Source organism: Amycolatopsis sp. NPDC003731, assembly GCF_053586895.1.
The window spans coordinates 1-41,662 of the sequence record NZ_JBSFNC010000081.1; the positions used below are offsets into that span (position 1 = coordinate 1).

Annotated in this window: 34 protein-coding genes; 25 read left to right on the plus strand and 9 right to left on the minus strand. The window is 73.2% G+C overall.

All coding sequences use genetic code 11. The features are described from left to right. The first annotated feature begins 94 nt into the window (after positions 1–94). Genes ACWDN5_RS28625 through ACWDN5_RS28645 form a run of 5 tightly spaced genes read left to right on the plus strand, consistent with a single transcriptional unit; the run spans position 95 to position 4,653 of the window. Complete coding sequence (locus ACWDN5_RS28625; RefSeq protein ID WP_449678455.1) at positions 95–304, plus strand: 3-oxoacyl-[acyl-carrier-protein] synthase III C-terminal domain-containing protein; 210 nt, start codon at positions 95–97, stop codon at positions 302–304. Beyond that, positions 301–1,056, plus strand: coding sequence for a glycosyltransferase family 2 protein (locus ACWDN5_RS28630; protein WP_449678456.1), 756 nt, complete (start codon positions 301–303; stop codon positions 1,054–1,056). Before ACWDN5_RS28625 ends, ACWDN5_RS28630 begins: the two co-directional genes overlap by 4 nt. Next, positions 1,053–2,234 carry a cytochrome P450 gene (locus ACWDN5_RS28635; protein ID WP_449678457.1) on the plus strand — a complete coding sequence of 394 codons (1,182 nt, stop codon included), beginning with the start codon at positions 1,053–1,055 and terminating at the stop codon, positions 2,232–2,234. Before ACWDN5_RS28630 ends, ACWDN5_RS28635 begins: the two co-directional genes overlap by 4 nt. Then, positions 2,231–3,766 (plus strand): class I adenylate-forming enzyme family protein, encoded by a 1,536-nt coding sequence (locus tag ACWDN5_RS28640; RefSeq protein WP_449678458.1) that lies wholly within the window; start codon positions 2,231–2,233, stop codon positions 3,764–3,766. Before ACWDN5_RS28635 ends, ACWDN5_RS28640 begins: the two co-directional genes overlap by 4 nt. After that, entirely contained in the window at positions 3,763–4,653 is an 891-nt protein-coding gene (locus tag ACWDN5_RS28645) for an NAD-dependent epimerase/dehydratase family protein (protein WP_449678459.1), read from the plus strand. Before ACWDN5_RS28640 ends, ACWDN5_RS28645 begins: the two co-directional genes overlap by 4 nt. Positions 4,654–4,749: 96 nt before the next feature. On the opposite strand, the gene ACWDN5_RS28650 is transcribed toward ACWDN5_RS28645, so the two are convergent. Genes ACWDN5_RS28650 through ACWDN5_RS28665 form a run of 4 tightly spaced genes read right to left on the minus strand, consistent with a single transcriptional unit; the run spans position 4,750 to position 9,635 of the window. Continuing rightward, the gene (locus ACWDN5_RS28650; protein WP_449678460.1) at positions 4,750–6,741 is read right to left on the minus strand and encodes a glycosyltransferase; all 1,992 of its coding nucleotides are present in this window, start codon (positions 6,739–6,741) and stop codon (positions 4,750–4,752) included. Next, positions 6,735–7,421 carry a DUF998 domain-containing protein gene (locus tag ACWDN5_RS28655; protein WP_449678461.1) on the minus strand — a complete coding sequence of 229 codons (687 nt, stop codon included), beginning with the start codon at positions 7,419–7,421 and terminating at the stop codon, positions 6,735–6,737. The genes ACWDN5_RS28650 and ACWDN5_RS28655 overlap by 7 nt, the downstream gene beginning before the upstream one ends. A gap of 55 nt (positions 7,422–7,476) precedes the next feature. Continuing rightward, positions 7,477–8,949, minus strand: coding sequence for a sensor histidine kinase (locus ACWDN5_RS28660; RefSeq protein WP_449678462.1), 1,473 nt, complete (start codon positions 8,947–8,949; stop codon positions 7,477–7,479). Further along, positions 8,946–9,635, minus strand: a complete 690-nt coding sequence (locus ACWDN5_RS28665; protein ID WP_449678463.1) for a response regulator transcription factor — start codon at positions 9,633–9,635, stop codon at positions 8,946–8,948. The genes ACWDN5_RS28660 and ACWDN5_RS28665 overlap by 4 nt, the downstream gene beginning before the upstream one ends. 452 nt (positions 9,636–10,087) lie before the next feature. Here ACWDN5_RS28665 and ACWDN5_RS28670 point away from each other — a divergent pair, with 452 nt between their 5' ends. Beyond that, positions 10,088–12,772: a BTAD domain-containing putative transcriptional regulator gene (locus tag ACWDN5_RS28670; protein ID WP_449678464.1), complete on the plus strand. Its 2,685-nt coding sequence runs from the start codon at positions 10,088–10,090 to the stop codon at positions 12,770–12,772. On the opposite strand, the gene ACWDN5_RS28675 is transcribed toward ACWDN5_RS28670, so the two are convergent. Then, entirely contained in the window at positions 12,769–14,004 is a 1,236-nt protein-coding gene (locus ACWDN5_RS28675; RefSeq protein ID WP_449678465.1) for an MFS transporter, read from the minus strand. The two genes, ACWDN5_RS28670 and ACWDN5_RS28675, sit on opposite strands and share 4 nt — an antisense overlap. Before the next feature lie 62 nt (positions 14,005–14,066). Between ACWDN5_RS28675 and ACWDN5_RS28680 the strand changes: the two genes are divergently transcribed. After that, the gene (locus tag ACWDN5_RS28680) at positions 14,067–14,606 is read left to right on the plus strand and encodes an ArsR/SmtB family transcription factor (protein ID WP_310969855.1); all 540 of its coding nucleotides are present in this window, start codon (positions 14,067–14,069) and stop codon (positions 14,604–14,606) included. A gap of 3 nt (positions 14,607–14,609) precedes the next feature. On the opposite strand, the gene ACWDN5_RS28685 is transcribed toward ACWDN5_RS28680, so the two are convergent. Then, complete coding sequence (locus ACWDN5_RS28685) at positions 14,610–15,032, minus strand: hypothetical protein (RefSeq protein WP_449678481.1); 423 nt, start codon at positions 15,030–15,032, stop codon at positions 14,610–14,612. Here ACWDN5_RS28685 and ACWDN5_RS28690 point away from each other — a divergent pair. Next, on the plus strand, positions 14,934–15,728 hold the full coding sequence (locus tag ACWDN5_RS28690) for an SDR family NAD(P)-dependent oxidoreductase (protein WP_449678466.1): 795 nt from the start codon (positions 14,934–14,936) through the stop codon (positions 15,726–15,728). The two genes, ACWDN5_RS28685 and ACWDN5_RS28690, sit on opposite strands and share 99 nt — an antisense overlap. A gap of 76 nt (positions 15,729–15,804) precedes the next feature. On the opposite strand, the gene ACWDN5_RS28695 is transcribed toward ACWDN5_RS28690, so the two are convergent. Then, positions 15,805–16,101, minus strand: a complete 297-nt coding sequence (locus ACWDN5_RS28695) for a hypothetical protein (RefSeq protein WP_449678467.1) — start codon at positions 16,099–16,101, stop codon at positions 15,805–15,807. 113 nt (positions 16,102–16,214) lie between these two features. On the opposite strand from ACWDN5_RS28695, the gene ACWDN5_RS28700 reads away from it, so the two are divergent. From ACWDN5_RS28700 to ACWDN5_RS28720, 5 genes are all read left to right on the plus strand, one after another. Next, on the plus strand, positions 16,215–17,909 hold the full coding sequence (locus tag ACWDN5_RS28700) for a VMAP-C domain-containing protein (protein ID WP_449678468.1): 1,695 nt from the start codon (positions 16,215–16,217) through the stop codon (positions 17,907–17,909). Beyond that, entirely contained in the window at positions 17,906–18,958 is a 1,053-nt protein-coding gene (locus ACWDN5_RS28705; RefSeq protein ID WP_449678469.1) for an AAA family ATPase, read from the plus strand. Before ACWDN5_RS28700 ends, ACWDN5_RS28705 begins: the two co-directional genes overlap by 4 nt. A 16-nt stretch (positions 18,959–18,974) precedes the next feature. Further along, a complete protein-coding gene (locus ACWDN5_RS28710; protein ID WP_449678470.1) occupies positions 18,975–22,478 on the plus strand; it encodes an SAV_2336 N-terminal domain-related protein in 3,504 nt (1,167 codons plus the stop codon). 155 nt (positions 22,479–22,633) lie between these two features. After that, complete coding sequence (locus ACWDN5_RS28715; RefSeq protein WP_310969861.1) at positions 22,634–23,083, plus strand: MarR family winged helix-turn-helix transcriptional regulator; 450 nt, start codon at positions 22,634–22,636, stop codon at positions 23,081–23,083. Positions 23,084–23,282: 199 nt separating this feature from the next. Further along, positions 23,283–24,857: an RICIN domain-containing protein gene (locus ACWDN5_RS28720; RefSeq protein ID WP_449678471.1), complete on the plus strand. Its 1,575-nt coding sequence runs from the start codon at positions 23,283–23,285 to the stop codon at positions 24,855–24,857. A gap of 75 nt (positions 24,858–24,932) precedes the next feature. Here the strand turns inward: ACWDN5_RS28720 and ACWDN5_RS28725 are convergent, their stop codons facing one another. Next, positions 24,933–26,150 carry an IS481 family transposase gene (locus ACWDN5_RS28725; RefSeq protein WP_449678472.1) on the minus strand — a complete coding sequence of 406 codons (1,218 nt, stop codon included), beginning with the start codon at positions 26,148–26,150 and terminating at the stop codon, positions 24,933–24,935. A gap of 197 nt (positions 26,151–26,347) precedes the next feature. On the opposite strand from ACWDN5_RS28725, the gene ACWDN5_RS28730 reads away from it, so the two are divergent. From ACWDN5_RS28730 to ACWDN5_RS28745, 4 genes are read left to right on the plus strand one after another with little or no spacing between them, the layout of a single operon-like run. Continuing rightward, on the plus strand, positions 26,348–27,274 hold the full coding sequence (locus ACWDN5_RS28730; RefSeq protein WP_449678473.1) for a 3-oxoacyl-[acyl-carrier-protein] synthase III C-terminal domain-containing protein: 927 nt from the start codon (positions 26,348–26,350) through the stop codon (positions 27,272–27,274). 11 nt (positions 27,275–27,285) lie between these two features. After that, entirely contained in the window at positions 27,286–28,581 is a 1,296-nt protein-coding gene (gene lysA, locus ACWDN5_RS28735; protein WP_449678474.1) for a diaminopimelate decarboxylase, read from the plus strand. A 4-nt stretch (positions 28,582–28,585) separates the two neighbouring features. After that, positions 28,586–29,395, plus strand: coding sequence for a hypothetical protein (locus ACWDN5_RS28740; RefSeq protein ID WP_449678475.1), 810 nt, complete (start codon positions 28,586–28,588; stop codon positions 29,393–29,395). A gap of 56 nt (positions 29,396–29,451) precedes the next feature. Beyond that, complete coding sequence (locus tag ACWDN5_RS28745; protein WP_086839021.1) at positions 29,452–30,096, plus strand: LuxR C-terminal-related transcriptional regulator; 645 nt, start codon at positions 29,452–29,454, stop codon at positions 30,094–30,096. On the opposite strand, the gene ACWDN5_RS28750 is transcribed toward ACWDN5_RS28745, so the two are convergent. Then, the gene (locus ACWDN5_RS28750; RefSeq protein WP_310969866.1) at positions 30,097–31,374 is read right to left on the minus strand and encodes a sensor histidine kinase; all 1,278 of its coding nucleotides are present in this window, start codon (positions 31,372–31,374) and stop codon (positions 30,097–30,099) included. 143 nt (positions 31,375–31,517) lie between these two features. Between ACWDN5_RS28750 and ACWDN5_RS28755 the strand changes: the two genes are divergently transcribed. The 8 genes from ACWDN5_RS28755 to ACWDN5_RS28790 all read left to right on the plus strand — a co-directional run. Further along, entirely contained in the window at positions 31,518–32,294 is a 777-nt protein-coding gene (locus ACWDN5_RS28755) for an ABC transporter ATP-binding protein (protein ID WP_310969867.1), read from the plus strand. Then, a complete protein-coding gene (locus ACWDN5_RS28760; RefSeq protein WP_449678476.1) occupies positions 32,294–34,864 on the plus strand; it encodes an FtsX-like permease family protein in 2,571 nt (856 codons plus the stop codon). Before ACWDN5_RS28755 ends, ACWDN5_RS28760 begins: the two co-directional genes overlap by 1 nt. Positions 34,865–34,970: 106 nt before the next feature. Then, positions 34,971–36,653: a phytoene desaturase family protein gene (locus tag ACWDN5_RS28765; protein WP_449678477.1), complete on the plus strand. Its 1,683-nt coding sequence runs from the start codon at positions 34,971–34,973 to the stop codon at positions 36,651–36,653. Between the two features lie 89 nt (positions 36,654–36,742). Beyond that, the gene (locus ACWDN5_RS28770; RefSeq protein ID WP_310969870.1) at positions 36,743–37,021 is read left to right on the plus strand and encodes an acyl carrier protein; all 279 of its coding nucleotides are present in this window, start codon (positions 36,743–36,745) and stop codon (positions 37,019–37,021) included. A gap of 3 nt (positions 37,022–37,024) precedes the next feature. Beyond that, entirely contained in the window at positions 37,025–37,642 is a 618-nt protein-coding gene (locus ACWDN5_RS28775) for a DUF2786 domain-containing protein (RefSeq protein ID WP_449678478.1), read from the plus strand. Further along, positions 37,639–38,835 carry an acyl-CoA dehydrogenase family protein gene (locus tag ACWDN5_RS28780; RefSeq protein ID WP_449678479.1) on the plus strand — a complete coding sequence of 399 codons (1,197 nt, stop codon included), beginning with the start codon at positions 37,639–37,641 and terminating at the stop codon, positions 38,833–38,835. The genes ACWDN5_RS28775 and ACWDN5_RS28780 overlap by 4 nt, the downstream gene beginning before the upstream one ends. Then, a complete protein-coding gene (locus ACWDN5_RS28785) occupies positions 38,826–39,791 on the plus strand; it encodes a pyridoxal-phosphate dependent enzyme (RefSeq protein ID WP_310969873.1) in 966 nt (321 codons plus the stop codon). The genes ACWDN5_RS28780 and ACWDN5_RS28785 overlap by 10 nt, the downstream gene beginning before the upstream one ends. After that, on the plus strand, positions 39,791–41,662 hold a 1,872-nt coding region (locus ACWDN5_RS28790; protein WP_449678480.1), incomplete at its 3' end, for a condensation domain-containing protein. The genes ACWDN5_RS28785 and ACWDN5_RS28790, both read left to right, overlap by 1 nt.

Consider the following 41,662-nt stretch of genomic DNA (forward strand, 5'->3'; position numbering starts at 1 on the left):
GGCGCGCCCGCGGTGATCGTCAGGACGTCGGGGTAGGCGCCGATCGTGTCGTCGTTCCAGAACGTCTCGGTGTTGCCGTCGACGGCGTTGCCGGGTGCGGGTGTTCCTCGAGTGCAGCGGGGTGCCGGAGGACAAGCTCGTCGTGACGATCACCGACCACGGCAACGTCGCTTCGTGCAGCCTGCCGCTGCAGCTGAGCCTGGCCCGGGAAGCGGGTCGCTGCGGTCCCGGCGACAAGGTCGCGTTCATCGGGCTGGCCGGCGGGGTCAGCATCGGCACGGTGTTCGCGGAGCTGACGTCATGACGCGCCTGTGGGTGATCATTCCCGCGTACAACGAGGAAAAGTGGATCGAAGGGCCGCTGCGGTCGCTTGCCGGCCAGCGTTTCCGCGACTTCACCGTGCTCGTCGTGGACAACGCGAGCACCGACGCCACCGCCGACGTCGTCGGCGCCTTCGCCGCCGCCCACCCCGAGATGGACGTCCGGGTGATCGGCGAGCCGCAAAAGGGCACCGGCGCGGCTTGCGACACCGGCATGCGCCAGGCCATCGCGAACGGGGCCACGCACCTGGCCCGGACCGACGCGGACTGCCTCGTCGCTCCACAGTGGACCGAAGCCGTCCTGCGGGGCTTCGGGGCCGGGCTGGAGCTGATCGGGGGCCGGTTCAAGGCGCGCACCGACGACTTCGCCGTGCCCCGCGCCGAGCGGGCCGTATTGGCGTTCCTGGTGGCGTTCGGCGGGTATTGCGCCCGGTTCCGCCGGGCCAACCGCGGGCCGGCGTACCTCGGGCCGTACCTGCTCTGCGCGGGCGGGAACACGGCCATCACCGCGCGCCTGTACGAGCGGTGCGGCGGTTATCCCCGGACGTGCATCGAGGACGACCACGAAGATCGCACGCTGGTGAACCGCGTCCGGTGCGTCACCCGCGCCTACGGGCGGCGGCGGGACATGGTCGTGTACTGGTCGCAGCGGCGGACCAAGGCGTGGGGCATCCGCAACACCTTCGCCTGGTACACCAGCCACGGCTACCGCGGCGAAACGGTGGACGTCCGATGAGGGCGGGCGCGCACGAGCTGCGGGTGCAGCTGGCGGCGCACCCGCTGGTGTACCCGGTGGTCCGCGTCCTCGGCCGGCTCGGTCCCGCGGTCCGGGTGCCCGGCCTCGGGGTCGTCGTGAACGAGGCCTCGGCGGCCCGGGAGGTGCTGACCGACACCGGCACCTTCCGCAGCGGCGGCGGCACCGAGGCGGACCTGTGGACCCCGGTCTTCGGCCCGTCGATGCTGGTCAACATGGACGGCCCCGAGCACCGGGCCATGCGGCGCAAGCTCGCCGAGTTCTTCACCCCGGCCTACGTCCGCCGTCTGATCGACGCGGCGTGCACCGAGCCGCTGGCCCGGACGGCCGAAGCCCTGCGCGGCGGCCGTCCGGTGGACGTCGTCCGGACGACGAAGATCGTCGCCGGGGCGGTGACCAGCGCGCTGGTCGGGTTCACCGTGACCGGCTCCCCGGCCGAGCGGGAGGCGGCGTACCTGCGGATGACCGGCCAGGCCACCGCGATCATCGGCCTGGTCAAGCTGGGCAAGCTCCGCCTGAACGACCGGCAGATCGCCCGGGCGCGCGCGATCGTGGCGGACGTCGGCGAGGCCACGTCGCTCGCGTGGGCCGCGGGGGACGAGACCACCGCGGTCGGCCGGATGCGCAGCTTCGGGTTGAGCGAGGCCGAGGCGCGGGGGCTCGCGTCGGCGTTCCTGATCGCGGGCACGGAGACGATCACCAGCCTGCTGCCCCGGATAGTGGCCCTGCTGCACGACCAGGGCGAGCTGACCGCCGTCGCCGAGGCCTACCGCGGCGGTGACGCGGGGCCGGTGGAAGCCGCGATCCACGAGACGGCGCGGCTGATCACGCCCGCGCCGATCATCCTGCGCAACGCCGTCCGCCCCGGCCGGATCGGCGGCGTCGCCGTCCGCGCCGGCGACCGGGTCGTTTTGTCGACTCTCAACTGCGCCCGGGCCCACGGCCGGTTCGACCTGGCCCGCGCGCACCCGCCGGAGCTGCGACGCCTGTGGTTCGGGGCGGGGCCGCACTTCTGCCTCGGCTACCCGCTGGCCATGGCCGAGATCCACGCCGTCCTCGGCACCTTGGCCGGAGCCGGGCCGCTGCGGATCACCGCCCGCCGGGCCGCACCCGGGGTGTTGTTCCCCGCCTATCGGCGTCTGGAGGTCAGCTGCGCATGAACGATTTCGTGACCCGGTTCCTGGACGTCGCCGAAGAGCGGCCCGGCGAGGTGGCGGTCATCGACCCCGACGGCCGCACGACGACCTTCGGCGGACTGCGCCGCCTGGCCCTCGAAGTCGGCACCGGCTTGCGGGCCGAGGGCCTCGAGCCCGGCGACGGGGTGCTGTTCGCCGTCCGCAACTCGGCTCAGGCGATCGGCTTGTTCCTCGGCGGGCTGCACGCCGGTGCGGTGCTCATCTCGGCCGACACCGCCGTCGGCCCGGCGCTGGTGTCCGCACGGCTGCGGGCCTACCGTCCGCGCTGGCTGATCGCGGAGTCGCTGTTCTACACGACCAGCGTCGTGGGCCCGGCCCGCTCCTTCTGCCGCCGCCGCGGGTGGCCGGTGCCGGACCTGCGGCAGCCCGTCGGTGACCCCGGCATCCGGCACGTCCACCTCGGACGCCGGCTGCCGGGCGTCCCGAAATCCGCGCTGTCGCTGAAAAGCCTCCTCGGCCGCACGCCGGCGGCGGCACCGGACCGCGACCCGGACGCGCCCGCCCTGGTCGTGTTCACCTCGGGCACCACCGAGCAGCCGAAGGGTGTTGTGCACTCGCTGCGGTCGCTCACCGCGGCCGTGACCATGCTGGGGGAGCACCTGCCGTTCGCGCCCGGGGACGTGATGCACGCCGACGGCATCGTGGCCGGCCTGCCCGCGTTGCTGGGCGGCGCCCGGCTCTCCCTGCCGAAGCCGTCCGCGCCGCCCGAGCGGTTCGCGCGGGACCTCGCCGACCGCCGGGTGACCCACGCCTACGGGGTGCCGGTCCACCTGGCCGAGGTGTTCGGCATCCTCCCGCGGTGGCCCACGCGCGTCCGCCACCTGGTGCTGGGGTCCGCGCCCGCGGCACCCGCCGTGCTGCGGCAGGCGCTGGCCGCGATCCCCGGCGGGCAGGTGCTCTCGATCTACGCGATGACCGAAGCGATCCCGATCGCGGCCGCCCGCGCGGAGGACAAGCTGGCCCACCTCGAGCAGGGCCTCCCGGGTGACCTGCTCGGCACGCCGTCGCCGGGGGTGACCGCCCGGATCGCCGCCGATGGCGAACTGCTCGTGTCCGCGCCCAACGCCTGCCTCGGCTACCTGGGGGCCCCGCCGCTGACCGTGCTGGCCACCGGCGACCTGGCCCGCCTCGACGACGCCGGCCGGATCGTCCTGACCGGCCGCAAGAAGGACATGCTCATCCGCGGTTCGTACAACATCTACCCCGGGCTGTACGAGCCGTCGATCGCGCTGCTGGCCGGCGTCCGGGAAGCGGCGATGGTCGGGACGCCCGATCCGGTGACCGAGGACGAGGCCGTGGTGCTCGCGGTCGTGGCCGACCCGGCGGTGGACCCGGCCCGGCTCGTCCGGCGGCTCCGCAGGCAGCTGCCGAACCTGATCGACGCTGAGGCCGTGCCCGACCGGATCGTCGTCCTGCCGGAGCTGCCCCGGTCGGGCCGGTCCCGCAAGCTCGACCGCGGCCGCCTGCGCGAGCTGATGACCGCGAGCCGGCCGTGAGGCTCGCGGTGACCGGCGCGACCGGGTTCGTCGGCGGCGCGGTGTGCCGGGCGGCCGTGGCGGCGGGCTGGCGGGTGACGGCCTTCGGCCGGCGCGCCGCGGCGGACACCGGCCGGCTCGGCGGGGCCGCGTACCGGTCGTGGGACATCGGGGCGGCCAAGCTCGCCGACCCGCCGGACGTCGACGCGGTGGTGCACTGCGCGGCGTCGGCGACCGACACCGGCGTGGCCCACGAGGTGTGGCGGACGAACCTGCTCGGCACTCACCACGTGCTGGCGTCCTTCCCGGACTGCCGCATCGTCCACGTCAGCAGCGCCAGCGTGTACGACCCGTTCCGGCCGACCGTGCGCGCCAAGGAGCACGAAGCTCCGGTGGATCGCTACCTCAACGCCTACGCGGCGGCGAAGGCCGCGGCCGAACAGCTCGTGCTGGCCATCGCCCGCGACGCGGTCGTCCTGCGGCCCCACGCCGTCTACGGCCCCGGGGACACCACCCTGCTGCCGCGGCTGCTGGCGAACGTGCGGGGCGGCCGGTTGCTGGTGCCGGGCAACGGGAAGGTACTGGTGAGCATGACCAATGTGGACAGCCTGGCCCGCGCCTGCCTGCTCGCCGCGACGGCCGAACCGGCGTGGCCGAGCGTGTTCAACATCGCCGACAGCGCGCCGGTGCCGATCGACTGGGCCCTGCGCGGCCTGCTGGCCTCGGCGGGCGTGCGGGTGCGGCCGGCGTACGTGCCGGCCGGCTTGCTCGCCCCGTTCGCCCGCCTGTTCCCGGGCGGGCGGTTGAACCGGTACGTGATCAGCCAGTTCGCGGTGGAGCGTTCCCTGGACATCTCCGCGGCGATCGACCGGCTCGGCTACGAGCCGTCACCGACGGTGTTCCCGTAGGCGTGGTGGGTGTGGCGCTGGGGTTCCGCCACACCCACCACGGACCTGTCACTGTGCCCCACGCCCGGCGCGCCGGCACCGGCATTTTTGCCGTGCTCAGCCCCGCAGCGCGACGGCCTCCGGGCGGACGGTCACGTCGAGGTAGACCCCTTCGAAGGTGTCCAATGTGGAATCCAGGTCGTGGGCGGCGATCAGCTCGAGGCCGGCCCGGCCCATCGCGGTCCGGGCCGGCGCGTCGGTCAGCACCGCGGTGAGCCGCCCGGCCAGCGCCGCGACGTCGCCGGGCGGGTAGAGCCAGCCGTTGCGGCCCGGCCGGACGAGGTGGGGCAGCGCCATCGCGTCCGCGGCCACCACCGGTTTGCCCGCGGCCATCGCCTCCATGGTGACGAGGCTCTGCAGTTCGGCGGTGCCCGGCATGCAGAAGACGGTGCACCGCCGGTAGGCCCGGACCAGGTCCTCGTCTGGGACGAAGCCGTGGAAGGTCACCCGGTCCGCGAGGCCCAGCCGCTTCGCGAGCGCCTCGAGCCGTCCGCGTTCGCTGCCGTCGCCGACGAGCTCGACCCGGACGTCCGGGGGCAGGAAGACGGCCGCCTCCAGGAGCTCGTGGACGTTCTTTTCCGCGTCCAGCCGGCCCACGAAGAGCACGTTCGGCGCCTCGGCAGGCTCGTCGGGCGGGCCGGCGTAGTGCGCGCGGTCGATCCCGCAGGAGATCGCCAGCACGGGCCGGTGCAGGCCGTTCTGTTCGAGCAGCTGGGCCGCGCGCGGGGTCGGGGTGGTGCAGACGGTGGCGCGGCCGAAGACCCGGGCGAGGTCGCGCCACGCTAGCCGGATGAGCGGGCGGTGCGTCCAGCGCGGCAGCGGGCCGTACCCGAGCAGGTTCTCCGGCATGAAGTGGTTGGTGGCCACCACCGGGACGCCGGCCGCGGTGGCGGCGCGGACCGCGCTGCGGCCGACCAGGAAGTGCGCCTGGGTGTGCACGACGTCGGGGTCGATCCCGGCGAGCAGGGCCGGCACGGCCTTCGCGGTCCGCCACGGCGGGCAGACGCGGAACGCCGGGTGGAACGGCGTGCGCACCGAACCGAGCCGGTGGACGGTGACCCCGGCCGCCGTTTCGGTGCAGTCTTCGCTGGTGGGCGACGGGCAGAGGACGTGGACGTCGTGCCCGCGGGCGGCCAGCCCGGACGCCAGGCGGGCGGCGAAGTTGGCGGCGCCGTTGACATCGGGCGGGTAGGTGTCCGCGGTGATCGCGATACGCAGCGGCCCCTCGCGCCGCACCCGGCGTGCGGGCGCGGCGGGCGACGGCAGTTCGCGGGTCAGGAGCACGAGTCCGCCCACGGCGATCAAGCCGGGCACGGCCACGCCGGCGAGCTGGCCCGGAGTCAGTTCCCCGTACGCGAAAACGCCGATGAGGACCGCGCTGAGCGGGTCGACGATGGTGGTCGCACCGGCCACGATCGGCGCGGGTCCGCTGGCGTAGGCCTGGTGCAGCAGCCACGCCCCGGCGAGCGTCGCCGCCACGGCTTCGGCGATGACGAGGAGGGAGAACGGGGCGACGGCCGCCGCCCGGATCAGCGCCGAGGTGAACCCGAAGAGCACCGCCGTGCCGAGCGCGGACAGCAGGGACCGCGTCCGGCCGCGGGTGTACTGGGCGGCCACGGCCAGCCCGGCCGCGACCGGCAGCGCCCACTGAGCGGTCGCGAGGTCGGGGGCCGGCAGGGCGGTGTTCGCGGCCGTGGCGGAGAGCGCGACGAACCCCGCGAGCCCGGCGACGCTCATCGCCAGCGCGGCGAGCACGGTCCGGGTGAGCGGGGTGCGCGCCAGCAGGACGGTGAGCACCAGGGTGAGCACGCCGATCGGCTGCACGACGGCGAGCGGGGCCAGGGTGAGCGCGAGGACGTGCAAGGCGGCACCGAGACCGGCGAGCCCGATCCCGGCGTACCAGCCGGGGGTGCGCAGGATGGCCCGGATCCCGGACAGCCGCAACGCCGGACCCGCGGTCGCCCCGCGGACGGCCCGGTGCTGGAGGTGGACGGTACCGGCGAAGCAGCACGCGCCGGCGGCGGCGAGAACGATGGCGAGGGTCAGCACGATTTCCTCCCGGAACGCAGGACGGCGAGGGCCGGCTCGCCGAGCAGGACGAGGTAGACGACGAAGACGAGCCGCTCGGCGAGCCCTTGGAACAGCGGGCCGTCGAACCCGCGCGGGGGCGCGAGCAGCACCGGGAGCTGGCTGAGCAGGAAGACCGTGAGGGCGGCCCACGCCCAGTCGGTGTGCCGCCGCAGCCGGACGGCGAGGGTGTGGTGCACCGGGTGGCCGGCGGCGTCCCGGGCGAGCAGCCCGGCCGCGGCGGGCAGGCTGAGGAACAGGACGAGGCCCGCGAAGCGGTGGATCTCGGCGGAGAGCGTCATCGGCGCGCCGGTCGGGATGGTGGGGAAGAAGGCGCAGAGCGTCAGCCCGCCACCCCAGCACCCGGCCAGCGCGACGACGGGCCGGGACACGGGCAGCCCGGCTTTCCCGAGCCCGACGAGCAGGAACCCGGTTCCGCCGGCCAGGGTGAGCACGCAGACCCCGAACCCGGCGGCGGCGGGGGAGAGGGCGTAGTCGCTGATCACCTGCCGGACGGGATCGACGGCTTGGGTGACGTGCAGCAGAAGGGCGGTGGCGACGCACAGCCCGAAGCACCCGATGGCGGCGGCGGCCCAGATCCGGGCCTGGCGCGGCCCCGCCGCCGTGGGCGGCGCGGGACGGATCGTTTCGACGGAGGACACGATTCGAAGTTCGGGTCCGCGGATGAAAGAACCTTAAGAGCCGCCGCTGGGCCGGTTAAGAAACGCGGTCGCTCTTCAGCCGGACGCGGAGTTCGGCGCCGCCGCCGGGAGCCGCGCCGGCGGCGACGGTGCCGGCGTGTGCTTGGACGATCTGGGCCACGATGGCCAGTCCGAGGCCCGAGCCCGGCATCGACCGGGCCGCGGTGGCGCGGTAGAAGCGCTCGAAGACCTTGGGCCGGTCCTGTTCGTCGATGCCCGGTCCTTCGTCGGTGACCGCCAGGTCGGCGTGACCGTCCGAGGTGGACAGGCTGACCCGGACGGTCCCGCCCGGGGGACTCCATTTGGCCGCGTTGTCGAGCAGGTTCAGCACCACACGGGACAGCCCGCCCGCCTGGCCCGTGAGGCTCGCCGGGGCGGTCGAGACGGCGAAGACGACCTGCGGCCAGCGGGCCCGCGCCCGGATGACGGCACTGTGGACGACGTCGGCCAGGTCCAGCGGACCGAACGGCTCGGGGTCGGTGTTCTCCGCGGCCAGTTCCACCAGCTCGGTGGTGAGGGTGGTCAGCTCTTCGGCCTGCACCCCGAGGTCCCGCAGCAGCCGGGCGCGGTCGTCGGGGGCGAGGACCCGGCCGGAGGCGCGTTGCTCCTCGGCGTATGTGAGCAGTTCGACGTTGGTGCGCAGGCTGGTCAGCGGGGTCCGCAGCTCGTGGCCGGCGTCCTGGACGAGCTGCTGCTGGGCGGCTTTCGACGCCGCGAGCGCGGTCAGCAGGTGGTTGACCGCGGTGGCGAGCCGGGCGATTTCGTCGTGGCCGGCCACCGGGATCGAGCTGTCCAGGTCCTGCGTCTCGGCCACCTTCTCGACGGCCCCGGCGAGCCGGTGGACCGGGCCCAGGCCCGCCCGCGCGACGCCCCAGCCGACCACGCCGGCGAGGGCGGTGCCGGCGAGGCCGATCCAGGTGAGCAGCACGCGGAGGTCGTCGAGCGTCCCTTCGATGCCGATGACCCGGCTGGCGACCTGCACCGCGCCGCCGCCGGGGCGGGGCACGGTGCTCACGCGGTAGACCGTCTCGTCGTCTTCGGGCCCGGCGTCGGCGAGGTCCTGGCCGCTCCCGCGCTCCGCGACGCGGGCGGCCGGCGGCGTCACCGGTCCCAGCCACTCGGCTCCCGCGGTGGCCGCCACCGGCTGCCCCTGGCCGTCGAGGAACCGGACGACGAACGGCGGCGGCGTGCCGGCCACGACGAGCAGCTGCCGGATTTCGGACGGCAGGTCGTCGTCCGACCAGTCGCCCGGCAGCTCGTCGGCGCCGTGCAGGGCGCGCAGCGCGTCCTCCGGTGTCGCCGCCCGCACCGCTTCGGCCGTGTCGGCGCGCATCCGGAGGTCCAGGTTGTCGTACATCCGGCCGTGCATCAGCCACCAGCCCGCGAGCGACACGACGACCACGGCGAACGCGACGCCGAGCGTGGAGAGCATCGCGACCCGCGCGCGCAGGGTGAGCTTGCGCCGTCCCAGGCCGCGCAGCAGCCTCACAGCGGGTCCTCGCGCAGGACGTAGCCGACGCCGCGGACGGTGTGCAGCAGCCGGGCGGCGCCCTCGGCTTCGAGTTTCTTGCGCAGGTAGCCGAGGTAGACGTCGAGGCTGTTGGAGCTGTTGCCGAAGTCGAAGCCCCAGACGTGCTCGAACAGGACGGTCCGGGTGAGCACCTGCCGCGGGTGGCGCAGGAAGAGTTCGAGGATGGCGAATTCGGTGCGCGTCAGCCGCACCGGACGGCCCGCGCGCTCGACTTCCCGCGTGGCCGGGTTGAGCGCGAGATCCCCGAAGCGGAGATCGGCGGGGGCTTCGGGGACGGCTTCGTACCGCGCGCGCCGCAGCAGGGCCCGCACCCGGGCGAGCAGCTCCTGGAGGGAGAAGGGCTTGGCGAGGTAGTCATCGGCCCCGGCGTCGAGGCCGGCGACCCGCGCGGTGACGTCCCCGCGAGCGGTGAGCATGAGGACGGGCACGAGGTTCCCGGCCGCCCGCAGCCGCCGGCAGGTTTCCAGGCCGTCGAGCACGGGCATGGTGACGTCGAGGATGACCCCGTCGGGTTCGCGCTCCCGGATGACGTCGAGAGCGGCTTGCCCGTCCTTGGCGACTTCGACGGCATAGCCCTCGAAGCGCAGGGTGCGCGACAGGGAGTCGCACACGGCATCCTCGTCGTCGGCGATCACGATCAGCACCCTGCCGATTCTCCGAGGCGGCGGGAACGGTCGCCAGGCGGGGTTTTAAGAAACGGCTAAGAACCAGGGCCGCGGCGGCGAAGCCGGCGACGCACACGACGGTCACCCGTCACCGCTCGCCCGTTCAACGAGCCGGATTCCCGCCGAGTTCCCGCGTGCCGTCGGAGCGCGGCAGGGGCGGGACCGAGCCCGGGTGGTCCCGGCGGCGGGCGCGTCCCCCGACGACGCACCCGCCGCCGGTGAGCGCGGGATCGGGCCTGCAGCGACCGGCTGTCCCGGCGGAGGGCGCGACCCCCAACGACGCGCCCGCCACCGGGTCGCCCCGGCATTCCCCCTCTTTCGCCGTGGCCCTAGGGTTTCCGACGCCGTCCTCGTTTCGTCCTCGCGCCGGCATTCGCCGCTTCGACCTGCGCGTTCGGCGAACCGGCCGGTCCGACGAGCAGGGGGTGGCGATGAGGTTCCGGATTCTCGGGACGCTCGAAGTGCAGGCGTACGGGAGCCGAATCACCCTGGCCAGCCCGCGGCAGCAGCGCGCGCTCGCCGTGCTGCTGCTCAACGCCGGCGCCGTCGTCCCGGTGGAGCGCATGATCGACGCCCTCTGGGAGGACGAGCCGCCGGCGACCGCCGTGAAGCAGGTGCGCAACTGCGTTTCCGCGCTGCGTGGCCGGCTCGGCGAGCTCGGCGGGGCGATCGTCACCGACGGGCCCGGCTACCGCCTGCAGATCGACGGCGACGACCTCGACGCCCTCCGCTTCCGCCGGCACGTCGCGGCCGCCCGGGGACTCGCCGGGCAGGCCAAACTCGTCGACGCCGTCGAGGAAATCCGCGCCGCGCTCGCCCTGTGGCGCGGCCCGGCGCTCGACGGGCTGCGGACCACCACGCTCGCCGGCCGGGCCGCGCTGCTCGACGAACAACGCGCCGAAGCCGTCGAACTCTGCGCCGAATGGCGGCTGCGGCTCGGTGAAACGGCCGAAGTCGTCCGCGAGCTGACCGAGTTCTGCGGCGAGCACCCGGCGCGCGAGCTGTCCCACCTGCTTCTCATGCGCGCCCTCGCGAAGGAGGGCCGCTACGCCGAAGCTTCGACGCTGTTCCACGGCCTGCGCCGGCGGCTGGCCGACGAACTCGGCGTCGACCCGAACCCCGACCTGCGGCGGCTCCACGACCGGATCCTCGCCGAGTCGGCGCCCAGCGCCGAAGAGCCCGAGCCGGAAGTGCCGCCGCAGCACCGGTTCGACCGGGCCGTCACCGAGCTGGCCGAAGCCGTCACGTGGCAGTGGCGCGCCGAAGCCGAGCTGCGTTCGCTGCACCGGCCGCAGCCGATCATGCTGCGCTGGTCGTCGGCCGCGCCCGCCGGGAAGCCGCGGGGCGATCTCGACGACATCGCGGCGACGTTCACCGCGCTGCCCGTGCGGCAGCTGGTGGTGCTCGGCGATCCCGGCTCCGGCAAGTCCGTGCTGGCCCTGATGCTGACGCTGGAACTGCTGCGCACCCGCGCCTCGGACGCTCCCGTCCCCGTCCTGTTGTCGCTGGCCTCGTGGGACCCGCGGCGCGAGCACCTCGACCGGTGGCTGGCGGCCCGGCTCGCCGAGAACCACCCGGCACTGCTCACCGCCCGCGAGTACGGGACCGACGCCCCGACCCGGCTCGTCCTCGGCGGCCACGTCGTCCCGGTCCTCGACGGCCTCGACGAGATGCCGGCCGACCTGCGCGTCGCGGCGCTCGACGCGCTCGACCAGACCATGGGCGCCGGACGCTCACTGGTGCTGACCTGCCGCTCGGCCGAGTACGAGCAGGCGACCCGCGAGTCCGGCGCGGTGCTGAGCGCCGCGACCGTGGTACGGCTCGAACCCGTCGCCCGCCAGGAGGCGATCACCTACCTGGCCGCGCGGCAGGGCGAAGACCGCTGGCAGCCGGTCGCCGACCGGCTGCGGCGCGAGCCGGATTCGGCACTGGCCCGGGTGTTGCGGACGCCGTTGATGGTCGACCTCGCGCGGATCGGCTACGGCCGCCCGCCCGCCGATCCCGCGGAGCTGCTTGCCGCCGAAGACGCCGGAGTCCTCGAAGGACAGCTCCTCGACTCGTTCGTGCCCAACGCCTACGCGCAGGTCCCGCAGCCGCCGGGCCGGAACCCGAAGACGAGCCCGTCCGGGCGCTACTCCGCCGAGCAGGCGACCCGCTGGCTCGGGTTCCTGGCCCGCCACCTCGAACGCGCGCGCAGCCGCGACCTCGCCTGGTGGCAGCTGTACCGCGCGGTGCCGGTCGGCACCCGCTCGGGCCTGATCGGCGTGCTGATCGCGTTGTTCTTCGTGGTCACCGGCTGGGTCGACGACGGCCCGGTGCTGGCGGCGATCTACGGCCTGTCCTTCGGGGGCGCCGCCTATCTGACGCACCGCTTCGGCCGCCCGCCGGAGCCGCTGCGCACGGAACTGCGCTTCGCCGGGGCGGCCGGGAAGTTCGCCGGCCGCTTCGCGATCGGGGCCGCGGTGGGTGTCCTGCTCGGCCTGGGCTGGTCGCTGGCGGCCGGCCTGGTCGTCTTCCTGGCGCTGGTGTTCGGCCTGGTGTTCGCGGTGCACGTGTGGCTGGCGAAGCCGGTCGACGCCAGCCGCGTCGCCAGCCCGCGGACGATCCTGCGCAACGAACGGACGGGCGCGATCGCGTTGTCGGTGTCGTTCCTGGTGTCGCTCGGGCTGTTCGACGGGATGGCGTTCGCGTTCACCGCCCAGACGCGGTTCCTCCCGGTGCTGGGCGGCCGTTACGACCTGGCGCTGGCCGTGGCCGGCGGGATCGCGGGCGCGTCGTTCGGCTTCTTCATGGCCCGCGGCGTGGCGGCGGTCTGCTACGGCGTGGCGGGCGCGCTGGCGGGCGGCCAGGTGTTCCCGGCGGCGACGAACCCGGTGGCCCCGTTCGTGGTCGGCGTGTGCTTCGGCGTGGGCATCGGGCTGGCGGTGCTGGTGACCCGGGCCTGGGGCAACTACTTCGTCCACCACGTGTGGCTCGCGGCCACGGGCCGCCTCCCGTGGCGCCTGATGCACTTCCTCGACGACGCCCACCGGCGCGGAGTGCTGCGTCAGGCCGGCGGTGTCTACCAGTTCCGCCACGCGCGGGTCCAGGAACGCTTGGCGGCCGGCGACGGCTAGACCGGGCTGCGCGAGGCGTCGCGTTCGGCTTCGGCCACGGCGCTGGCGGTCACTTTCGTCGCGCCGAAGGCGGTCGACATGGCCAGCACGCTCATCACCGCGAACACCGTGGGCAGGCTGGAGAACTGGGCGAGCAGCCCGCCCGCCAGCGCGCCGAGGGGCTTCGTGCCGTACGCCACCAGGCGGTGGGAACTGTTGGTCCGCCCGAGCAGCCGGTCCGGGGTGATCCGCTGGCGCAGGGAGACCGTCGTGACGTTGGAGACGATGAGGGCGACACCGGAAACGAAGAAGGCCGCCCCGACGAGCACCGGATCGGCCGTCACCGCCGGCACCCCCAGGGACGCGGCCCCGGCGAAGAAGGTGATGCCGATCGCGCGTGCCGTGCCCAGCGCGCGCTCGATCCGCTCGGCGAAGAAGGAACCGGCGAGGGCGCCGGCGGCGACCAGGCTCACCAGCCAGCCGAAGCCTTCCTCCGACAGGCCCATCGCCGATCCCGGGCCGACGGCGTACAGGACGAGCACGGCCTGGATCGCGCTGCTGGCGAAGTTGAAGACACCGGTCATCACCGTGAACGTGCGCAGGATGCCGGTGCGCCACACGAACCGCAGTCCCTCGGCGATCTCGGTGCGCAGCACCGGGCGCCGATCGGTGCCCGCCACCCGGAACGAGCCGCGGACGGACACCAGGACGACGACCGCCACCGCCCAGAGGGCGATCGGCGTCCCGAGCGCCAGGGCGGCCGCGGTGGCGACGAGCAGCCCGGCCACCGGGGGCCCGGCGAGCTCCAGCGCCGTCGTCTCGGCCGCGTACAGCCGGCTGTTCGCTCTCGGCAGCTGCTCGCGCCCGACCAGCTGCGGCACGATCGCCTGGGACGCGGTGTCGTAGCAGGTTTCCGCGATGCCGGTGCCGAGTGCCGCGACGTACAGCAGCCAGATCGAACCGGCGTCGAGCAGCACGGCCACGAGGAGTCCGGCGAGCAAGGTCGCGCGGATGACGTTCGCCAGCAGCATCAGGGCGCGCCGGTCGTGGCGGTCGGCGATCGCGCCGGCCGGCAGCGCGCAGAGCAGCCACGGCAGGGTGAAGGCCAGCGTCAGCCCGGCGACCAGCGCCGGCGAGCGCGTGTAGCCGATCGCCAGCAGCGGCAGCGCGAACTTGAGGATTCCGTCCGCGAGGTTGGACAGGGCGGCCGACGTCCACAGCCGCCAGTACCTGCCGCCCAGCGATGTCCGCATTGATGGAGGATTTCACATCGATGGAGAAAAGTCCATCGATGGGGATGCACTAGCCTGCGCCCATGGCTGATCACGACGGTGCGTCCTCGTCGATGCCGCGGCGCGAGGCCACGGTCGGCGAGGCCAAGGCCCTGGCCCACCCGCTGCGGCTGCGCATCCTGCGGCTGTGCTGGCAGGGCGAGCTGACCAACAAGCAGCTGGCCGACCGGCTGGACCGCGACCCCGGGACGGTCCTGTACCACGTCCGTCAGCTGCTCGAGGCGGGCCTGCTCGAGCCGGCCCCGGTCCGCACCGGCGACAGCGGCGCGCTGGAGAAGCCCTACCGCGCCAAGGCGCGCTCGTGGTGGCTGGACGACCCGCCGAACACCGAATTCGACGCCGCCTTGGCGCCGATCGAAGCGATCCAGGACGAGCTGCGCGCAGCGGGTCCCGACGCGGTGCGCACCTTCATGCGGTTCGCCGTCCACCTGTCCGCCGAGGACGCGGCGGAACTGGAGCGCGGCATCGTCGCGCTCGTCGAGCGGTACGTGTCCACGGACACCGAACGCTCCGGCGAGCCCGCGTACGGCGGCATGATCGTGCTGCACCGCCTGGCGGAGTAGCCGTCACGCGACGGCGAGGTCCTCCGGTGGTGCCCACAGCGGCACGCCGTCCGCCCGTTCGGGGTGCAGCCAGTGGTGCCGCGCGGCCGTCTCCCTCGCCACGTCCAGGAACGCCCGGACGCTCTCCGGCTGCTCGCCATCCCGCCACGCCAGCGACCACGGGTACACCGGCTCCAGCTCCTGCGGCCGGTACGCCGGGATCCCGAGCTCGGCGTACCGCCGGGCGTAGCTGTCGAACTCGAGCAGGTAAGCGCTGTCCCGTGCCCGGGTGAGGGCGGCGTGGCACGTGTCGAACGTGCCTGGCTGCGCGAGCAGGGGGTCTAGCCGGTGGACCTCGGACTGGACGGCGCGGTCGCGGTCGTCACCGGAGCCAGCCGCGGCATCGGCCTGGCCGTCACCGAAGTCCTGGTCGCGGAAGGCGCGCACGTCGTGGCGGGCGCGCGCGTCCCGGGGCCGGGTCTGGAGGCCCTCGTCGAGGCGGGGAAGGCGCACGCGCTCGCGGTCGACCTCGGCACCGCGGACGGTCCGGGCCGGCTGGCCGAGCTGGCGGTGGCCGAGTTCGGCCGCATCGACGTCCTGGTCAACAACGTCGGCGCGGTCACGCCCCGGCCGAACGGCTTCCTGCTGGTGACCGACGAAGACTGGACGCGCTCGGTGACGCTGAACCTGCTGAGCGCGGTCCGGGCCACCCGGGCGGTGCTGCCGACGATGGTGACGGCGGGCCGGGGGAGCATCGTCACGGTCGCCTCGGTCAACGCGGTCCTGCCCGACCCGGGCGTGATCGACTACAGCGCGGCGAAAGCGGCGCTGGTCAACTTCACGAAGTCGCTGTCGAAGGAGTTCGGCCCCCGCGGCATCCGCGCGAACGCGATCAACCCGGGCCCGGTCGCGACGGACCTGTGGCTCGGCACGGGCGGCGTGGCGGAAACCCTGGCGGCGACGACGGGCGCGAGCCCGGACGCGGTCGCGGACGAAGCCGCGGCCCACGCGGTCACCGGCCGCTTCACCCGGCCCGCGGAGGTGGCCAACCTGGTCGCCTTCCTGGCCGGTGACCGGGTGGCGGGCAACATCACCGGCGCGACATTCGCCATCGACGGTGGCTACGCGACGGAAATCCACTGATAGTCCACTCAGGGCGATGATCACGTCTGCGTCCACAGTGGACTTTTGCTGCTGAGCAGTGACCGAGACCTGCTGGTCAGGAACCGTCGATTTCCCCGGCTGGGCGCGAGGCATCCGCCCGCTGCCGGATCGATCGCCGCCGGGCGCGGCCGACTGCGGCGCCGGCGGTGGCCAGTGCGCTGACGCCCCCGACGGCGGCCGCGCCGGTGGGACCGACCAGCAGCATGATCACGAGCGTGGGGGCTAGGACGACGGCCGCCGCGAATGCGATGCAGACCACCAGGAACGCCACGTTCATCGTCTGTTTGCGGTCGCGAATGATGGCTGCGATGAGGGCGAGGAAGCTGTCGGGCGGTGGTGGCCTGGTAGGCATCGCCTACCCCCTGCGTCTGTCGAAGTCTCCGCGGACCTGCGTTGCTCCGTCATTATGCTCCGATTTGGAAGAAAAGTGATAGAGTTGCTCCGAACAGTGACTCTGGAGACTCGATGGGGCCTGAGCCGATCGCGCGGCTGGTCGCCGCCCACGTTCGCCGCTTGCGGCGGGAGCGCGGGTGGACGGCCGATCGCTTGGCGAGGGCGTGCGCCGAGGCCGGGCAGCCGGCGCTGACCCGCGGCACCATCGCGAAGATCGAATCCGGTGTCCGGAAAACGGTGACGGCCGACGAGATCGCCGTGCTCGCGAAAGCGCTGGAAGTCACGCCGGCCGAACTGCTGGCACCCGGGGACGAGGACCAGCGCCCGCCCGCGGCGGCGGGCTCCCTCGGTCCGCTGGTCGATGCCTTGTCGCGCACCGAGGTGCTGCGCGAGCCGCACGCCCGGGCGCTGGCGATCGATCTGCTCCGGCGGCAGCTGGGCGCGGAGTTCGACGTGCCGGAGCAGCCCTCGTTCCGGCTGCACCTCTACGCCCTGGTGGTCGCTTGCGAGCGGCACCCCTACGGGATCCAAGCTCTGCTGGACGTGCTCGAGGAGCTCGAACCGGACCCGAGCGGAGTGGAGAGCATCCGGACGGCGGCGGCGGAACTGAGCCCGCTCTCCTGGCTGCCGCCGGACGACCGGGGCCGGCTGTTCCGGCTGTTCGCCGCCGGGCGGTGGGTGCGGCTGGAAGAGGACTACCGCGCCGCGGCCGGGCCGTACGTTCCCGAGCCGGACGAGCCGCCGACCGGGCCCCGGGCCTACTTCGAGGAACTGGAGCGGTTGAACGCGCCACCCAGCGGGATCCCGCCGGCGCTGGTGTTCGTCGAACGCCTGGCCGCCCAGGCCGAACCCGGCCTTGCGGCCGAGCTGCGGCAGTGGAACCGCGCCACCGCCGTCCGGCTCGGGGTGCCGGTGCCGACGCTGACCGAGCCGGTGGGTGCTGCGGCCGGCGCGGGCGCCTACCTGGTCATCCGGCTCGAGCAGGACGTCGTGGCGCCCGACCGGCTCCAGGCGCGGTACTGGACCCAGCTCGGCTCCGGTGCGGTGCGGGCGGGCGAGGAGTTCGAGGGCGGGCCGGCGCAGATGCGGGAGCACATCGCCGCGCTGGTCCGGCAGGCAGAAGCGGGCTGGGCCGCCGACGCGGCGTTCATCCGGGTGGAGTTCCTGCTGCCGCGGGCGTTGCTCGGCCTGCCGATCGACCAGTGGCCGGGCGAACTTCCCGGCGAGCCGCCGCAGCCGCTGGGCCTGCGGCACCAGATCGTCGTGCGCAGCCTGGACCGCGCGCACACCCCGCACTGGCACCGTTCTTGGCGGCGCCGGTGGGAAAGCCTGACCCGGCTCGGCTCCCTCGAAGCCGACCAGGTCGTCTGGGCCGATCCCCGTGAACAGGCCGACGTGCGGCGGCTCGACGCCGCGCTGGCCACGAGCGACCAGGTGATGCTGGTGCTGCCCCAGCCGCCGGCGGCATCGGAGAGCATCGCCGGGGACGAAGTGGTCGTGGGACTGCGGGCCGGCGTCCCGGCGATGCTGTGGCTGCGCGACCGGCGGTTCTCCGCCGATTTCCGGGAGGTCGCCCCGCTCCTGCTCCACGCCGGTCCCGACCTGCCGGAGAGCATGCGGTTGCTCCGGGGTGAGGCGTTCGGTGCCGGCGACCCTGAAACACACGTCGGCAGTCATGTGACTTTGTTGTGGGATGACCCGGGCCGGCTCGTCGAGCCGTCCGGGCCGGTCGGTGTGCGCGAACACGCGAAGGAAGGTCGGTCATGAATCCTGGCCAGGAAGCCGCTTCCCCGGTGCCCCCGTGGTGGATCTACCGCGGAACGGGGGAGCCTCGCACGGAGGACATCGCCGACCTCCTCCCGCCACCTCCTCCGTGGCGCGAGTTCGCCGGGGAGCCGGTGCTGCCGGTTCCGGTGGCCAAGGAGGCCGAATTCACCCGGCGCCTCGGCCGGCCGGGTCCGGTGCCGGTGCGCCCCGATCCTCGGCAGGTCGAGCTGATCAACGCGGCCATCTGCCTCCGCCGCCCACTGCTGGTCACGGGCGCGCCGGGAACGGGGAAGTCGTCGCTCGCCTACCGGATCGCGCAGGAGTTGAGACTCGGTCCGGTCCTCTACTGGCCGGTCTCCACCCGGAGCACGCTCGGGAACGGCCTGTACGAGTACGATGCGATCGGCCGGGTCCAGGCCGCCAGTGCGCAGGCGGCAGGTCAGGATCCCGCGGTGGCCGCCGACGTCGGCGCCTTCCTGCGGCTCGGGCCGCTCGGCACGGCGCTGCTGGCCTACGACAAACCGCGGGTCCTGCTGGTCGACGAACTCGACAAGAGCGACATCGACCTGCCCAACGATCTGCTGGCCGTGCTGGAAGAAGGCGAATACTTCATCCCGGAGCTGGCCCGGCTGGCGAGCGTGACGCCGGAAGTCCGGGTGTTCACCCACGACCTGGGCGAGTCGGCGGTGGTCCGCTCCGGCGTGGTGCGCTGCCGGGCCTTCCCGATCATCGTGATCACGAGCAACGGCGAACGCCAGTTCCCACCCGCGTTCCTGCGGCGTTGCATCCGGCTGGATCTGCCGCAGCCGGATGTGGAGCAGTTGGCGGGTATCGTCGCCGCGCACCTGCCGCGGGGGACCGGGACCGTGGCCGCCGAGCTGATCGAAGCCTTCGCTGAACGGTCCGCCACGGCGGAACCCGGGTTGCCGGTCGACCAGCTGTTGAACGCTCTCTACCTGGTGACATCCGGGAACTACGACCCGCACGACGAGTCGTGGCCGCAGCTCGTCGACGCGCTGTGGCGGCAGCTGTCGGCACCCGTCGACTGACTGGGGAGTACACGCTATGAGCGAGCCGGACGACGCGCCGACCGCGGTACCGGCGGACGAGCTGTCCTGGCGTGACGTCGCGGACGGGCTCTGGCTCGCCCACTTGCTGCGGCCGCCGGACCGGCCGGGGCAACCGGACGACCGGCCGCCGGACCGGCCACCCGCACCGAAACGGGTGGCGCCGCCACCGAGCGAACCGGTGGAGCCCGCAGCGGTCGAGTCGGTACCGGCCACCGCCGGGATGGTGCCGGTGCCCGATGCGGTTGCGGCCCGGCCGGGGCAGGACGGTGGAGACCGGGCCTTCGAGTCGCAGCTGACGGACCCGCGGGCGATCGAACGAGCGCTGCGGCCGCTGTCCCGGCGCGTCCCGTCCCGACGGGACAGTGAGCTCGACGAGGTTCGCGTAGCGACGAACGCGGCGGAAACCGGGCTGTGGCTGCCGGTGACCCGGCCCGCGGCCACCCGGTGGTTCGACGTGGTCGTCGTGTGCGATACCGGTCGCTCGGCCGAGCTGTGGCGAGCAACCGCGGCACACTTCGTCCGTCTGCTCGAGCACCAGGGTGCGTTCCGCGACGTCCGGACCGTCCAGATCGACACCGACCAGGACATCCCCGACGGCTACCAGGTCGCCGGGCGCTCGGACCGGCGCCCGTTGCGGGATCTCGCCGATCCCCGCGGACGGCGGATCGTCCTCGTGCTGACCGACGGCATGGGCCGGGCGTGGCGCCCGGACGCGGTCGCCTCCTGGCTGGCCGTGCTCGGAGAGGACAACCCGCTCGCCGTGGTCCACCACCTCCCGCCTCGCTTGTGGCGCCTGGGAAACCTGACCACGGAACTGGCGAACCTGTCGGCGCGCGAACCCGGGACACCCAACCGGCGGCTGCGCTTCGACCTCTACGCCGAATCCGGGGCGCCCCGCCGCGAGGGCCTCCCGGTGCCGGTGCTCGAGATGTCCGGCCGGTGGCTGGCGCGCTGGGCAGGCCTGCTCACCGCGACGGGCCCGCCCGAGGTCACCCTGCCGGTCGCCCTTCTCGGCCGGTCTTCCGGCGCGCCGGAAGACCTGTCCGCCGAGCTCTCCGCGCACGAACGGGTGCGCGCGTTCCACCTCACCGCGTCCCCGGCCGCCTTCCGCCTCGCCGCGCTGCTGTCCGCCGTCCCGATCGACCTGGCGGTGATGCGCTTCGTCCAGCGGGAAATGGTGCCGCGGTCGGCGCTCTTCCACCTGGCCGAGGTTCTCCACGGCGGGCTGCTGACCGATGAACCCGGCGCAGGCCTCGACTTCCGGCCCGGGGTGCGGGCGGAACTCCTCGGTGCGCTGCGGCGCGCCGAGACGGTGGGTGTCATCCGCGACGTGGGCACGGCCTTCGGCGCCGCGAGGCCGGCGATCGCCCGCTTGCGGGCCGCGGTCACCGACCCGTTCGCGCCGTCGTTGCCGAGCGAGCCAGCCGACATCGGGCTGGAGCACGCCGTGATGCGGGCGCTGTCGGGGCCCTACCTCTCGCGGGCAGACCGCCTGGCGGCCGGCCCGGAGTCGCTGTCCGGCATGGCCATGCCGCGGACGGCGGCCCAGTCGGACGGCTCCGAGACCATGGCCGTGCTGTCGGAGACCCCGCAGGCTGGTGCCCAGGACTTCGTCGAACGGCCCGAACTGGCGGCCCTGCGGTCGTCGCTCGCCGACGGAGACGGTCGTCCGGTGGTGGTGCTCGGGGAGGGCGGCAGCGGCAAGACCGAGCTGGTCCGCGGATACCTCGCGCGGCACGCCGACGACTACGACTCGGCTTGGTGGGTTCGCGCGGGCGCCGCGGCCGACATCGTCACCGGCTACGGGGGCATCGCCATCGAACTCGGGCTGAAACCCCACGGAGCGGGTGCCGACGCCGCCGCGGCCGCCGTGCTGGACGCGTTCGCCGGCGCCCGCGCGGTGCGATGGCTGCTCGTCCTCGATGGCGCGTCCGATCCCGGTGACGTGCTGCCCTACCTCCCGGCCGGTCCGGCGCACGTCGTCGTGACCTCGCGGGAGCCGGCCTGGAGCGATCACGGAATCCCGGTGCCCCTCGGCAGGCTGTCCGCCGCGCAGAGCCGCGAACTGCTGCAGGGGCGCGCCCCCTCGCTCGGCGACGCCGAGTGCGAGTCGCTCGCCGAACTGCACGGCGGTCTCGCCGCCACCGTCGCCTACCTCGCGCACCGGGCGCCCCGGCGCCGGTTCGCCGCAGGCTGGTTCACGCGGGAGATGACGGACGACGGGCTGTTCCGCCGCGCGCTCGAAGCGGTGGCCGGCAGCCGGCCGCTCCTCGACATCTGCGCCGTGGTCGGCCCCCGCGGGGTGTCCACGAACTTCCTCCGCCGGTTGTCGGATCTCGGACCGGACCCGGGCGCCGGAGGCGTGGCCGTCCCGGAGCTCGACGAGGCTCGGACGGCTCTGCTCGACGCCGGATTGCTGGTGCCGGACCGGGACGTCCTGGTCGTCCCGGAGCCGGTCCGGTCGGAGGTGCTGGCCCGGTCGGAGGAGACGGCGCTCGACTCGGCGCGCCATGCCGTCCACCGGGTCCTGGCCGAGGACACTTCGACGCTGCCGCCCGGGGAAGTGGTTTCGCACCTGAGGCACTCGGGCATGGCGAACTGTGCCGACCCGCGGGTGCGGAGTGGCGTCGCCGACCTGACGAGACGGCTCCTCGAGCTCGGGTACCTGGCCGGGGCGATCGAGGTGGCCGAGACGGTACTGCTTTCCTGGGAAGGGGAATCCGCCAGTGGCACGCCGGAGTTCGGACGGCTCGCCGCCGAGCTCGGAGTGGCGTACCGGCTGCGGGGCGACCGCGTCCGCGCCGTCCGGCTGCACCGGAGTCACGGCCCCGCCGTGGCACTGGCCCGCTCCCTGCGGGAGACCGGCGAGATCGATGCGGCGTTCGAGGCTCTCGGAGGCCATGCCCTTCCACCGTCCACAGAGGACATGGTGGTCGCCGCCGAGTTCGCCGCGACCGCCCGGGTGGCCGCGGCGCTGGCGGGCCGCCCGCTCGCCGCCGAAGTGGGAGCACTCCAGGAAGAAGTCGTGGCACGGTTGCGTCAACACGGCGATGACTGGCACCCCGCGACGCTGGCCGCGTCGGGGGACCTGGCCCTGACCCGGCGCCTCTGCGGGGAGACCCGGCAGGCGCTCGACCTCGACCGCACCCTGCTCGGTCGAGCGTCGGCGCTGCTCGGGGAGGGGCACCCGATCACGCTCGCCTGCGCGATCAACTTCGCGACCGATCTCCACGAGATCGGCGACCACGAAGCCGCGGCGAAGCTCGACCGCCGGACGGCCCGGATCGCGGCCCGGGCCCAAGGTGCGCGACACACCGCCACGTTGGTCGCGCGATGGAATCTAGCCCTCGACGAAGGGCCGGAGTCGGCGGAAGCGGCCGCCCGAACCGCGCTGAGCCGGGAGCTCGGGCGGTCGCATCCACTGGCCGTGCTGGCGGCCGCCGGGTCGCGTTGCTGGTACGAACCCGATCCCGGCACGGTGCCCGCCGGCTCGCTTTGAGTGGACCGTCATCGAGGACGGCCGGTCCTGCGCGGTCCTCGAACGCTGGACCCCGACGTCGGAGGCAGACCCGTCAGGCTACGACGGAGCGGGACGGCGACCGTGGGGACTTCCCACAATTGTGCCGGCCCGCGGCCGCCCCTATGCTCGCCGCCATGTCCGCTTCGCCGTCCGGGCGGCCCCGGGGCCTGCTGCGCTGGCCCACCTATGTGATGGGGCAGCTGCACCGCAGCGGGACCGGCCGGATCGACACCGCGCTGGCCGGGCACGGGGTCGCCCTGCGGGACTACTACGTCCTCGTCTGCATCGGCGAGGCCGGGCCGCTCTCGCAGCAGCGGGTGGCCGACCGGCTCGGCTTCGACCGCAGTGACCTGGTCAAGGTGCTCGACCGGCTGGAGGCCGCCGGCTGGGTGTCCCGCGAGCGCGACACCGAGGACCGGCGCCGGCACGTGCTGACCCTCACCGAGCCCGGTCAGGCCACCGTCGGCAAGGTCGACGAGGTCTCCACCGCGGTCACCGGCGAGCTGCTCGCCCGGCTGAGTCCCGGTGAGCGGGAGACCTTGCACCGGCTCCTGCTGAAGGCCTTCGGGGAGCCGTCCGCCTGATTCGCCGGAAGAGGGTGGTCTTGCCGGACGATCTTGGCTAGCGTGACCCCAGCCGGACTACCGCGCGCTAGGGGGACGCAGGAGTGCTGGGAGTTCGACCTGCCGTGGGGTCCGCCGCCCTGGACGGCTGGGCGCGGCCGCCACCGCCGCCGCGCGCCGCCGTCGTCCTCATTTCCGCATCACCACCAGGGGGAACCCCATGCGAAGATCCCGTGTTCCGTTCGTCGCCGCCGTCGTCTGTGCCGGGGCGGTGCTCGTCCCGTCGCCGGCCGGCGCCCTCACCGGCGGCCAGCCGGTCGCCGACGGGGCCGACCGGTTCGCCGTCAAGATCACGACGGACACCGCGGCCTGCTCCGGCGCCCTGATCGCTCCACAGTGGATCGTCACGGCGGCGGCCTGCTTCCCCGGCGCCACCGCGCAGCCGGCCGCGCCCGCGAAGCCGACCACCGTGTACGCCGGGCAGCCCGACCTGCGCGCCGCCGTCCCCTACCGGGTGTCCACAGTGGTCGCCCGCGCCGACCGGGACGTCGCGCTGGCGAAGCTGACCCACCCGGTTGCCGACGTCACCCCGCTGCGGGTCGGCAACCGGCCGCCCGCCGCCGAGACCGTCCGGATCACCGGGTACGGCCGCACGGCGACCGAGTGGGTGCCCAACCGGGCGACGACCGCGTCGTTCGCACTCGGCACCACCACGCCGACGACGGTCGCGGTGACCAGCCCGGCCGGCCAGGACCCGTGCCTCGGCGACGCCGGCGGCCCGCTGCTGCGCCCGGGCACCGACGGCGGGCTCGAGCTCGCGGGCGTCCTGAGCCGGTCGTGGCAGCACGGCTGCCTCGCGGTGACCGAGACCCGGCAGGGCGCGGTTGCGGCCCGCACCGACGACCTCGCGGGCTGGATCTCCGACCAGGTCACGCCGAAGTCGGTCCGGTTCGTCAACCACTACTCCCAGCGCTGCCTGGCCGTCCAGGGCGCGAACAACGTCGACGACGCGCCGGCGTTCCAGTTCGACTGCCCGGCCGCCTACGCCGATCAGGCGTGGGACATCGAACCGCAGGCCACGGGCGGGGTGCTGCTGCGCAACCACTTCACCAAGCGGTGCCTGATCGTCCACGCGACCGGCAGTGGCAACGGGACGCCGCTGCAGCAGTACGAGTGCCTGCCGCAGTACTCCGACCAGCTGTGGGACATCGTCCCGGTCGACGGCGGTGTCCAGCTCAAGAACCGGGCGACCGGTGGCTGCGCGGTCGTGTTCGGCGCCAACAACGTCAACGGGGCTCCCGCCGCCCAGTACGAGTGCTTCCCGCAGTACTCCGACCAGGTCTGGGAGATCGCCCCGGTGCCGGACCCGGTGCAGGTCGTCAACCGCGCCTCGGGCCGCTGCCTGATCGTCCGTGGCGCGGACAACGTCAACGACGCGCCCGCGGTCCAGTACGACTGCCTGCCCCAGTTCCAGGACCAGGCGTGGGAATTCGAACCGCAGCCGGCGGGCGGGGTGCTGGTGCGCAACCACTACACGAAGAAGTGCCTGATCGTGCACGGCGCCGGCAACGTGAACGGGCAGCCGCTGCTGCAGTACGAGTGCCTGCCGCAGTTCACCGACCAGCTGTGGGACGTCGTCGCGGCGGACGGGCACGTCCAGCTGAAGAACCGGGCGACCGGCCGCTGCGCCGGGGTGGCGAGCCCCGGCAACGACGTCACCGCCGCGCAGTACGACTGCACGCCGCAGTCCGGTGACCGGGTGTGGGACATCCTCCCGTTCCCGAAGACCGCGTAGTCACCCGCGCGTCGTGAGTGGTAAGGCGGGTTCTAGCCCGCTGTCATGTCTCAGGACCTCACGGACGGGTCTGTTTCAGGACTTCGCGGACAGTTTGTGGTTGGTGAGGGGTTGGTAGCGTACCGATCTGTCTAGTGTGAGCTGGCGGGCGACCGTGTCGTCGATCATGATGGTGACGCGGTCGCCTTGCCAGTAGAGGCTGGCGGTGCGCCCGGCCCAGGAGCGTCCGAGGACGATGGAGCAGCCGGAGAAGGCGAGCACGCCGGTGGCTGAGACTGCTCGGGTGGTGACGCCGCTGGGCCGGCGCGGGCCGGTGGCGGGGGTGGCTTTCGGGCGGGCGTCGTAGCGCTGCTGGGGTGTCTGCCCGTCCAGGCTTTGGTGGCGGCGATGGTTGTAGATCTGCCGGTATTGCTCGAGTAGTTCTTGCAACTCGGTGAGGGTGTGGGCGGGTGGTCGGGCGGCGAGCCATTTCTGCAGGGTCTGGTGGACGCGTTCGTTCTTGCCGCAGGTCTGCGGGCGATGCGGGGTGGCCGCAATGCTGGTGATCCCGAGGGCGGCGAGGTGGCGTTCGAGTTCGACCATCCGGCCGCGGTGTTTGCCGGTGAAGGCCAGCCCGTTGTCCGAGAGCAGCCGCACGGGTAGGCCGTGCCCGGCGAAGGCGTGTTGCAGCGCGGCCCAGGTGTCGGTGGTGGTTTCGCCGGTGGCGGCGTAGGTGCCGACGTCGAGGCGGGAGTGGTCGTCGAGGATCTGGATGATGCAGACCTTCGTGCCGTCGGCCAGGTGGTGTTCCATGCCGTCGATCTGCCAGCAGCCGTTGGGGTCGGCGTATTCGAACCGCCGTCGGGTCCGGGGTTTCTTGCGGGGTTGCGGGGTGATCTGGCCGTGGGCGCGCAGGATCCGGTGGATGGAGGCGCGGGAGGGCACCGGGGTGAGGCCGGTGTCTTCGAGTCGCCAGCGGATGGAGATGGGGCCGTTGTCGAGGCCTTGGTCGGCGAGCTCTTTGCGGGCGCGCAGCACCGCCTCGGCCACCTGCGGCCCGAACGCGGTCGGGTGGCGGTGCGGGGCGGTGCTGTGGTGGGCGAACCCGCTGGCGCCTTCGGCGCGGAAGCGGGTCAGGTATTTGTAGAAGGTGTCTCGGGACAGGCCGTGTTCGCGGCAGAACCGTGCCACGTTGATCTTCTCGCCGTGAGCGGCCCGAGCGACCGCGGCGACGAGCTCAGGATCCATCGCAAACCCTGCTCTGCCCATCGAGGCATGGTCACCGTTGATGCTGTGGTGGCCATGCCTCGACAAGCCAGTCAGTGTCTGTGAGGTCCCGAGACATCAACTGTCGGCGATGTCCTGAGACTCAACAGCGGGTTCTAGCCCGCCTTACCACTCACGACCGGCCGGGCGCAGGTCAGCACGCCGTCAGTGGGCCGTCAGCGTTCCTCGCGATCCTTGGTGGGTCCGAGAACCGGTGGCGAACCCCGATGGGAGTTGACCGCGCGATGACTTCGCTGGTTGCGGTGTCCACCTACGTGCCGACGACCGTGCCGATCGAATCGCTGCAGGACGAACTGGGCCTCGACGCCGGGCAGGTGCGCCGCTTCCGGCGGATGTACGGCCTCGACCGGGTCTGCCGGTCCGACGAGTCCGAAGCGGACATGGTGCTCGGCGCGGTCAGCAAGCTCGATGCCCTCCGCGGCCGGGAAGAACGCGTGCGGTACGTCGTGCGCGCGAAGACGATGCCGGCCGCGAACCCGTACCCCGTCGACCCCATGGTCGACGTGCGGGAGGCGCTCGGGCTCACCCACGCGGCCCTCTTCACCCTCACCGACCATGCCTGCGCCTCCGGACTGCTCGCCGTCGACCTCTGCGGCACGCTGCTGGCCGCCGACGGCGATCCCGACGCGCTCGCCCTCGTCCTCACCGGGGAAAAGGCGTTCACCCGCTCCGCGCAGGTCATCCCCGACACCGCGATCATGGGCGAGGCCACCGCCGCGGTCCTCGTCGGCCCCGGCGAGGACCAGGACACGCTGCTCGGCTACGCCACCACCACGCTCGGCGGCCCGGGCGGCGAAGTCATCCTCGACGACGAGCAGGCCGCCGAATTCCGGCAGATCTACCCCGGCGCGGTCGCCGACGTCGCGCTCGAAGCCGTCGCGGCGGCCGGGCTGAGCGTCGGCGACATCGATCTCGTCCTGCCGCACAACGTCAACAAGATCTCCTGGGTGCGGGCGAGCGCGGCGCTCGGCATCCCGCGCTCGAAGATCTTCCTGCGCAACGTCGGGCTCACCGGGCACTGCTTCTGCGCCGACCCCTTTCTCAATCACCACACCGCGAACGGCCTCGGACTCATCGCGCCGGGCGCCTGCTACCTGATGATTTCCGTCGGCCTGGGGTCGACGTTCTCCGCCATGGTCTTCCGGAAATGAGGAGCGCTGCAATGAGTGTCGAATTCGAGATCTCCGGCGTCGGCATCGGGGAGCTCGCGGAGCGTTACGGCACCCCGCTCTTCGTCTACGACGGCGACGAACTGGGCGGCCGGCTCCTCGGCCTGCGGGAGCGACTGCACCCGCGCCTGGAGATCTTCTACTCGCTCAAGTCCAATCCGAACATCTCGGTGTGCGCGCTGCTGCACGCCCACGGCGCGCGGGCCGAAGTGTCGTCGATGGCCGAGCTGATCACCGCCCGGCGGGCCGGGGTCGCCGGCGAGGACATCATCTTCCTGGGCCCCGGCAAGAGCTCGTCGGAACTGGCTGCCTGCCTGGACGAACGCGTCTACACCGTCGTCTGCGAATCGTTCGGCGAACTGCAGCTGCTCGACGACCTCGCGCGGGAACGCGGCATCGAGGCACGCGTCGCCCTGCGGGTGAACCCGAGCTTCGCGGTCAAGGGCTCGGGGCTCACCATGGGCGGCAAACCGCGCCAGTTCGGCATCGACGAGGAGCAGCTGCTCGCCGCGACCGACCTCGCCGACCGGCACCCGCACCTGCGGCTGATGGGCGTGCAGGTCTACATGGGCACCCGGATCCTCGACGAGGAACCGATCGTCGAGAACACGCGGCGCATCTTCGAGCTCGCCGAACGCGTTTCGCGGCAGCTGGGTTTCCCGCTGGAGATGGTCGACGTCGGCGGCGGCCTCGGTGTCGCGTACTTCGACGGCGAAAAGGACCTCGACCGCGATCTGCTCGCCTCGATGCTGAACCCGGTGATCGACGAGTTCGCGCAGCGGCACCCGGCGACGCGGCTGGTCATGGAGCTCGGCCGGTACCTGGCCGCGACGGCCGGCACCTACGTCGTGCGCGTCCGCTACACCAAGACGTCGCTGGGGCAGAACTTCGCCGTCGCCGACGGTGGCACGAACCACCACATGGCCGCCGTCGGCATCGGCTCCTACGTCAAGCGCGACTTCCCGATCCGGCTGCTCAACCGGATCGACGAGCCGGCCACCGAAACCTGGCAGATCACCGGGCCGCTGTGCACGCCCAACGACGTGCTGGCCAAGAAGGCCGCGCTGCCGCCGGTCCGGGCCGGTGACCTGATCGGCGTCACGCGGTCCGGTGCCTACGGCCCGACGGCGTCCCCGGTGCTGTTCCTCAGCCACGGCTACCCGGCCGAGGTCATCGTCCACAACGGACAGCACTACCTGGTCAGCGAGCGGGACGAGCCCGCGGACCTGTTGCGGCGCCAGCACCTGCACGAGTTCGCCGCGCCGGTCGCGGTGGGTGCGGAGCGCTAGGCAGATGTACCGCGCGTCCGCGACCACCCTGTCCTCCGCGCCCGCGCCGGGGCTGCAGCCGTTGCCGCTGCGGCTGGCGCTGGCCATCCGGCGCGAGTTCGGTCCGGGGGAGCGCGCCATCGACGTCCCCGCGCTGCACCGGTACTTCGCCGACCTCAGCCGCGGGCACGACATCGGCTTCCGGCCCGACCGGGTGACGCGGGCGCGCGGCAACCCCTTCCTCGAGATGGCCCGCGAACTGCTCGCCGGGCAGCTGTCAGGCGAGCGGATCGACCTCGCGATCGTCGCCCACGCGGCGCCCGAGTTCGACCCGCGGCTGTCGGCGCCGGTGAACCTGACGGCCGTGCTGCCCGGCCACCCGCTGGTGTTTTCCGTTTCGGGGCAGGGAAGCCTGGCCCCGTTCACCGCGCTGCGGATCGCCGGCTCGTACGTCCGGCGCCACGGCTACCGGCGCGTTCTGGTCCTGATCATGGACCAGGGTGTCACGCCGTACGACACGCCGGACCGGATCGGCGACGCCGCCGTGGCCTTGCTGTTCGAGGCGGGCGGCGGCCGGACGGTCCGCGTCGGCTACGAACCCGAAGCGACGCTGGACGCCGTTCCGGAACTCGAGCCGGCGGAGACGGTCGTCATCGGCCCCGGGCTCGCCGGGCTGGGCTCCTGGCCGGACGCGGTCGTCGCCCCACCCGAATTCCCGTGCACCGGCCTCTGGGCACCGCTCGCCGACGGCCCGGCCGCCGGTCCGGTGGTGCTGGCCGACCACGACCCGCGCCGCGGTGCGCTGGGGATCTGCGTGGTGGCCGAGTCCGATTGACGCGGCCCTAAGATGGGCGTTGGTCGTGGTCGGGTTCGGAAGCGGGGGACGGACAAGTGCGCGTGGTCATCGGAGAAGACCAGTTCCTGCTCCGGGACGGCCTGGTGCGGCTGTTGGAAGCGCACGAATTCGAGGTCAGCGCGGCGGTCGACAACGGGCCGGACCTGCTGGAGGCCATGCTGCGCGAACGGCCCGACATCGCGATCGTCGACATCCGGCTCCCGCCGTCGTTCACCGACGAAGGCCTGCGCGCCGCCATCGAAGCGCGCCGCCGCATCCAGGGTTTCCCAGTGCTCGTCCTTTCGCAGTACGTGGAACGGCTGTACGCCGACGAGCTCCTCGCGGACGGCGAGGGCTCGGTCGGCTACCTGCTCAAGGACCGCGTGTTCCACGGCGACCAGTTCGTGGACGCCGTCCGCCAGGTCGCCCTCGGAGGCACGGTGATGGACCCGGACGTGGTGACCCGCCTGCTGACCCACAACACCCGCGACGACCGCCTGGAACGGCTCACCCCCCGGGAGCGCGAGGTGCTGAAGCTGATGGCCGAAGGCCGGTCCAACAGCAACATCGCGGGTGAGCTGGTCGTCTCCGAGAAGGCCGTTTCCAAGCACATCAACAACATTCTCGCGAAGCTGAACCTGCCCCAGTCGGAGGACGCCAACCGGCGGGTGCTCGCGGTGCTGGCGTACCTGAAGCACTGATCAGGGTTCGAGGCCGCAGGGGATTTCGATGGTCACCATGGTCGGGCCGCCGAGCGGACTGAGGATGGTGATGAAGCCGTCGATCGGGGCGAGGCGCTTTTCGATGCCCCGCAACCCCGAGCCGCCCTCGGTGTTCGCGCCGCCGCAGCCGTTGTCGCTGACGTTGATCACCAGACGGCCGAACTCGTAGTGGACGTTGATCGCGCCGCTGTCCGCGCCCGAGTGCTTCATCGCGTTGTTCAGCAGTTCGGACACCGAAAAGTACGCCGCCGTCTCGACCGCCAGTGACGGCCGGCCGGGCAGGTCGATCGTCGTCTCGATGCGCAGCGGGTTTTCGATCGCCAGGGTGCGGATCGCGTCCGCGATGCCGCGGTCGACCAGCACCGGGGGCTGGATGCCGCGGACGAGGTCGCGCAGTTGCTGCAACGCCTTGGCCGAGCTGTTCTTCGCCTCGTCCATCAAGGACCGGGCGGCTTCCGGGTGGGAATCGAGCACGCGCATGGCGGCGTCGAGCGTCATGCCCATCGCGACGAGGTGGGTCTGGGCGCCGTCGTGCAGGTCGCGCTCGATGCGGCGCAGCTCGGTCGCCTGCGAACCCACCGCGTCGTCGCGGCTTTCCGCCAGGTGCTGCACGCGGTTGGTCAGCCGGGTCACCTCGGTCGGGGACAGCAGCGTGGCCGCGAGCCGCGCGTGCAGCTTCAGCAGGTGCGGTGCGCTCCACAGCGCGAGCGGGAAGTGCGCCAGGCCGAGGATGGCCGCGAACCAGGCCGTCGGCTGGTCGTCCACCGGGAGCACGACGTACCAGCTGCCGAGCCACTCGGCCGCCTCCGTGCCGACCAGGAACGGCATCGTGAGCCCGCGGATCCCGTGCAGGATCAGCAGAAGCGGGGTGAGGGTGAGCAGGATGCCGAGGGAGCTGTCGACCAGCAGCCACAGCGCGTCCCGCCAGTTCGCGCGGTCGCCGAGCAGGTGGTGGCAGCGGCGCAGCGGCGTGCTCCCGGCCGGCTCCGGCAGGTACGGCGAGGCGATCCGCACGTCCGACCACGCCGCGGCCGACGCGCGCACCCGGTCGGTCAGCGACCGCATCAGCAGCACCGCCGGGGGCAGCATGAACAGTCCCACGCCCACGCCGATCAGCGAGGCGGCGGTGACCACGACGACGAACATCACGAGTTCGGTCACCGCCACCACGGCCAGCGCGCTGCCGCGCACCGTCGCCAGCCCGCCGTCGCGCAGCAGCGACCGCGTCATCGTGGCGACCGGGCTTCCGCTAGTCATGGCGCCATTATGCGCAGGCCGGGCCGCGTTCCGCGGTAGTGCTAACCCCCGCAAACTTCCGCTCCCTAGCACCCTCGGAAACCGGCCCGCGGCTTCGTAACGTGGTCGCGGTAAAGATCGAAGGACGCGCAGGGGAGCCGCAGATGTACCAGCAAGGCGACACGGCCGAAGTCGTGCGGCTGCTGTCCGTACGCAAGGCGTACGGCAAGGACCGGGCGCAGGTACTGGCACTGGACAACGTGACGGCGGGGTTCGCCGGCGGCACGTTCACCGCGGTGATGGGGCCGTCGGGGTCGGGCAAGAGCACGCTGCTGCACTGCGCGGCCGGCCTGGACAAGCCGACGTCCGGCTCGGTCGTGCTGGGCGGCACGGACCTCAGCGTGATGCGCGAGGTCGAGCTGACCCGGTTGCGGCGCGACCGGATCGGCTTCGTCTTCCAGGCCTTCAACCTGCTGCCTGCGCTCGACGTCGAGCAGAACGTGACGCTGCCGCTGCGGCTGGCGGGCCGGCGCGCCGACCCGGCGTGGGTGCGCCGGGTCATCGAGCAGGTCGGCCTCGGTAAGCGGCGCGACCACCGGCCCAGCGAGCTCTCCGGCGGCCAGCAGCAGCGGGTGGCGATCGCCCGCGCCCTCGTCACCCACCCCGAGGTGATCTTCGCCGACGAGCCGACCGGCGCGCTCGACACGCGCTCGGCCCAGGAAGTGCTGAACCTGCTGCGGGAGGCGACGAGCGTGGCCCGGCAGACGATCGTGATGGTCACACACGACCCGGTGGCCGCCTCCTACGCCGACCGCGTGCTCTTCCTCGCCGACGGCCGCGTCGTTGACGAGCTGCGGCAGCCGAACCCCGAAGAGGTGGCCCGCCGGATGACCGGCCTGGTCGCCCGCGCCGAGCAGCGGCCGAGCGAGCTGACGCGCTGATGCTGACCCTCGTCTGGCGCACCCTGCGCTACCGGACCGGTGGCTTCATCGCCACCCTCGTCTCGGTCTTCGTCGGCACCGCCGTCATGCTCGCCTGCGGCGGCCTGATGGAGACCGGCATCCGGACCGTGATCCCGCCGCAGCGCCTGGCCGCCGCGCCGATCGTGGTGGCCGGCAACCAGTCCTACGACCTGCCCACGGTCGGCCACGGGGAGGACGCCTACCACGAGACGGCGACGCTGTCCGAGCGCGTCCGGCTCGACGAAGGCCTCGCCGGCACGATCAGCGGCGTACCCGGGGTCGCCCACGTGGTCCCGGACGTCTCCTTCCACGCCGAGGTGCTCGGCGACTCCGGCGGCCCGTCGGTGCCCGGCACCCAGGCCGGCCACAGCTGGGTTTCCGCCGAGCTGGCGCCCTACCGGCTGACCGAGGGCCAGGCCCCGATCCGCGAGGGCGAGGTCGTGCTCGACTCGGCCACGGCCGGGCGGATCGGCGCGCACGCCGGCGGCGAGGTCGACATCGCCGTCCGCGGGGGCGTGCACTCCTACCGGGTCACCGGCATCGCCGACGCCGGCCGCCGGATGGCCTCCGACGCGGTGTTCTTCTCGCCCGCCGAGGCCGCCGGGCTGCGGTCCGCGGCCGGGCAGGTCGACGCGTTCGGCGTCCAGCTCGCGCCCGGTGCCGACGTCGACGCCGTCACCGCGCAGATCGCCACCGCGGTGCGCGACCAGCGTGCGGTGACGCTGACCGGCGACGCCCGCGGTTCCGCGGAGTTCGCCAAGGCCGCCGGCGACGGCGAACTGCTGATCATCCTCGCGGCCGTGTTCGGCGGTCTCGCGGCGCAGGTCGCCATGTTCGTCGTCGCGAGCACCCTGACGCTTTCGGTGCAGCAGCGCCGCCGCGAAGTGGCCATGCTGCGGGCGATCGGCGCGACCCCGCGCCAGCTGAGCCGGATGATCACCGGCGAGGCGATGATCATCGGGGCGCTGGGGACCGCGCTGGCGATCTTCCCCGGCGTCCTGCTCGGCGACTGGCTCTTCGGACGGCTGACCGGGTTCGGCGTGATCCAGCCCGTCCTCAAGTTCGAGCAGGGCTTCTACCCGGTCGTCGCCGCGGCCGTCGTGGGCCTGAGCTCGGCGTGGGGCGCCGCGTTCGTCGCCGCCCGGTACGCGGGCCGCACCCGGCCCGTGGAAGCCATGCGGGAAACGGCGATCCCCACGCGCTGGCTGACCCCGACCCGGCTGTGGCTCGGCGTGTCGAGCCTGATCGGCGCGGTCGCCTTGGCCTACCTGACGATCACCGTCGTCGACGGCCCGCTCGCGGCGAGCACGGCCGGCCCGGCCGTCACGCTGGTGGCAACCGCCGTCGCACTGTTCGCGCCCGGCCTGACCAAGCTGCTGGTCGGGGTGCTGCGCCGGCCGATCCGCGCGTTCGGCGGCCTGCCCGGCTACCTGGCTTCGCTGAACGCCCGGGCCCGCTGGATGCCGATGGCCGGCGCGGTCACGCCGATCATGCTCGCCACCGGGCTCGCGATCTTCATGCTGTACTTCCAGACCACGGAGGTCGCGGTCGCGGAGAAGCAGTACACCGACTCGCTGCTCGCCGACGCCGTCGTGACGTCGGCGACCGGTGACCTGCCGCCCGATCTGGTCGCCAAGGTGCGGCAGGCACCCGGCGTCGCCGGGGCCACGGCGTTCGTGACCAGCAAGGGCTACAACGAAAAGCCCTCCGACGCGACGCAGGACGAAGACGGCGTGGACCTCACCGGCATCACCGCCGACGGGGTGGCGCGGGCGTGGGGGAGCCTCGTCGAGACCGGCAAGCTCGACGCCCTGCGCGGCACCACGATCGCCCTGCCCGCGGATCTCGCGCAACGGCTGGGGGTCGGCGTGGGCGCCAAGATCGTCATGCGGCTGGGCGACGGCTCCCGGGCCACCCTGGACGTCGTCGCGACGCTGCGGACCACCGCGGCCTCGGCGTCGGCGCTGATGCCGGCCGACACCCTGGCGCCGCACACGGCCGCGGGTTCGGCCGACCGGATCCTCGTGATGGCGCAACCCGGGACGGCGGAAGGCGATCTGCTCGCCTCGCTGCGCGGCCGGGTCGGGGACGTCGACGGCGTGCAGGTGGCCGGCCGGGAGGCGCTCACCAAGGCGTTCCTGGCCGAGGTCCAGGCCAATGCCTGGGTCAACTACCTGATCGTCGGGCTGCTGCTCGTGTACGCCGCCATTTCCATGGTGAACACGCTGGTGATGGCGACGGCGGACCGGCGCCGGGAGTTCGGGCTGCAGCGGCTCATCGGGTCGACGCGGGGCCAGGTGCTGCGGATGATGGCCGTGGAAGCGGGGATCGTGGCCGCCATCGGCGTCTTCCTCGGCACGCTGGTCGCGGCGTCGATGCTGGTGCCGTTCAGCGCGGCGGTGTCGGACAGCCTCTTCCCGTCCGGTCCTTTGTGGATATACCTGGTGATACTCGGGCTGGCCGTCGTGCTGACGGTGGTGGCCACCTGTGCGCCGACGTGGTTCACGTTGCGCACCAGGCCGTCGCCTTCGACGCTCGCCCCTGAATAGGTGGCCTCGGGCGGGCCGGAACCCCCAGAGAGGCGCTGACGAACTCTCCCCCGGATTGTCAGCGCGCGGTCAGCCCGAGGTCACCGCCCCGGCATAGCGTCGGGGCGTGAACACCGAAGAGAACGCCGCCGGGCGCTGGGACGCCATCGTGGTCGGCTCCGGGATCGGCGGGCTCGTCTGCGCCGGGTACCTGGTGGCGAGCGGGATGCGCGTCCTCGTGCTCGAACAGCACGACGTCGCCGGCGGCAACAGCCACGTGTTCCGCCGCCGCCGCGCCTACCAGTTCGACGTGGGGGTGCACTACCTCGGCGACTGCGGACCGGACGGCCTGCTGCCACGGGTCCTCTCGGGTCTCGGCCTGGGGGACCGGGTGCGCTTCCACCCGATGGACCCGGACGGGTTCGACCGGATCGTCCTGCCCAGCGTCACCGTGGACGTGCCGGTCGGCTGGGACCGCTACGCCGACCGGCTGCGGGCCGCGCTCCCCGCGGAGGCCGAGGGCATCACCCGCTACATCGACGTCTGCGCGGCCGTCGCGCGGGCCTGCCGCCAGTCCGCCTTCGCGGCGGCCCCGGCGAAGGTGCCGGCCGTGATGCTGCGCTGGAGCCGCCGGACGCTGGCGCAGCTGTTCGACCACTGCGGGCTCTCGGCCCGGGCGCGCACGGTCTTGGCCGCCCAGTCCGGCAACTACGGGTCCGCGCCGTCCGGCACGCTCGTCGTCGCGCACACGATGATGCTCGACGACTACCTGCGCGGCGCCTATTACCCGGAGGGCGGCGGGCAGGTGATCGCCGCGTCGTTCGTCGAGCTGCTGGAGTCGCACGGCGGCACGCTGCTCACCCGCACCCGGGTCGAGGAGATCCTGGTCGAAGGCGGGAAGGCGGCCGGTGTCCGGCTGACCGACGGCACCGAACACCGCGCACCGGTGGTCGTGTCCAATGCGGACTACCGCCGCACCGTCCTGGAACTGTGCGGTGGCCGGGAAAACCTGCCCGAACCGGTGGTGGCCCGCGCGGAGACGGCGACCATGCGCCTCCCGCTGGCCGTCTGCTACGTGGCGCTCGACCGGGAACTCCCGCTCCCCAGCGCGAACATCTGGTACTGGCCGGACGAAGACGTCGACGCCGCCTACGCCCGGGTGGAAGCCGGCTGGCTCGACGAGCTGCCGTTCGCGTTCCTGTCCTTCGCCTCCCTCAAGGACCCGGTGCCGGGCTCGGCGTGCCCGCCGGGGCACATGAACTTCCAGATCATGACCGCCTGCCCGCCCGGGTACGCGCACTGGGGACTCACGGACGGGCCCGCGCACGGGGCGCGGTACCGGCGCGAACCCGGCTACCTCGGCGCGAAGAACCGGCTGACCGAACAGATGCTGGACCTGGCCGAGGCCGCGATCGGGCCGTTCCGCGAGCACCTCGTGCACGCCGAAACGTCGACGCCGCTGACCCAGGAGCGCTACACGCTCTCGACCGGGGGCAGCGCGTACGGCCTGCACACCTGGGGCCGGGTCGGGCAACGGCCGGATATCGATTCGGGTGTCGAGGGTCTCTACCTGACGGGCCAGAGCATCTTGCACGGTGGCGGGATCGTCGGGGTCGCGACCGGGGGCGCGCTGTGCGCCTCGGCGATCCTCGGCCGGCCGGTGCTCACCGATGGCGCCGGCGGGGTGCTGGGGAATCCCGAGCTGCTCCCGGACCGCGAGCCCGGCTGGGACCCGCTGCGCACGTCCCGGGGGCTGCGGCGGCGCGAGGCCCGCGGCCTCGCCCTGCTCGACCGGGTCGTCGCGGGCTAAGGACTCCTCCGGAAAGGAAAGAACTCGTGGCCCGGTTCCGGGCCCGTGGGCAAGTGCTGCTGTCTTGACGAAGGGAATGGTGAGCGAAAGTGACGGAAACCGTGGCTGGATCGACGGAGGTCCTGGACGACCGCGTGGTCGCGGGGATCTGCGCCGCACTCGAGTCCGTGCTGGAGACGGAGGTCGCCGACCTCGGCCCGGAGACCCGGCTCGCGGACGCCGGCCTCGACTCCACCGGCGTGCTGGAACTGCTGATGCAGCTGGAAGAGGCGCTGGGCATCGAATTCGACGCCGAGAACCTGGAAATGAGCCACTTCGAGTCGGTCGGTTCGCTGGCCCGGTTCGTTTCGGCAGAAATGGCCGCCTGAGCGATGACCACGATCTCGCCGCCGATCACGGCGACCTGGCTGCGGTGCCACGACGCCGCCCGCGAGGTGGGGATGGCCCCGGCGCTGGCGGTGCTGCACGCGGCCCTGCCTGCCGGGGAACCGGTGTTCGGCGCCGGCGGTACCGCGGTCCTGCCGGCCGGGCCGGTGGACGGCGACGTGCTCGTGGTCCGGACGGCGGAGCTGCCCGGCGGCCCCGTCGTCCTGGTGCGGACGCACCGGCCCGCGGGCCACCCCGGCCAGGTCCTGGCGACCGGGTCGGTGTGGCTGCGGCTGGGCCTGTCCGGCGCCCTGCTCGACACCGGGCTCGCCTACCTGGGCGGGCGGCGCAGCGGCGACACCACCCTGCTGCGCCGTCAGCTGGTCCAGGGCGCCGTCGCCGAGGCGCTGACCGGGCAGCTCGAGGTGCGGGCGTTCCTCACCGCACAGCCGGCGGGCCCGCCGCCGGAGGCCCTGGCCTACCTGCACCGGCGGCTCACCGGCACCGACCGCGTCCTGCTGCGCCTGCTGGGCGCCGCGGGGTTCGTCCGCGGCGGCGCGGGCGAGGTCGCCGACGTTTCGGAGCTGCTCGCGGGGGCCTACACCCCGGAGGTCGCGGCGTGACGGCGACCGTGCTCGACGAACGGCTCGAAGCACTGCGGGACGCGGCCCGCGAGTGGGGGACCGAGTTCCGCACCGCGGGCGCCGGCCTCGACACCGACCCCGACGGGGTCGGCGAGCTCCTGGACCTCGGCGGCGTCCGCTGCCTCGCCACCATGCTCGTCCCCGAGGAGTTCGGGGGCGCGGGCCTGCGCCTCGGGCCGCACCGGTTCCACGGCATGACGGCGATCGAGCGGACGGTGGTGCTCGAAGAGCTCGCCCGCGGCGACGCCGGCCTGATGCTGGCCAGCCCGGGCGCGTCGATGTCCGGCGTGCTCGTCGACGTCCTGGCCGACCGGGAGCAGAAGGAGTGGTTCTACGGCCGGCTCCTGGAGCGGCCGACCTGGACGTTCTTCGCGCTCACCGAGCCGGACCGGGGCTCGGACGCCACCGCGCTGGAGACGGCGCTCACGACGTCCCCCGACGGCGGCCCGCACCGCCTCGACGGCCGCAAGAAGTACGTCGGCAACGCCGCGCGGGCCGCCCTGGGGGTCGTGTTCGCCCGTACCGGGCCCGGCCCGCTGGGCGTGACGGCGGTCCTGGTGGACACCACGGACCCGGGCTTCCACGCCGAGCCGCTCGAATCGCTGGGCCTGCGGGCCGCGCGGATCTGCGAGCTGACCCTGGACGGCGTCGCGGTACCCGCCGAGCGCGTGCTCGGCCGGGACCGCTCGCCGGCCCGCCGCGGCATGTGGGCGTGCGTGCAGACCTTCAACCGGCTGCGGCCGGGCGTCGCCGCGATCGCGCTCGGCATCGCCGCGGCCGCCCACGACTACGTGCGCGCCGAAGGCGGCCGGCTCGACGAGCTGGGCCGCCGCATCGACGGCGTCCGCCACCTCGTGCACCTGTCCGCGATCGAGGTCGACGCCGACGGCTCCCGCGGCCACCTCGCCTCGGCGGCGAAAGCCGAAGCGTGCCGGCTGGCCGAGGACGCCACGCTCGAAGCGTGCGGCTTCTTCGGGCCGCGGGCCCGCTGGGACCACCCGGCGCTGGACAAACTGGCCCGGGACGCGCGCGGCGTCGAGTTCATGGAAGGCGCCGGCAACATCCAGAAGCTCACCGTCTTCCAGGGGCTGCTCGCCGGCAAGGTCGGCCGGGGCGAGCCCTTTCCCGCGCACGCCGGGAAGTCGTCGACCGGAGGTTCGTCGTGCGGGTGATCACCAGGCCGGAGGAGTTCGACGTCACGGACCTGTACGTCGACCTCAGCCACCTCGTGGACCGGCGGGTCCTGATGAAGTGCGAGGGCTTCAACTTCGCGCGCTCCAGCAAGCTCAAGCCCGCCCTCGAAATGGTGACGCTGGCCGAGCGCGCGGGCGTGCTGCGCCCGGGCTCGACCATCGTCGAGACGTCGTCGGGCAACCTCGGCGTGGCGCTGAGCCTGGTGGCGGCCAGCCGCGGCTACCGGTTCGTCTGCGTCACCGACCCGCGCAGCACGCTGCTCACCCGGCAGCTGATGCAGAACCTCGGCACCGAGGTCCTGGTCGCCCCGGACCCGGCCGCGGGCCTGCGGCTCGTGCGTCGGCTGTGCGCGGAGAACGCCGGCTACACCTGGCTCGACCAGTACGTCAACGCGGGCAACTGGATGGCCCACTTCCGCTCCACCGGCCCGGACATCCTGCGCACGGTGCCGGACCTCGACGTGCTCTTCGTCGGGGTCGGCTCGGCCGGCACCCTCACCGGCTGCGCGCGCTACCTGCGCCAGGTCCGGCCGCAGGTGCGGATCGTCGCCGTCGAGTGCGTCGGCCCCGGCCCGCGGGCCGCCCGGCGCAGCACGGCGGTGCGCACCAGCGTCCGGTTCCCGGTCATCGACATGTCCCTCGTGGACGATCTGGTCCGGGTCGACGAGGCGGCCGCGATCCGCGCGTGCCGGCAGCTCGCGCTGAGCGGCTTCCTGCTCGGGGGCGGCTCCGGCATGGTGCTGGCGGGCGCGCTGGGCTGGCTGGCGGAGAACGACGCGGCCACGGCGGTGGTGATCTCGCCCGACCTCGGTGACCGCTACCTGGACACGATCTACCAGGACCAGTGGGTCAAGGACAACTACGGCCCCGAAGCGCTGCTCGACGGCGCCGAACCCGAAACCCCGTACGCCAAAACACTCTTCGAGGTGCCCTGATGACCGCGGTCGACGCGTTCCTGCCCCTGTCCACCGCACAGACCGACGTCTGGTACGACGAGCAGCTGTCCGGTGGCGGCCTCGCCTACGCGATGGCGGACTACCTGGACATCACCGGCCCGCTGGACGTCGGCGTGTTCCGGACGGCCCTGCGCGCGCTGGCCGACGAAGCCGAGTGCTTCCGCGCCCGGTTCGTCGAGGTCGAGGGCGAACCGCGGCAGCTCATCGAGCCGCTCGACAAGCTGCCGATCCGGTACCCGGACGTCACCGGGGAAGCCGACCCGGAGGCCGCCGCCCTCGACTGGATGCACGAGGACATGCGGCACCCGTTCTCCCTGGAGGACTTCCCGCTCTTCCGCGGCGCGCTGATCAAGGTCGGGGAGCGGCGGCACTTCTGGTACCTCACCACTCACCACCTCATCGGCGACGGCTTCAGCGCGGCGATCTGCCACCGCCGCCTGGGCGAGCTCTACAACGCGCTGCTGGCGGGGGAGGACCCCGGACCCACCGCGCTGCCGCCGTTCCGGCTGCTGCTCGACGCCGACCTCGCCTACCAGGACTCGCCGCACCGGCTGCGGGACAAGGAGTTCTGGGGACGGCACTTCGACACCACGCCCGACCTGGTCAGCCTGTCCGGCAAGGAACCGGCGCCGGCCCGCGGCTTCCTGCGGCGCACGATGGTGCTGCCGCCGGAGACGGCGAAGGCGGTGCGCGAGGCGGCCGCGGCGGCGAAGGTGACGTTGCCGACGTTCTTCATCGCCGCGATGGCGGCCTACACGCAACGGCTTTCGGGCATCAAAGACCTGCTGCTGACCGTCCCGGTCGCGGCGCGCGCGGGCGTGCGCTCGCGGGCGACCCCGGGCATGGTCGCGAACTACCTGCCGCTGCGGATGGTGGTCGAGCCGCAGACGACGATCGCCGAGCTGCTGGCCCAGGCGTCCCGGGAACTGGCCGCGACCCTGAAGCACCAGCGCTACCACGTCAACCAGATCCGCCGGGACATCGGCGTGCGCAGCGACGAGCGGCGCCCGTTCGGCGGCCCGTTCGTCAACGTGCTCCCGCCGGAGCCCGGCCTGCGGCTCGGCGAGTGCCGCACGCGCGTGATGAACCTGTCGACCGGGATCACCAACGACCTTTCGCTGACGGTGCTCGACGTCACCGAGGACATCATCGAGATCCACCTCAACGGCAACCCCGATCTCTACGACGCCGACGGTGTCACCGCGCACCTGGAGCGGCTCGCCGGGTTCGTCGGCCGGCTCGCCGAGGCCGATTCCTCGGCGGTGCTCGGCGCGGTCGACGTCGTGTCGGCGGACGAGCTGGGCGGGCTGCTGGCGGCCGGGGTCGGGGCGGCCGGGCCGGTCGGGGCCGACGTCGTGGCGCGGGTGTGCGAGTTCGCGCTGGCCTCGCCGGACGCGCCCGCGGTGGCCGACGGTGGCGAGTGGGTTTCCTACGGCTCCCTGGCGGGCCGGGCGAGTGCCCTGTCCCGCCGCCTTGCCGCCCGGGGTGTGGTGGGCGTGCTGGCCGACCCCGGTGTCGGGTTCGTGTCGGCCGTCCTGGGAGTGCTGTGGTCGGGCTCGGCGTTCGTGCCGCTGGACGCCGGGATGCCGGTGGCCCGCTTGGCCGGGCTGCTCGCCGACGCGGGCGCGAACGCCGTGGCGGTGGGCCCCGGGTACGAGGAGCTGGCCACGGAAGTCGTGGCCGCGGCCGGCGGCGGGGCCGAGGTCGTCGTGCTGGACGACGCCGAAGACGCCGAGTGGGCGCCGGTGTCCCGCGATGACGCCGGTCTGGACCTGGCGTACGTGATCTTCACGTCGGGGTCGACGGGCCGTCCGAAGGGCGCGATGGTGCACCGCCGCGGCATGGTGAAC

Excerpts from the sequence above, each read along its gene's own strand:
- ACWDN5_RS28680 (WP_310969855.1), top strand. The coding sequence starts at position 14,067 with ATGGCTGATCACGACGGTGCGTCCTCGTCGATGCCGCGGCGCGAGGCC.
- ACWDN5_RS28730 (WP_449678473.1), top strand. The coding sequence starts at position 26,348 with ATGACTTCGCTGGTTGCGGTGTCCACCTACGTGCCGACGACCGTGCCG.
- ACWDN5_RS28705 (WP_449678469.1), top strand. The coding sequence starts at position 17,906 with ATGAATCCTGGCCAGGAAGCCGCTTCCCCGGTGCCCCCGTGGTGGATC.
- ACWDN5_RS28755 (WP_310969867.1), top strand. The coding sequence starts at position 31,518 with ATGTACCAGCAAGGCGACACGGCCGAAGTCGTGCGGCTGCTGTCCGTA.
- ACWDN5_RS28630 (WP_449678456.1), top strand. The coding sequence starts at position 301 with ATGACGCGCCTGTGGGTGATCATTCCCGCGTACAACGAGGAAAAGTGG.
- ACWDN5_RS28760 (WP_449678476.1), top strand. The coding sequence starts at position 32,294 with ATGCTGACCCTCGTCTGGCGCACCCTGCGCTACCGGACCGGTGGCTTC.
- ACWDN5_RS28695 (WP_449678467.1), bottom strand. The coding sequence starts at position 16,101 with ATGCCTACCAGGCCACCACCGCCCGACAGCTTCCTCGCCCTCATCGCA.
- ACWDN5_RS28715 (WP_310969861.1), top strand. The coding sequence starts at position 22,634 with ATGTCCGCTTCGCCGTCCGGGCGGCCCCGGGGCCTGCTGCGCTGGCCC.
- ACWDN5_RS28740 (WP_449678475.1), top strand. The coding sequence starts at position 28,586 with ATGTACCGCGCGTCCGCGACCACCCTGTCCTCCGCGCCCGCGCCGGGG.
- ACWDN5_RS28675 (WP_449678465.1), bottom strand. The coding sequence starts at position 14,004 with ATGCGGACATCGCTGGGCGGCAGGTACTGGCGGCTGTGGACGTCGGCC.
- ACWDN5_RS28670 (WP_449678464.1), top strand. The coding sequence starts at position 10,088 with ATGAGGTTCCGGATTCTCGGGACGCTCGAAGTGCAGGCGTACGGGAGC.
- ACWDN5_RS28775 (WP_449678478.1), top strand. The coding sequence starts at position 37,025 with ATGACCACGATCTCGCCGCCGATCACGGCGACCTGGCTGCGGTGCCAC.
- ACWDN5_RS28635 (WP_449678457.1), top strand. The coding sequence starts at position 1,053 with ATGAGGGCGGGCGCGCACGAGCTGCGGGTGCAGCTGGCGGCGCACCCG.
- ACWDN5_RS28720 (WP_449678471.1), top strand. The coding sequence starts at position 23,283 with ATGCGAAGATCCCGTGTTCCGTTCGTCGCCGCCGTCGTCTGTGCCGGG.
- ACWDN5_RS28640 (WP_449678458.1), top strand. The coding sequence starts at position 2,231 with ATGAACGATTTCGTGACCCGGTTCCTGGACGTCGCCGAAGAGCGGCCC.
- lysA (WP_449678474.1), top strand. The coding sequence starts at position 27,286 with ATGAGTGTCGAATTCGAGATCTCCGGCGTCGGCATCGGGGAGCTCGCG.
- ACWDN5_RS28700 (WP_449678468.1), top strand. The coding sequence starts at position 16,215 with ATGGGGCCTGAGCCGATCGCGCGGCTGGTCGCCGCCCACGTTCGCCGC.
- ACWDN5_RS28750 (WP_310969866.1), bottom strand. The coding sequence starts at position 31,374 with ATGACTAGCGGAAGCCCGGTCGCCACGATGACGCGGTCGCTGCTGCGC.
- ACWDN5_RS28710 (WP_449678470.1), top strand. The coding sequence starts at position 18,975 with ATGAGCGAGCCGGACGACGCGCCGACCGCGGTACCGGCGGACGAGCTG.